Source organism: Amycolatopsis sp. NPDC051758, assembly GCF_044453095.1.
Taxonomy (GTDB): domain Bacteria; phylum Actinomycetota; class Actinomycetes; order Mycobacteriales; family Pseudonocardiaceae; genus Amycolatopsis.
This window is the reverse complement of the sequence record NZ_JBITCJ010000019.1, coordinates 53986-111656: the sequence shown is the minus strand read 5'-3', so window position 1 is coordinate 111656 and position 57671 is coordinate 53986. Positions and strand designations below refer to the sequence as shown.

The following is a 57671-nucleotide window of genomic DNA, read 5'->3' as shown; positions in this document are numbered from 1 at the left end:
GACAGCGGAACCGCCAGGGGTTATGTGCACCGGTGATCGACAACGCCTTCGACCGGGCCGTGCGGGCGACGGACGAGAGCACGATGGTCAAGGCCTACCAGGACGCGGACAAGGCGATCGCGGACGAGTACGCGACCTTGCCGCTGTTCCAGCCGCCGAGCATGTGGGCGTTCAAGGGCATCGACCGTGTGTACATGCAGTCGTACGACGGTGTCCTGTGGACTGCGGGGGAATGGTCGCGCACCGGGTGACGGCGGCCGGTGGTTCACACCCGGAGCGAAACGGTGTCGCAGCGGAAGCACCGGACTGCATCCGCCCCTCCGGAAACGAGGTGACTGCGAGCGAACCCGGCGTCGTGCATACCGTCGGGGTACAGCCGGATCGCTTGCTCCCAGTGGCGTTCTGCGGAAGCCCGTTCGCCTCGGCCGAGGGCCACGTGCGCGAGCCCTTCCAGGGCCCGAGCCTCGTATCTGCTCGACGCCAGCCGGACCGCCTGCTCCCGCGCGTGGTCGAACACCTGCTGCGCCTGATCCAGCTTGTTCAGCGCGAAGTTGGCTTCGCCGAGCACATTCAGCGCTTCGCACTCGACTTTCCAGAAGTCGAACTGCCGCGCCAGTGAGAGCGCCGCTCGCCCGAGCTCGATGGCTTCACCCAACGAGCCGAGGGTCCGCTGGACGCCGGCCAGCCCGGTCATCGCGGCTGCCCGGCCGTGGTCGAACTTCACCGCGGTGCTCGTGCGCAGCACCTGCGTGAACTCACTGATCGCCTGCTCGTGCCGGCCTTGGTAGTAGAAGACGGCCGCAACGGACCACGACGTCAGGACCCGGCGGCGGGGATGGTTGTCGTCCGCCACGATGGCGAGGGCCCGGTTCAGGTGCTGCAGCGCGAGGTCGAACTGGCCGAGGTCGCGGTAGATGACGCCGAGGTTGTTCGCCACGGAGGCGTGGATGAAGCTCGTGGGAACGCTCGTCAGCAGCTGGTCTGCCGCGACGAAGGCGTCACGGCTTTCTTTCAGGAGGTCGTCGTCGAGGCAGAGTCTGCCGAGCTCGACCAGCAGTGCCGCCTCGCCGCTGTGGTCGCCCAGCGAGCGGAACACCTTGAGCCCTTGTTCAACGTAGTCCCTCGCCTCGGCAACCGACTTGCGCTCCCGGCAAATCGTCGCGAGCCCGACGAGGCAGGCGGCTTCGGCGCGACCGTCTCTCAGGAGCCGGGCCGCCCGCAACCCCTCCCTGAACAGGGAAAGGGAAGCGCCGCCGTAGTTGTTGCGCAGCCGGAGCAGCGGCTGCAGTACGCACGGGAACTGCCAGGCGTGCTCGTGGAAGCCCTGCTCCGCAGCGATCTTCGCAACCGCGAGGATGTTGCTGTACTCGGTGTTGAGCGCGCCGACGGCTTGCTCGGCGGAGCCGACCGCTCTCTCGCTTTCCGGCGGGTGCTGGATCTGCGGCGTGACGTGGGCAGTGTCGTTGTCGAGTAATTCGCACCACTTCGCCGCGCAATGGAGGTAGTAGTCGAGCAGGCTTCCCCAGAAGATCCGCTGCTCCCGGGGGTCTTCGGACTCCCTGAACAACTGCCTGGCGCAGTCCCTGACGAGATCGTGGAAGTAGAAGCGGTCGCCGGTGCGCTGCTTGACAAGGTTGTCGTCGAACAACGACTCCAGGATGTCTTCGGCCCGGTCGGTTGAAAAGCCGGTCACCGCAGCCAGCAGGTACGCGTCGAAGTCGGTTCCCGGGTGAGCACCCAGTAGCCGGAAGGCCCGCTGCTGATCCGGCTGCAGGTAGCGGTAGGACACCCGGAGGACGGCCAGCACGCCACGGTCGTCGGTCTCGAGAAGCCGGGCACGCTGGCGCTGGTTCTGGAGCCGCCGGACCAGGTCGGCGACTTGCCACATCGGCCTGCTGCGCAGGCGCGCACCCGCGATGCGGATCGCCAGCGGCAGCCGGCCGCACAGTTCGACCACCGCGCCCACAGCCTCCAGGTCGTCGCCCGCGCTCCGGCCGGCGACCTGGGTGAACAGCGCGACGGCTTCAGCCTGGGTGAGGACGTCGAGCGACATCGGTACGGCGCCGTCGAGCGTCGTGAGCTTGCGCCTGCTCGTCACGAGCACCAGGACACCCGCGGCACCCGGCAGCAGGGCGCGCACATGTTCCCCGTCGATCGCGTTGTCGAGCACCAGCAGGGCCCGCTGACCCGCCAGGTGCGAGCGCCACAGGGCCCGGCGCCCGTCGAGGCCGGGTGGAACCAGTTCCGGGGGCACGCCGCTGTCCCGGAGCAGGGTGTCGAGCGCCTGCTCGGCCGGCATCGGATCCATTCCCGGGCTGTACCCGCGGAGGTCCACGAAGTACTGCCCGTCCGGGTAGTCGCCTGCGACGCGGTGCGCGAGGTGGACCGCCAGGGTCGTCTTTCCGATCCCGCCCATCCCGTCGATCGCGGAGATCACCAGGGCGGTGGGCACGGTGTCCTTTGCTGCGGAGAGCAGCCGGTTCAGCTCGGCCGCCCGACCGGAAAAGTCACTGATGTCGTGTGGGAGGAAGAACCGGCGCGCCGGCGCGCCGGCCGGCGGCCGCGCGGTGGAGGCCGGGACCGCGACGGGACCGGCGTCCGCCGGCGGGGCGATTTCGCCGGTGGGTTCGCCGCTCAAGATCGCCGCGTGCAGCCGCCGAAGCCGGGGACTCGGGTCCACCCCCAGCTCTTCGGCCAGGATCCGCCGCCCTTCCTCGTAGACGGCGAGAGCGTCCGCCTGGCGGGAAACGAGGTGGAGGACGTGCATGAGCCGTCCGCGAAGCGATTCCCGGAGAGGGTTCGCGCTGACCAGTTCGTACAGCTCGCCCACCACGGAGGCGGGCTCGCCCGCTCGGATGCGCGTCTCGATCAGCTCCTCGACCGCGGTCAGCCGCTGCTCGTCGAGGCTCGCCGCGACACTGGTGATCGTGGTCCCGTGCAGACCGGCCAGCGCGGCGCCCCGCCAGAGCCCGAGAGCGGTGCGGTAGCGGTCGGCGGCCTGGTGGAGATCACCGTTCGCGGCGGCGGCCCGGGCTTCCTCCGTGGTCTGGGAAAACCGGTACGAATCGACCGAATCGGGCGAGACTTTCATGCGATAGCCGACGTCGGTCCGGACGATCCCCGCCCCGGTTGCAGTTCCTGCCGCGGTGAGCTTCCGGCGGAGACTGCTGACGGCGTTGTGAATCTGCTGCCGCGCCGATTGTGGCGGGGTCTCCCACAGCTCGCTCATTACCCGTTCGTCCGAAATGACCTGGTTGGCGCTGAGTACGAGTAAGGCGAGCAGTTTCTGCTGGCGGATGCCCGGAATTTCGATCGTCCGATCGGACGATCGAATCTCCAACGGGCCCAAGATCCGGAACTCCACGGCTGCCTCCCTGAGCCGGCGGTCGCCGCGACGTCGTCGAGCGGTGTTCTCGCTGTCCGCCGTCGAGGCACTTCAAGATCTTCGCCCAGGGTAGCCTACAAGTAGCTCAGGGGTAGTCCGCGGTGTTACGCTCCCGGGCGCTCTGCTGGCACAGCAGGGTTTTGTGGCTGTATCGGAGGGGGAAAGATGATCAGGACTTTCATGATCGGAACTGCGTGCGCGGTTGCGGTACTCGTCGCCGTGGCCGTCACCGGAACGCCGGCCGGGGAAGCACCGCAGCAGAAGCAGGTTTCGCAGAACGACGTGGTCGGGGCCGGGCCGCAGGGCGGGGTCGACTGGAGCTAGGTCGTCCGGTGTGGCTGTCACGGCGCCGTTGCTCCAGTACCGCCGAAGACGAGGAAAGCGACCGCGGCTTTCGCGGATTCCTGCTCACTGCGATCGTCCTGGCCTTGAGTTTCGCCGTGTCCTGCTTCGTCCAGTTCGGCGGTGATTCCGTCTTCGGCGGTGTGCGCGCGCGACTCGGCGCTTACCAGGTGGTGTGGCCGCAGGAGTGGGTCTTCTTCACCGGGACCAAGGACACGGTCGTCGCTTACCAGGCCGGAGCGGACCGCCACTTGGGCCGCCGGTTCGAGCGACAGGTGTGGGACGGCCAACGCGGCGGTCTCGACCGCGGTCTCGACGTCGCTTCGAGCCAGGCGTGGGACATCGCCCGCCGGATACCGGACCGCTACTGGCAATCGTGCGGGAGCACCGTCGAAGCGCTGTGTGAGCAACTGCCGGATCCGACTCTGGTCTTCCGGCTGAACGCGCTTTCCCGGGAGCCGCGGCTCTGCGGACCGCTGGTGCTCGCGCTGGAGCACGTCACCCAGTCCGGATCCGGCCGGCTCCCGGACGGACCGTGGTTGCCGTACCGGGCAGCGGCCGTGAACGTGCGGTGCGGGGACCGGTGAGCGTGCGGAGCCGCTTGGGCTCGGCAATTGACCGTCACGAACCGCGAAGTGTGCTGTTCGCGGTGGGCCGCAGCGTGCTGGCCGGCGCTCAGCTCAGCGTTCTCCTGTTCAACTCGGACACAACACTGTTCGCCGATTCACCGGCGGTCCCGGGAGGAGTGCGATGTGGTGGCCTGCGGTCGGTCTCGTTGTGGTGCCTGCTGGGGGATCAGGGCGTCGGCCCGATGCTCGCCCGAGCCGTGGCCATCGCAACCCTCGTGGTGGTCCTGATCGGTGCTGTCCCGCGGTGGACGTGCATTCCGCACTGGTACGTCAACTTCAGTCTCGCGGCGGCCATGCCACTGTCCAACGGTGGCGACCGCGCCGCCGAAATCGCCGCGCTCCTGCTGATCCCGATTTGCCTCGGCGACGATCGCAAATGGCAGTGGAACGCAGTACGGGAGCCGCTACCTGCTTGGTTCCGCGGCAGTTCCCAGGCGGGGGCGCTGATGCTGCGAGTCCAGGTCGCGGTGATCTACCTGGTCGCGGCGACGGCCAAGCTGAGCGATCCGGCCTGGGTGCACGGCCGCGCGCTCGGGATCGTGGCGTCCGATCCCGAATTCGGCTTCCCGATGCCGGTTCGTGCGGCGCTCGAACCGCTGCTGGCGTCGGATGCGATCGTCGCGCCGGCGACGTGGACCGTGATCGCGGTCCAATACATGATCGTGGTCGCGATCATGGGCGGGCGAAGGTGGCGGGCGCTGGCCCTGGTCCTCGGTTCCGGTTTGCACCTGGCGATCGCGGTGCTGCTCGGCTTGCCCAGTTTCGGGCTGACCATGATCGCGCTCCTTTTGTGCGCCGCGAACCCGGCTGGGCCGGCGGGTGCGCGACGGCAGCGGTGGAGTCCGTGGTCACAACGGAAGGAGGAGGCACGTGCGCACTGACCTGGTGATCGAGCGGTTCGAGCCGAATCGGGCCACTCAAGCCGGCTTCGCCGCCTACCACGACGTGGTGACGGCCAGCCAAGCTGCGGACCGGCCCGGGGAACCCGCCCTCCCGCTGGAGGAACTGATCGGCCGCATGAAGAAACCCATGCCGGGCATGGGCCGCGCGGCGCACTGGGTGGGCTTGCGGGACCGCGATGTCGTCGCGGTCGCGGAAGTGTTGTTCCTCGACGAGGAAAACAGTGACATCGCGCTGGTCAACGTCAAGCTTCTTCCGAAGCACCGCCGCGCCGGGATCGGCTCCGCGCTGCTGCGCGCGATCCTGCCCGAGCTGAAGGCGCAGGAGCGCCGCGCGATCGAGAGCTGGGACGTGGTGGCGGGCACCGCCGGGCAGTGGTGGGCCGAAACCGTCGGCCTCCGGCAGGTCCGCCGGGTCGTCAGGCAGGCGCTGATCACGGCGACGGCCGACCGGACGCGATGGGACGTGCCGGTCCCGGCCGGGTATCGGCTGGAGTACTGGGAGGGAACCGCTCCCGAAAGCCTCGTCGCTTCTTACGCGCTCGCCCGGGGCGCGATACACGACGCCCCGCTGGGGGATTCGGACTACCGCTGGCCGGAATACACGGTGGAGCGGGTGCGTGCCGCCGAGGCGGAACTGCGGTCGCAGGGCATCCTCCAGCGTCTGGTGGTCGCCGTGCACGAAGCCACAGGTGCTGTCTCCGCGCTCACCGAACTCTGCGTGCACCCACGCAGACCGGACTGGGGTTATCAGCGCGACACCGCGGTCGTGGCCGAACATCGGGGGAGCGGTCTGGGGCGGTGCGTGAAGGCGCACATGCTCTGCCGGCTGGTGGTCGACGCACCGGAGGTCCGATGGATCAGCACGACGACCGGTGCCGAGAACACGCACATGATCCGGGTCAACGACGAAGTCGGATACACGACACTGCCCGCCTTGATCGCCGTGCAAGGCGAGGTCGCCGCCGTGGAAGCGCGGCTGGCAGCTGTCCGGTAGGTCGTTGGAGCAGCGCGGGGGTCGATCGCGGCGAGGACCTTCGTGCGTGACGCCGGTGCGTTACGCCTTCACCGCTCACAATCGAGATCTTCGAGTCACGGTTGACGTCCGGTCGCCGCTCGACCACGCCGCGCCACCGCTCACCTCAGCCCCGCCACCTTGCCCGATTGCAATGCTGATCTTCACCGGGCCGGAACATCAAGCTGCTTCGGTCTCGCGCGAGTAGCCGACGAGTCCCGCACGAGTAGCGAGGCGTGGCACTGTCCTCCCAGCCGGCCGGAGCGGCCTTTCCTGCGTGCGGAATCCGGCTCCCGGCCGGTCCGGATGATCGTCACGTACGGGGAGGTGATCGAACTTTGTCCGGCAGGCCTGTGGCGGTGTTCGACCGAAGCTGGGGGCCCGGGTTCCGCGTGGTGGCGTGCTTGCCCATGTCGGCCGCCGGGATCCGTTCTGTCGAGCGACATCGTCGAGTCGTGAGCGGATGATCGGAGCGCGGGGCGTGTGTGGCTTGCGATCTGCGCTTTCCTGTGCCGATGGCACCATTGAGTGAACGGGACCGAATGCGTCAACCTGTGTTGAAGTCGATCAACTCGTGCTCGCTGTCGAGTGACCGTGCCGTTTGCCTGGGTGTCAATGCCGACGCAGTCGACGCGGCCTTGCGGCGGGCACAACGTCGCCGGGGCCACTGTCGCCGACGCTGTCGTCATGGTCGATCTCACGCTCATGAACTCCGTCGACATCGGTCCCTTCGTAATGTCTGCGGTGGCCGGGGCGACGCCTTGCTCCGTTCCGCGCCTCAGGTCATCGTCGCTGACGGCGCGGTGAAGACCGCTGGTAACCACGATCGGATCACGGAACGAATGCGCGACACGCCGACTGTCTTCCTCATCGCCGGCCGTTGCCGAGCATCGATTTCGAGCTCCTGCGCGGAGCAATCGCGGACGTCCCCGGTGCCGAAACGGCGTTCCCCGACCGGGACGCGCCTTACGTTGTCACGGCGTCGGCGCGGTGGACGGATCTTGGAGAGGGCAAGGCACACGCACTGTGGGCACAGAGAGGGGGCGTAGTGGCGGACCTGCGTGCTGAACGAATCATGTTGTCCGCGGTACCGGAGAGGGTGTCGATCGTCCGGCTGGTGATCGTTGATTCCCCGCGCGTCCACGGCGAGCAGGTCGAACACACCAAGTTGCTCGCCGCGATAGAGACTCCGCTGCCGCCGGTTGTCGTCCACCGGCCGACCATGAAGGTCATCGACGGGGTGCACCGCGTGCGCGCGGCGGTGTTGCGGGGCGACGAAGCCATCGACGTGCTGTTCTTCACCGGCGACGACACGGATGCCTTCGTTCTCTCCGTGGAGCTCAACCACGCGCACGGGCTGCCGCTGTCGACTGCCGACCGCAAGATCGCGGCAGCTCGCATCGTCGATTCCCACCCGATGTGGTCGGACCGGCGAATTTCGGAGGTCACCGGCCTGGCTGCCGGCACCATCGGGACGATCCGGGCGCGTTCGACCGACCGGATCGAACAGTCGAACGTCCGGGTGGGCCGGGACGGCCGGATCAGGCCGGTGGACGGCAGTGAGGCGCGCCGGCGGGCCGCCGAGGTGATCACGGCCAATCCGAAGGCGTCGCTGCGCGAGATCGCGAAGGTGGCGCGCATCTCGCCGTCGACCGCGAAGGATGTGCGGGCCAGGCTCGCCCGGGGCGAGTCGCCCTTGCCGCCGCAGCAGCGGAGAAGGGACGCCGCGCAGGAGCCGGCGCCGGGCCCGGCGCCGGCCCCGGGAAACGCGCCCCGGTTCGCCGGACCGCGCCCTCAGGACGCCGAGCCCGGCCGGGAGCGCCCGCGCGACGCTTCGGCCGCCACATTCGTCGCGCTTCTCACCAGCGATCCTTCGCTGCGGTTCAGCGAGTCCGGGCGGTTGCTGCTCCGGCTGATCGGGTGCGCTTCGATCGACGACGGGCAATGGGCAGAAATGGTGCTCCGGGTCCCTGTTCACCAGCGGGAAAAGGTCATCCTGCTGGCGAATCAATGCGCGCTGGCGTGGCAGGATTTCGCGGAGAACCTCGAATGCAGGGACGACCGGAGTACCGAATCGGGCTGAATGGCGGTCGCGGTGTGTCGATTTCCCGGCGCCGCCGTGCGCACGTTGACACTCCCGGATCGGCATCACTACGGTGAGGAAACACGGCGGTCAGGGGAGCCCGCCGAGGTTCGCAAAATTCGGTGATCTCCCGGTGCTTCGCTGCCGAGGCGCAACGCCTGGGTTGCGGCCTTTGCAGCTGCAGCGACGCCAATTCGTGAATCTGGGTGCCACGCTCGAAAGAGCGAGGCCGGATTCTGTCATGCCACCGCCGTCCGGCGGTTGATTTCGCTTCTCGAGGAAAGGGGGTGTGCTGTGGAAAAGGTTCTGGAGATCAGCGAGCAGGAGCTCATGGAGAAGCTGAACGTGACCATCGTGGCCGAGTACGACACCAACTCGGACCCGGCGTGACCCGGGTGGGCTGACTGATCGCCGGGGAAGGGAGGCGCGCCTCCCTTCCCCGGCGCGACCGCCGACGGTTCACAGCAAGTGCTGTGGCGAGAAGAGCTTGAGCAGATGAGGATCCGATGAGTGATTCCGGTGGAAGTGTCGACGTGCTGGTGGTCGGCGGCGGGCCGGCGGGGAGTTGTGCCGCAGGTCTGCTTGCCCGGTCGGGAGTCTCGGTCGCCCTGGTGGAAGGCAAGAAGTTCCCCCGTGAGCACATCGGGGAATCGCTGCTCGCCATGTCGATGCCGTACCTGCGGGACTTGGGCGTGGCAGAAATCATCGAAGCAGGTGATTTCGTGCGGAAGCCGGGTGCGGTTTTCCGCTGGGGTGGGCGGAAAGAGGAGATGCGCCTCGGCATGCCGCGCCCGGGGTACGCCTTCCAGGTCTCCCGGGACAAGTTCGACGAACTGTTGCTGAACCAGGCGGAAAAGGCCGGCGTCCGCGTTCTGAGGGAAACCTGGGCGAAGCGGCTGCACTTCGACGCGGGCGGCCGGGTGGACGGCGTGGTCGTCCAGGAGGGCACGTCGGTCCGGCACCTCGCCGCGAGCTACGTCGTCGACGCCAGCGGGCTGTTCCAGTTCGTCCCCAAGGCACTCGGTCTCCCGGTTGCCGACGACGGCCACACGCGTGCTGCGGTCTGCGCGTACTTTTCGGGCGCGGACCGGGCGGGCGGCCCGAGCCGAGACGACATCATCACCGAGGCCGCCGAGAACAGCTGGCTCTGGTTCATTCCGTTGAGCGACGACCTGACCAGCGTCGGCATGGTGACCGACGCGGACTTGGTCGAGCACCGGAACCCCCAGGCGTCCCTCGACGCGGCCATCGGCGAGACCGAGCTGGTCCGGCGGTTGCTTTCGGACGCGGCGGTCGCCCGGCGTGGCCGGTTGCTGCGCTACACCAACCACGTCGTCGACGCCCCCCTGTGGGACCGGGGTTACGTGCTCGTCGGCGACAGCGCGATGTTCGTGGATCCCTTGTTCTCCACCGGTGTGCACGGAGCGCTGATGTCGGCCAGTCACGCGGCCGGCGCCCTCGTGGCCGTGCTGGCGGGCGAAATCGCGGACGACGTGGCCGCTCGGTGGTACGACGACGAAATGCGGCGGCACTACCACCGGGTGGACGAAACCGTGCAGGTGCTGTACGGCGTCCACCCCGGCCGGGGTGAATTCTGGCGGCGCCGCGACCTCTCCGCGGTGGATCGTGACGACGCGGCTGCGATCTGCCGGCACCTCGGCGCGGTGGGGGCCAAGTTCTTCCTCAAAGCTCAAGACAACGAAGAGCTGTGGCTACCGGAGGCCCTCGCGGACCAGATGACCGACTTCCGGGTCGACATCTCCGTGGCACAGACGCCGGATTCGGCGGTCCCGCGCCTGGCCGACGAGGTGACCCGGCGCGACAGCCTGGTGTTCCGGAAGGGGCTCGTGTCGCCCGGCCTGGTCCTGGAACATCAGCGCAACCGCACGGTGCGGCCGGCTTACGAGCACGGCAGCTTCATGGCGGAGCTGATCGGCGCCGTCGACGGGCGGGCGACGGTGGGTGAGATCGTCGAAAAGCTGGGCGCCGGTTCGTCGGAGCGCGCGCTCTGCGTCTCCGCGATCGGCACCTTGCACACCGCCGGTCTCTTGACGGTCGGATAGGAGCAACCCGCTCCGAAAACCCCGGTCCCGCCGGGCGACCGGAAGCATCCCAGGGGAATCTCATGGACTTCGTTTCGGATCTGCTGTTCGGCGTGGGTCACGTCGCAGCCGTGCTCGTGGTGATCGTGGTGATCATCGGGCTCGGGCGGTTCACGGCGGACCGGCTCGGTCAGCCCAAGGTCGTCGGCGAGATCACCGTGGGGCTGCTCGCCGGGCCGATCGCGCTCTGGCTGCTCGGCCCCCGCCGCTTCGCCGCGGTGCTGCCGGGCGAGTTGTTCGCCGGCCTCCAGTTCCTCACCCACGCCGCGCTCGCGTTGTTCCTCGTGGGGACGATCCACAAGCTCCGGCTTCACCCAGCCCGTGGCTCGGCGAGGGCGATCGGCTGGACCGTCGCAGGTTCGCTGGTACCCGCCGCGACCGGTGTTCTGCTGGCCGGCTACGTGTTGTTCGCCGGCACGCCGTCGGTGCGAGGTCCGGCGTCCGCCGCGTCGCTGATGGTGATGCTGGCGTTGTCCTTGTCCGTGACCGCGGTGCCCGTGCTGGCCCGGATCCTCGCCGACCGCCGGATGACGGAGACGCAGTCGGGCCGGGTGGCCTTCGGCGCGGCGGTCGTGATCGATTCGGCCTGCTGGCTGCTCCTTCCCGTCGCGGCGGGACTGGCCGGCGGTCAACTGGCGGAGTTCGTCCGCTCACTGGTGGTCTTGGCCGGCTCGGCGTTGACGGCGCTGGCGGTCCGGGGCCTCCTGCGGAGGCGGGTGGTCGACCGGTGGTGCGCCGGCCGGCCGGGCTGGACGCGTGCCCTGATCGGTGCGCTGGCCGTCGGCATGGCACTCGCGGTCGAAGAGCTCGGCCTCACCGTGATCTTCGGCGCGGTGCTCGCCGGAATGGCCGTTCCCGCCGGGGAGGGGGAGCATTGGAAGAACGCCGTCGAGAAGGTCAGCACGCTGGGCCGGGCGCTGGTGCCGATCTTCTTCGTGGTCACCGGAATCACCGTGTTCACCAAGGACTTCGGCGCCGTGCCCGTGCTGCTGATCGTCCTCGCCGTGGTGCTCGGCGCCGGCGGCAAGCTGGTCGGCAGCTACCTCGGTGCGCGGCTGGGCGGACAGACCAGGTGGGACAGCATGCGCATCGGTGCGATGCTGAACACCCGGGGCCTGACCGAGCTGATCGTGCTCCAGTTCGGTTACAGCACGGGAATTCTGACCGCCTCGGTGTTCCTGGCCTTGGTGGTGATGGCGTTGGTCACGACTGCGCTCACCGGGCCGTTGCTGGGCTTGATCGACCGGGCGGAGCTGCGCCGCCGGTCGAGAGTGGAAGTGGTGGACGGTGGCTACCGGCGCGTGAATTGACGTGGTGATCAGCTGTGTCGCCGGTCGCCGCCGGGCGAGTCCTGAGTCAGGTAGGAGAAGAATGTGATGGCAGAACAACAGCCGGGTTTCTCGTTGACCCCGGAGCAGGTGGAGCAGTTCCACCGGGATGGCTTCATCGGCCCGTTCGACCTCTACGAACCCGAGGAAATGGAGCAGAACCTCCGGGCCCTGCGGCCGAAGCTGCTCAACACCAAGCGGGCGGTCTACGGTCAGGGGAAGGGGATTTCCGGCGTCACCAACCTCGCCAACTATGACCGGCACCTCGACGTCGAGTTCCTGGCCCGGCACATCGCCCGGCCGGAGATCGTCGATCGGGTCGCTTCGATCCTCGGGCCGGACGTGCTGTGCTGGCGAAGCGAGTTCTTCCCCAAGTACCCCGGTGACGAGGGGACCGACTGGCACCAGGCGGACAACTTCGCCAATGTGGCGGGGTCGAAGCAGCCGCAGATCGAGTGGCCCAACGACGCCGAGTTCGGGGGGACGATCACGGTGTGGACGGCGTTCACGCCGGCACCGGTCGAAATGGGCTGCCTGCAGTTCATCCCGGGCACGCACGACGTGATGAACTACGACGAGTCCAAGACCATGGTCTACGACCAGTCGTCGATCAACGCCACGGAGAAGGCCGGCGTGCGTCGAGGCTTCTTCGGGTACGACTACCGGGCGCTCCAGAAGGACCCCGGCTGGGCGCCGGACGAGTCCGCGGCGGTCTCGCAGGTCATGCGGCAAGGGCAGTTCATCATCTTCTGGTCGACCCTCATGCACGCCTCGCACCCTCACAGCGGGCTGACGGACCAGATGCGGCTGGGCTACGCGGCGCGCTATCTGCCGACATCCGTCCGGGTCTACCCGTATTCGGACGAGCTGGAAGAGTTCGGTGGCAGCGCGAGCCTCGAGCAGTTCGGCAACGTCCTCGTGTCCGGCACCGACACCTTCGGCCACAACCGCTACACGGCGGAGACAGTGGACGGGTTCCGCTTCCCCGTCCCGGCGCCGGGGGGAGTTTCGTGACCGGCGCCGACGGAAATCCGTCCACAATGGAGCGGTGGGTCATCGACGCATGCGTCGCCCTGGGGCTGTCCGCGCAGAGCCCGTCGGACGACTTCTTCGCCCTCGGCGGTACCTCGTTGAGCGTGATCCGCCTCGTCGCGCGCGCGGAGGAGAAGTTCGGCGAGAGTTGTCTCCCGCCCGACGAACTGTACGAAGAAAGCACGGTCCGGGGCATCGCGGGCCTGATCACGCGCAACGCCGAGTCGACCGCGGAGAGCGCGGGCGGGCAAGCATCGCGGCGCGCCGAGGTGCGGTGAGTTCGTGCCCGACAACGACAAGTGGATCGTACGAGTGCGCGCGGCACCGGACTCTCCCCGGCTGACCCTGATCTGCTTCGCCTACGCCGGCGGGAGCCCGCACCTGTTCCGCTCCTGGGCGGGTGGGTTGCCGGCCGACGTGGACGTGCTCGCGCTTCGCCTGCCCGGGCACGACATCCGGCTCAGGGAGCAGCCGTACACCGAGTGGAAGGCGCTCGTCGACGACGTGTCCGTGATCCTGGCGCCCCACTTGTCGATGCCGCACGCGTTCTACGGGCACAGCTTCGGCGCGAGAGTGGCCTACGAACTGGCCCACCGGGCCGAGCCGGCCCGGGTCTTCGTCTCCGGATGCCGGAGTCCCGACTGGCCTCAAGCCCGGCCGTTTCTGCACGACCTGACCGACGCGCAGCTCCTCGGTGCGCTGAAGGCCATGGGCGGCACCGCCCCGGAGGTGCTCGGCAACGCGCCGGTGATGGACGTGGTGCTCCCGGTCGTTCGCGCGGAGATCCGCCTGGCCGAACTGTGGGGCGACGCACACGAGCGCGTCCTGTCCGCGCCGATCACGGCGATCTACGGACGAGACGACACGGAGGACACCCACGATGCGATGCGCGGCTGGACCTCGTTCGGTGGTGCGGGGACGGAAGTGGTCGAGGCACCCGGTGGCCACTTCTTCCCCGACACCCACCGCGCGGACCTGCTGACCATCATCGACGCCCGGATCGGGAGGGACCATGGACACGATTGACGTCAGTGCGAGCGCGGTGAGGGCGCACCAGGCGTTCAATTCGACCGATGTCCGCTACCCGGCCGGGGACAGCATCCCGGCCGTCTTCCGGCGTCGCGTAGCCGAACGGGCGGACGCGATCGCGGTCGTCTGCGGGACGCGGCGGCTGAGCTACCGGTCCCTGGACCACCTTTCCGACGTCTTCGCGGCCCGGCTCGCCGGCGCCGGGGTGCGATCAGGGGACGTCGTCGCGGTGTCCGTCCGGCGCAGCCCCGAGCTGATCGCGGCTCTGCTGGCCGTGCAGAAGTGCGGTGCGGCCTACCTGCCGTTCGACGAGTCCTGGCCCGGGGAGCGGGTGCGCGACCTGGCCGGGCAGACCGGCTGCACGGTCGTCCTGTCGGATCGTGCCGAGCACCTGGCCCGCCGGTTTCCCGCCCTGCGGGCGGTGCCGGTCGAGGCGGGGACGACCGAGCCGGTCGATCCCCGCCTGGCCGGCCCGAGCCGGATCCCGGCGGACGCGGTGGCCTACGTCAACTTCACCTCCGGCTCCCACGGCCGGCCCAAGGGCGTGCTTGTCCAGCACCGCGCCGTGCTCCGGCTGGTGTGCGGCTCCGTCTACACCGAACTGGACGCGACCACCCGCGTGCTGCACCTCGCGCCCGTCGCGTTCGACGCGGCGACGTTCGAGATCTGGGGTGCCCTGCTCAACGGCGGTACGTGCGTCCTCTACCCGCCGGAATTCCTGCGGCTGTCGGAACTCGCACGCATCCTCGCCGACGAAGCGGTCACCACCGTCTTCCTCACCACGGCTTTGTTCAATTCGATCATGGACGAGGCACCGGCCGTCCTCGACTCGGTGCGGTCGATCCTCACGGGCGGGGAGGACTGCTCCCCGAAGCACCTCGGCCACGCCGTGGCGCGCTACGGGCCCGGACGGATCGTCCACGTGTACGGGCCGACCGAGAGCACGACCTACGCCACTTACCACACGCTCCGTGCCCTGCCGTCCGACGGCCCGGTCCCGATCGGCGTACCGATCCAGAACACGCGGGTCTACGTGGTGGCGGGGAACCGGTTGTGCGCGACCGGCGAGATCGGTGAGCTCTTGATCGCCGGTCCCGGCTTGTCCCTCGGTTACGTCGGCATGCCGGAGGCAACGGCGGAGCGCTTCGCCGAGTACGACATCGGTGGACGGCGTGAGCGCCTCTACCGGACCGGCGACCTGGCCTATATCGATGTTCGCGGGAACCTGGTCTTCGCGGGCCGCCTCGACGACCAGGTCAAGATCAACGGCTTCCGGGTCGAGCCGGGAGAAGTGGCCCATCACCTCGATCGGCATCCGGACATCCGGCAGAACGTCGTCTGCGTGCACGAGGGGCCGCCGGGCCGGCGGATGCTGGTCGCGTTCGTGGTCCCGGCCGGCGCGCACTGCACCGCCGCGTCAGTGCACGACTACCTGGCCGCACGCCTGCCCGCATACCTGGTGCCGGCGGAGATCCACCTGTGTCCTGCGCTCCCGTTGTCCGCGACGGGCAAGGTGGACCGCCGCGCCCTGATCTCCGGGCGAACGGCCACCGGCGCGCCGGGCGAGCACGAGGTGCTGGAAGCCACATGAAGAACGACAGCCTGCCGGCGTTGCTGGCCGCCTCCCACCCGGTCCGGAGCTGGGTGCGCGCGGCACTCGAGCAGACCGTGCTGCCGCACGCGGACGAGTGGGAGCGTGCGCGCGGCATTCCGCCAGGGGGATGGCGGGAACTGGCCGCGGCTGGCCTGTTCGGCTTGCCTTCGGCCGGCGCGGGCTTCATGGAGAGCGCGATCCTCCTCGAGGAGCTGGGGCGCACCGGGTATGCGGGTGTCCGGGCCGCCGTCGCCGTGCACACGTACATGACCGCGTTCTACCTCGACCGGTTCGGTTCACCGCACCAGCAGGCGGCTTATCTGCCGGACGTCCGCGAGGGAAGGCGCGTCGCTGCCCTCGCGCTCAGCGAACCCGAGGCGGGCACCGATTTGAACGGGATCACCACCCGTGCCGAGCCCGACGGAGCGGGCGGGTATCGGGTGTCGGGCCGGAAGGCGCACGTCACCAACGGTTCACGAGCGGGCTTTTTCCTCTGCCTGGCCAGGGTCCGCACCGCCGGGTCCCGGCCGAGGTCGCTCGCCGGGTGCGGCCTGCTCCTCGTCGACGCCGATGCGCCCGGGGTGACCACCACCGCGGAGCCGATGGTGGGGTGGCGCGCCGCCGACGTCTGCGAGGTCACACTGGACAGCGTGCCCGTCCCGGCCGGGCGCTTGCTCGGCAAAGCCGGCCACACGTTGTCGTACCTGATGACGGCGCTGGACTTCGAGCGCCTCGTCGCGGGCCTGCTGGCGATCGGCGGCGCGTCGCGCAGCCTCGCGCTGACCGGCTCGTTCGCCCGCGGTCACCACGTCAACGGCGCGCCGCTGGCGGCGAACCAGGCGGTCCGGCACACCCTGGCGGACCTCGCCGCCGAGCTGGACCTGGTCCGTACCTACGGTTACTCCGCGGCGATGCGGCACGCCGAGGGTCGGTTGGACACCGGCACCGCGTCGACGCTCAAGCTCCGCGCCACCGAACTCGCCGTGTCGGCGGCCCGCGCGTGCACGCAGTACCACGGTGCCCGTGGCTACCGGGAAGATTCCGAGATTGCGCGGGTACACCGCGACGCGGCAGCCGGGACGATCACGGCCGGGGCGAGCGAACTCATGCGGGACCTCATCTTCGAGACGACGGAATTCACCTGAACACAGCGGCGTGCCGCCGGAGTTCCCACACCACACGAGAAAACCGAAAGGGACAAGCCAGTGCACATCGTCCTGCTGGGGGCGCGAGCCGAAGTCCTGGCCGAGCTGCTCGACCTCGGTCACACCCTGACTGTGCTCCACTCGAAGGGGGACCGCCGGACCGCCGAGAAGTACGCGAACCGCCTGGCGAACATCGGGTACGTACCCGACTTCGACATTCCCGAACTGGCCTGGTCGGTGCTGCTGCACCTCGGCGAGACCGGCAAGGTCGACCTCGTGCTCCCGTGCCACGAGCTCGCCGTGGTCACGGCGGGCTTCCTCAACAACCTGCTCGGGTGCACGGCCACGGCACGGATCGACCTGCCGACCGCGATGGCGGGCCGGGACAAGGCCCACCAGAAGTCCTTGTGGGTGAAGCACGGCGTGCCCACGGCTCGGTACGCGACGGTGACCAGCGCCCCTCGCTCGCCGGCTGAGCTGCACGAGGTCGTGGCGGGCCTGTCGGCCCCGTTCGTGGTGAAGCCCCCTTCACGGGGAGGCAGCCGGGACGTGCACGTCTGCCGGCACGTCGAAGAGCTGCACGAGGTGCTCACCAGCACTCCCGCGCTGCGCCACGCGGTGATCGAGGAGATGCAGGACGGTCGCGAGTGGCACTTGGACGGCGCCGTGGTCGACGGGCAGGTCACGCACCTCATGGTGTCCCGATATCTGGCGCCGCTTCGTGAGACCAAGAACGGATCACCGCTGCGGTCGGTCGCCTACCCCGTTGCCGCGCACCCCCTGCTCTACACCACAGCAACGGCGTTCGCCCAGCGCGCCGTGTCCGCTCTCGGCGGCCGCTGGGGCGTCTTCCACCTGGAAGTGTTCGGCGAGCCGGATGAGTTCGTCGCGGGTGAGCTGGCCTGGCGGCCGGCCGGCGTCTTCGCGCCGCAGACCGCCGAGCGGACCATCGGCATCAATCCCTGGACCGCGCACGCCCGGCTCCTCGCCGGCGAAGAGCCACCGAAGCCGGCCGCGGCCGGAGAGTCCGTCTACGGCTTCGTGTGCCTCCCCGTCAAGCCCGGCGCCGTGAACGGCGTGACGCGTGCGGACATCGAGGCCCTGCCCGGAGTCTGCGACGTCCAGATGACGGTCCAGGTCGGCCAGATGATGGGCGAGATGCTCTTCAGCACCTACTGCGTGGCGTTGGCGCTCATCGAAGCCGGCGACATCGCGAGCTGCGAGCGGCGCATCGACGAGGCCGTCCGGCTCACCCACGAGTTGCACGACCGGAAGAGCGCCTGACCGGAAGCTGTTTCACAAGAACGAAAGGGGGCGGTGGTGACACGCAGTGCGGCGCCCGAGACCGGGCTGGACCTCGACTACTGGACCGCCGTGATGGAGGGTGCCGACTCCCGGCCCCTCCCACCGCCGGCCGGCGCGGGCCGTGACGTCGACGCCGTACCGGATACCCGGGTCCCCGGCATCGAGTCGATCGGGCCGGCTATTTCCCTCCTCGCACAGGAGTGTGGGCTGCCGGTGCGGGCGTTCCTGGTGGCGGCGCACCTGCGGGTGCTGGGGTCGGTCACGTCGGCCGCAGAGGTGGTGACCGCCGTCGTCGGCTCCGGCGCACCCGGGCACCTGGTGCCGGTGCGGGTCGACCTCCGTGGCCGCACATGGTGCGACGTGGCCGGGGAGGTGGTCCGGCTGGAACGGTGGGCCGCCGCGCAGTCCGTCGGCTACCCGCGCCTCGCGGGCCGGGCACCGCAGTCGGTGATCGACAGCCGAGTGGACGTCGCGGAGCACCCGGTCCGGCAGGACAGTGCGGCCGGGCGCGATCTCACCGAGTTCCCGCTGGCCGTGCGGTTCACCGTCGGCGCCCGCGGGGAAGACATCGCACTGGACGTTCGGTGTGATTCGGCCCGGGTGCACGCCGGGATCGCCCGCCGCCTGCCGGGCTACTACCGGACCACGCTGGCTGCGATCGTGGCCGAGCCGCACGCGGTCGCCACCGCTCCTGACATCCGGGCCCCGGACGAACGCGAAGCGGTGCGGGGATGGGGGACCGGTCCGGCTGTCGAGGTGACCGGACCGGAACCGGTTCACGCCCAGGTCCGCCGTCAGGTCAGGCAGCGGCCGCACAGTGTCGCGGTGCTCGACGTCCGCGGCAGCCTGACCTACGCGGAGCTCGGCCGCCGGGTCGACGACCTGGTCCTCCGGCTCCGCGCGCACGGCGTGCTTCCGGGGCACCGCGTCGGGGTGTACGTCGACCGGAGTGCCGATCTCGTCGTCGGGTTGCTGGCCGTGCTGGCGGCGGGCGCGGCGTACGTGCCGTTGGATCCCGGATTCCCGTTGGCGCGGTTGAGGTTCATCGCCTCGGACGCCGAGGTCGCCTGCCTCGTCACCGGGCCGGACGCCGGTCCGCCGCCCATCGACGTTCCGCTCGTGCCCGTCGAGGATCGGGGAGCCGGGGGTGGCGCGCCACCGGACGCGGTGACCGGCACGGACACCGCGTACGTGATGTACACCTCCGGGTCGACCGGACGGCCCAAGGGCACGGTTCTCGAGCACCGGAACCTGGCCAACTTCTTCCTGGGCATGGACCACGCGATCGGCCTGTCCGAGGCCGACCGCGTACTGGCCCAGACCAGCGTCGCCTTTGACATCTCGGTCCTCGAGCTCCTGTGGCCCCTGACGCGCGGGGCGTCCACGGTGGTCTGCCCGGCACGCGTGGTGGAGCGGCTCGCGCGCGGCGAGGACTCCCTGCTGAGTCTCGTCCGCCGCTTTCGGCCCACGCTGGTCCAGGCCACCCCCTCGTTCTTCACGGCGGTGGTGTCCGAGCCGGACCTGCTGGCGGCGCTGGGCGGAGTGCGGGCCCTGCTGGTCGGCGGCGAACTCCTGCCGCGAGGACTCGCGCACGAGCTGGTCACTGCAGTGCCGGGAGCGCGCGTGGTCAACATGTACGGCCCGACCGAGACGACCGTCTGGTCGATGACCCACGACCTGCGGCCCGGCGACACCCGGGGGCAGTCCATCCCGGTCGGCCGTCCGATCAGCCGCACGACGACGAGGGTGGTCGACGGCTTGGGCAACGAAGCTTGCCTCGGCGTTCCCGGCGAGCTGTGGATCGGCGGCGCCGGTGTGGCGCGGGGCTACTTCCGGCGACCCGAACTGGATCGGGAACGATTCGTGCCGGGCGCGGGTGGCCCGGAGGACCGCTGCTACCGGACCGGCGACCACGTCCGGTGGCGTGAGGACGGCGTGCTCGAGTTCCTCGGGCGAACCGACCGGCAGGTGAAACTGCGCGGACACCGGGTGGAACTGGACGAGGTCGAAAACGTCCTGTCCGAGCACCCGCGGGTCGAGGCGGCTGCGGTGGTCGTCGCGAACCACGCCACCCGCGGGGACGAACTCGTGGCCTTCGTACGCTTCCGTCCGGAAAATGTCGAAGAACGGTTCGGCTCCGGCTGGCGCGACGTGTGGAACGCGAGGTATCGGACGGAACGCGAAGGAGCGTTCGCGGGCTGGACCGACAGCTACGCGCGTGCGCGCATCCCGGACGGCGAGATGCGCGATTGGCTCGGTTCCACCGTCGAGCGGATCCGGCGGCTGGCGCCCCGCCGCATCGTCGACGTCGGTGCGGGCAGCGGGCTGCTGCTGCGGGGGCTCGATCGCGGCTGGGAACACTACGTCGCGATCGACATCGCGAGCGAGGCGCTCGCGATGGCCGAAGCGGCCCTCGGCACGTCGACCGCCGGGCCGGGCGAAGTCGTCTTCCGCGAGGGGGACGCCCGCATGCTCGCGGAGCTGCCCGATGCATCGGCGGACCTCGTCGTGCTCAACTCGGTCATCCAGTACTTCCCCGGTCGCGACTACCTGGCGCGAGTCATCGCCGAGGCCGTCCGCGTGGCCGGACCCTCGGGCGCCGTGTTCGTCGGAGATGTGCGGGACGTACGCCTTCTCCGGCACTTCCACGCCGACGTCCAGGTGCGGCGGAGCCCCCGCCTCATGCCCGCGGCCGAACTCAGGACCCTCGTCGACCACCACGTGCGCGCCGAGGATGAACTGTGCGTGGCGCCCGGGTTCTTCCACGAGCTCCCGGCACACCAGGACGGCTTCGCCGCCCGGATCGAGTGCCGCGCCGACCGGGCCTGGACCGAGATGTCCCGGTTCCGCTGGGATGTGACGCTGTTCGGGCCCCGCCACCCGGCCTTCCCGGCGGCCGAGGCCGGCTTGCCGGTCGTCCAGTGGCCGCAACCGGACGAACCGGCCCTCGACGCTCTCGTGAGCGTTGCGGATCGAGCTCGGGACGGGGGCGGCCGCAAGGTGACCGGCGTGCCCAATGCGCGGCTGGTCCGGCCCCGGGCCGCGCTGCGGGCGCTCGACGACGCGGACCCGGCGGCCACGGCCTGGGAGGTCGCCCGGTCGGTGTGGATGGTGCCCACGGGGCACGCCGTCGACCCCGCGGACGTCCACCGCGTCGCCCGGGAACGGGACCTCGACGTTCACGTCCGGCCGGCCGCGTCCGGGGACCCCACCGAGCTGGACATCACCTTCCGATGACCGCCGGAGACAGGAACGACATGGACGAACCGGAGAGTGTCGCCAACGACCCGGGGCGGACGAGGCGGACGGCAGCACTGCGCGAGGACGTCCACCGGCACGCCCGGGAGCGGCTCGCGCCCGCCATGGTCCCCGCGCGCATCGTGGTGGTCGACGAACTGCCCGAACTCCCGAACGGAAAGGTCGACCGCGCGAAGCTGAGCGCGGTCGGCACCGAGGGAACGACGCCCGGAGCGCAGCCCGGGAAAACCGCCGCCACGCCCGCCGAGGCCGCGGGCTGTGCCTTGTGGGCCGATGTCCTGGGACTGGAGCACATCGACGTCGAGGCCGATTTTTTCCAGCTCGGGGGCACGTCGCTCACCGCGGTCCGGATGGCGGCCCGCTGGACCGCGGCCGGTGGGGCCCCGTTCGACATGGCGCGGTTCCTGGCCGAGCCGACTGTCAGGCAGCTGGTGCGGCTCGCCGGCCGGCGCCCCTGGCCCGCGGAACCTGGCGGCGCCCGGCCGGTCCGGGTGGAGGGGGAAGAGCTGGCCCGGCTTGCCGTGCTTCCCGCCGATGTCCGCCCGGCCGTCGACGTCCGCCCGGCCGGTCCGTCGCCCACCAGGGTGCTGGTCACGGGAATGTCGTCGTGCGTCGAACCCTTCGTCATCCGGAAGGTCCTGGATCGGCCCGGCACGACCGTGCACGTGGTCGTCCCGGCACCGGACGCCGAGAGCGCTTTCGAACTCCTCCAGGCTCGCCTGGCAGCACACGGGCTGTGGCGCGATGAGGACGCGGAGAGGCTGATCGCCGTCCTCGGCGACCTGACGCAGCCCTACTTGGGGATGCAGCCGGAAACGTACCGCCGGCTCGAGTGCGGGATCGACCAGGTCGTGCACGCGGGTGACTGCTTCGACCACCGGTCGTCATTGGAGCAGCTGACACCGGGCAACGTCCTCGGGACCCAGGAAGTGCTCCGGTTCGCTGCATCGGAGGTCGTCAAGGCCGTCCACTTCGTCTCGGTCCTCGGCGCCGACCGGCCGGACGCCACCGCGGGCGGGCTCAGGCAGAGCAAGTGGGTGGGCGAGCAGTTCATGCGTCAAGCCACCGCCCGCGGCATCCCGGCGTGCACGTACCGGCTCGGTCAGGTGGCGGCGGTCCGGAACGGCACGGTCGACCTCTGCGACGAATTCCTGGCGGCGATGGTGCGCACCTGCGTTTCCCTGCGCTCGGCCCCGGACCTGGACCTGGCGTTCCCGGTGGCCTCGGCGGAACACGTGGCGGACACCTTGGTGGCCGGTGCACTGGACGGATGCGGGCAGGGTTTTGCCGAACGCGTCGTCGCCGACCAAGCCGTGTCCTGGCGGGAGATCGTGTCCGGCATCCGGTCCATCGGCCGCGCCGTGCAAATCGTCGGGTACGAGCAATGGCGGCGAACGCTGCTGGCGTCGGTCGAAAGGTCGGAGATCCACGCGCTGACTCCGTTCTTGTCCCTCGTTCGCCCAGACGGGTTGTGTCCTTCGCTCGGTTATGCGGCCGGGGCGGACTACGTCGTCTCGGCGTCGGCCGGGCGCGCCTCGGATGTCGATGCCGCGGGCCGCGAGCTGCTACGCACGTATCCCGCGGGATTCGACCACCTCCGGACCGCCGGTTCGGCCCTCGTCGTGCGCGAACACCGGACGCGGGTTCCCCTTGACCACGCCGCGCCGGACGGTCCCACGATCGAGATCTACGCCCAAGAGGTCGTCGACGCCGAGCGTGAACACGATGATCTGCCGTGGTTGCTGTTCCTCCAGGGCGGTCCCGGCGCACCGTGCCCGGCGCCGGAGGCCGCGGGTGGCTGGCTGACCACCGCGCTCGAGGGCCACCGCGTCCTGCTGCTCGACCAACGCGGAGGTGGGCGCAGCTCGCCCGTCACGGCGCGGACCGCGGCGGCCCGCAGTCCCGCGGAGCTCGTCGCTTACCTGCGTCACTTCCGCGCGGACAGCATCGTCGCGGACGCGGAGGTCCTGCGTGGAAAGCTCGCCGGCGGCCGCCCGTGGTCGATCCTGGGGCAGAGCTACGGCGGCTTCATCGCACTGACGTACTTGTCGCTGGCTCCCGGGGGACTGAGCGCCGCGTTCGTTTCGGGAGGTGTTCCCGGCATCGAGGCGTCCGTCGACGAGGTGTACGACCACACCTACGCCGAGCTGGTGCGGAAGAACGCCGCGTACTACGCGGAATACCCCGAGGACGTCGGCGAAATCCGGCGCCTGGCCACCCATCTCGAAGAGAACGATGTCCGGCTGCCCGGTGGCGACCGGCTGACCAGCCGCCGGTTGCGCCTGCTGGGACGCAACCTCGGGATGAGCCACGGGTTCGAGCGCGTCCACAACATCGTCCGTCAGGCGTGGGACGGGGACGAGATCTCCGACTCCTTCCGCCGAGCTGTCGTGGCCGAAACCGGCTTCGTCGACATGCAGCTGTACGCCCTCCAGGAGTTCATCTACGCGGGTCCGGGTCGGCCCACGGACTGGGCCGCGCACCGCGCGCTCGCGAGGTTCCCGGAATTCGAGGCCGGCGCAGTCCCGTTGCTCCTGATCGGTGAGATGATCTACCCGTGGATGTTCGAGGAGTTCGGCGAACTCGTCCCCTTCGCGGAGGCAGCCGGCCTGCTGGCCGGAGCGGCGGATTTTCGCGCCCTCTACGACCTCGACCGGTTGACCGCCAACGAGGTGCCGCTGGTCGCGCTGGTGTACGACGGTGACCTCTACAGCCCGGTGGAATTGCAGTTGCGCTCGACGGAAAAGGTGGGGAACACGCAGGTGCTGGCAACTGACGAATTCCACCACAACGGTCTCATGAGAAACGCCACCCTGCTGGAGCGCTTGCTGGCGATGGTGAAAGACGGTGACCACGTCCGGCCGAAAGAGATCCCAGAGGCTTGAATGTCGAGCGACAGCCTCAGCGGTACGGTGAGACCACGTTTCCGGACGCCCGATGACCTGAATTCCGTGCCGGCCCCCGACATCGAACCGATCGAGGTGCTGACCATGCCGACGAAAGCGCGAGGCAAGTGACCGACGACGAGCCGAAGCGTTCGACGACACCCGGCCCCCTGCACAACACCGGATTCCGGTGGTTCTTCCTGGGGCGCGTCGTCTCGCTCGCGGGCAGTTCCATGGCGCCGGTGGCGCTCGCCTTCGCCGTGCTGGACGCGACGCACAGCGCGGGCGCGCTGGGCCTGATCCTGGCAGCGCGCAGCGTGCCGATGCTGCTGTTCCTGCTCGTCGGCGGCGTCGTCGCGGACCGTTTCTCCCGCAGAACGGTCTTGCTGGTGTCCAACTCCGGTGCGGCGTTGTCGCAGGGCCTCGCCGCCACCCTTTTCATCTCCGGGAACTTCCACCTCGGCGCGATCGTCGCCTTGGAGTTCGTGAACGGCACGCTGACGGCGTTCACCTCGCCCGCATTGCGGGGAATCGTCCCTCAGCTGGTCGACGCCGACCAGCGGCAGCGGGCCAATTCGCTGCTGGGATCGTCGAAGAACCTGGTTTCGATAGTCGGGCCGTCAGTGGCGGGCGGGGTCGTGGTCGCCTTCGGCGGGGGCTGGGCGATGGGCATCGACGCCGTCAGCTACCTGATCGCGGCGTTCTGCCTGGCCAAGGTGCGCATGCCGGAGCAGGTCACGAAGAGTTCGCAGGCGTTTTTCCGTGAACTGCGCGACGGCTGGACCGCATTCCGTTCGATGACGTGGGTTTGCGTGGTCGTGCTGGCCTTCGCGGCCACCAACTGCATTTACGTCGGTGTCTGGAGCGTGCTCGGACCGACGATAGCCAGTACGTCCGTCGGCGCAGTGTTCTGGGGAGTCGTGCTCAGCGCGCGAGCCGCGGGCATGCTGGTGGCGACTGCGGCGATGTACCGGGTCAAACGAGCGCGGTCCCTCTCTGCGGGCCTGCTGTGCTACGCCACGGGCGCGCTCCCCATGATCGTCCTCGGCCTGCACGGCAATGCGGCGTTGCTGACAGGTGTCGCGTTTGTCGCAGGCGTCGGCCTCGGCATCATGGCGATCACGTGGGAAACGTCGTTGCAGGATCACGTGCCGAACAAGATGCTTTCGAGAATCGCCGCGTACGACGACCTCGTCTCGTACGCCGCGATCCCCATCGGCCAGCTCAGTGTCGCCCCCCTCGCCGGCGCGTTCGGCGAAACTCAAGCCATGGTGGTGGGCGGCATGATGTTCGCCCTCATTGCCACAGTGCCGATCTTTTCCCGAGCGGTCCGGCACCCGCAGGGGCCGGTATCGACATCCGTGGAACTCCGCTGACACCGGACCGATTGCGGACGCCGCGACCCGGCCGGCCGACAGGGCGACAGAATCGAGGAGGTGGCCACAGCCGCAGCGGACGCGGAAGTCGTTCGGACGGCCAGGCCGCAGGTCGAGGCTGGTGTGGTTGCTGCGAGTGCCCCCGGTGAGATTCGAACTCACACTGGACGGGTTCTGAACGGATTCGCGCAGTTGCCTCTGGCCTGCGTCGATCATCGAACTGGGCGCAAGCGGGGCCAGTGGGGGGCGAACCTTGCGGTCGTGGAGGTGACGATGCTGTGGCTTCGGCCGGCACGTCGGCCGGGTATGGGACAGGGCACGGAAAGGGGCGCTTTCAGAGGACGAGTACGCCTCGCCGTTGGCGAAGCGGCCGTACGACCTCCGGCACGCCTGTGTGTCGACCTGGCTGGCCGCTGGGGTGCCGTCCACGCAGTGCGCGGAGTGGGCCGGCCATTCGGTCGCGGTGCTGCACCAGATCTACGCCAAGGTCATCGCCGGCCTGGAGTCGGCCGCTCACGACCGCAACGAGAAGGCGCTCGGCTGGGAGGGCTGAGGAACTGGGATGATCGGCGGACGCAGACATGACAGCATTCCCACCATGTCTCTGGTGACTTGGGAATTCGATGGCTGCTTGTACTGCACTTCAACCATCGAGACCGGCCAAGGCGAGGACCGGACCACCTATTTCGAGCTCAGTGAGGCGCGTACGGTTCCGGGCTCAGCTTCTATGCCTGCTTCGCCGGCTCCAGGGCCGACCGCCGCGACGGTGATTGTCTACGCGCCCGAAGAAGAGAAGTCGGCGGACGTCTTCTTCGACGGGGCGGAGACGCTGCCGTTCGTCGTCTTGCAGCACTTCGTTGAGATCGTGGCTTCACGAGTGGGCCGGCACGGGATCTTAGGCCTGCCGTCTTGACCGCATAGCGAGATCGCAGCCGCCCACGACCGCATCGAGAAGGGCCCTCGGCTCGGAGAGCTGACGGCCGCAAGCTGGGGGCGCATGGGGGTGGAGGGCCGTAGACGGCCGGACAGTCCCGGACACCGCCGGACCAGACAAGTGCGGCCCCTGTCCAGGGGCCGTTTTCTGCAGGTAGTCACAAGTGCCCCCGGTGAGATTCCGGCGGCAATCACACCAATCGTCCTGCCCGAAGGGCTGCTGATCCGGGTCGATGTGCGGTTGGTGATGGAGCGCCGGACGCGGGGGAGCGTGCGGTGAACGCGATGCGCAGGTTCGAGCCTTCGGCAGGATTGCCGAAGGATGGGAACGGGCCTGACCAGGGTCTTTACGTCGGCCGGTTGGTCATTGAGGCATGTTTCGAGCTTTCGGACCTCAGCGGACGCTCGTCGTGAGCGCCAACTCGCACGCAGCGGCTCGGTTTGTCACGATCACGATGGGCTTGGTCATCGGGCTGACCTTCCTGTTCGGGTTCGGGAACGTGCTGAACCTGGCTTTGAAGCTGCAGGTGCCGGTGTTCGTGGCGCCGCTGGTGGCGCCTGCTGTTGACCTGACTGTGCTGGGCCTGCTCGTCGGGACGCGGCACCTGGCTCTCTCCGGTGCACCTGATGAGGTCTTACGGTCGGCTCGCCGGCTGCTGATGGCGGCGAGCTCGGCGACGCTTTTACTGAACGTCGCAGACCCAGTTTGTGCAGGTCAGTGGGGTAAAGCTGGGTTCGATGCGGTCGGGCCGCTGCTGCTCATCGGCTGGGCTGAAGTCGGGCCCGCATTGCTTCGTACTTTGCAGACCGCCGAGAGCCCGGGGGAACGGCGCGCAGATCGCGGTAGCCCGGCGCTTGAATTTTCCGCGGAGCCGAACCGCCTGGCCATGGTTGACCAGGAGAGGTGGGTCGACAAGTTACCTGCAGTCGCCGACGCGAAGCTCGAACGAGCTAGGACTCTCAACCGCGAGCATTGGAATCTTTATCGGCGTCCGATCTCGGCGGAGACTCTCCGACGTGAGCTCGGTGTCGGCTCAGCGGCTTCGAGGAAGCTGTGTGCGACTGTGCGATCCGAGATGAAGGCGGCAATGGCCGGTGGTCATGCAGGCTGAGTCGACAAGTCGTGCTCAACCGAGTTCGAGGCCGTGGCCAGCGCGGAGACGCCGTCGGTGACCTCGGTGACGTGGTAGCCCTCGAGATCGAGGGCCCGCGCGAGCGATTCCCGGATGGCGCGGTCGTCGTCGGCGAGCAGGACACGGTGCGGCATGGCGCCATCATGCCTGCGCGCGGATCTCGCGGCCTGCCGGGTTTCCGGCTGGTGGGTGACGGGTTAGCGGAGGGCAACCGACCGGCACGCCGCCCCGCCGTACCCGGTCACTTCGGTGCGGCCGCACGCAGGGAATGACGAACCGCCTGCCGAGGAGCCGCTCTTTCTCGGCGCTCGACGAGACGTCGTGGACGGGCGCCCGGCTGAGGGCGATCCACCGCCGATCCCGACGAGTACCACGGCCGGTCCATGAAGGACGTCCACCGCAGCCGCGGCATCCTCCAGTACCACTTCGACCTCGTGGCGAAGTACTTCACGGACTCGCTGCTCGTCGCCGGCGTGCCCGAGGAGACAGCGGAGACGGTCATCGGCGCCATGGCGCCCTTGTCCGCGGACATCATTTCGCCCGCGTGAGGAACGGGTGTCGCCGGGCTGCACGACCGGCGGGCACCGGCGGCCGGCCGGCACCTGCTCCTCGGCGCACGTCCTCAACGGGATCTGGCTGCTCCAGAACGGGGAGAAACGGCGGCGCTGTTCTGCTGGGGGTTCCTGCTGGCCCTTGAGTCGTGTTCGGCTTCGGCTGCGTTGTGTGCACGCTCGCCCCGGCGCGGCGTGGATGTCAGGAACCTCGTCCGGGATGCTCAACGTGAAGGTAGCGCCGGCCCCCGGGAGAGCTGATAACGGACACATTCCGCAGCGGGCTTCGACAGCGGCACGGATGATCGCCAGCCCCGAGTCCTGTGCCGCCGCCGTCATCTCCGTGCCGGGATGACCACGATCGTTCTAAGATGTGCGTCAGGACTACCTGAAGAACCACCCGGTCCACTACGCCGGCCCGGCGAAGACGCCGGAGGGCTACGCGTGAGGCTCGTCCGGCCCGATCACTGCCGGGCGGATGGACTCCTCATGTCTGGCCTGCTTTTTCTCAATCCCGAGTCGTCAGCTGACGGAGCTTCCGGCGGATGCGACGCGGCCACGGGAGCTCCCGGGAACTTTTTCCCTCGCCCGAACGACCAATCGTGTGCCTCCGGGCTCTTTCCGGCTACCGGGATCGAGGAACCGCATGAAGATCGCACGGCTCTTGACCGCTTCAGTGCTCGCCTTGGCCGGCGTGCTGGCCTTCGCCGGTCCGGCGTCCGCCCACGCCGAGCTGACGTCGAGCTCGCCCGCGGAAGGCGCCAGCCTGGCCGCCGCGCCTAGCAAGGTGGAGCTCACCTTCGAAGAACCCGTCACCTTGCAGCCGGACCCGATTTCGGTGACCGGGCCCGACGGCGCCAAGTGGACCGTCGCCGCACCGACGGTCGTCGACGCGACGATCAGCGCCGCGGTGACTCCGTCAGGATCGGCGGGTGCCTACACCCTCACCTACAAGGTCGTTTCCGATGACGGCGACAAGGTGACCGCCGCCGTGCACTTCACGCTGACCGCTCCCGCGTCGCCGCCGACCACGTCCAGCGCCGCCGCGAACACGTCGTCGGCAGCCGTGCCGACCCCGGCGACGTCGGCCACGCCGAGCGCGGCCGCCTCGAGCGACAGTAGCGGTGGCGTTCCCGCGTGGGTGTGGATCCTGATCGCCGTGGTCGTGGTGGCCGCCGCGGTGGTCGTGGCGCTGCGGATGCGGCGGACCCGGCAGTAGACCAGTACGTCGGATTCGCGAGATTCGCCAGGAACTGAATCGGGTTCGCGTCCGACTACTCCTCCGTGAGCCGTCGCCGGAGCGGCCGAGGCACAGAGGAGTTCCCTGGTGAAGAGGCGGTTCGCGGCGGTCGCCGCAGCAGTCGTCGTGCTGGCCGGCTGCGGCGGGCCGAGTGGCACGAGCAGCTCGAACGCGGGCGCGGACACCGGCTACGGCACCCGCACGGTGACCGACTGCACCGGCACGAAGTCGACGTTCACCGCCGCGCCCACCCGCGTCGCGGCCGTGACGACCAGCGTCCTGGAGTTCCTGCTGCGGCTGGGCCTGAAGGACAAGATCGTGAGGAGCGCGGGCCGCAGCCCGACCCGGTCGAGCCACCGCCCGGCCGGCAGCAGCAGCGCGACCACCGGCAGCTGGTAGCCCCAGCGCGGTCCACTGCGCGGCACCCGGGAAATCCCGAAGGCACGGGCGATGTCGGCCAGGCCGACGTTGACGATGTTCATGTCGAGCATGGCGACGAACGACACAAGCCCGGCGGCCGCGACCAGCAGTCCTCGTCGGGCGGGCGAGAGTGTGACGACATGACGGAAGTCCTCCCAGAGCGGCCTGGAACAGCGGCTCGGAAGCAGAAGTCGGCCACTGCATCGAGTGAGTTCCGTTGCCCCTGCTGTGAAGTGACTCACCGAGCACTTTCGAAGACGCGCGGGAACTGAGTCACCCTTTCGTGCGACCACTGCTCTTGAACACGTCGATGACGCCGAGGGAGACACGGTGAGAGCACTGCGCTGGACGGCCGCAACGGTGACCGTCCTTTTCGGACTGACGGCCTGCGGCAGCGCCGACCCGACCACGCCCGCCGCGGCACCCTCGTCGGCGCCACCCAGCTCGATGTCGATGGGCGGGCACCCGCAGGCACCCGGTTGTCCCGAACCTCCGCAGTTGTCCGCGCCGCCGCAGCGGGTGGTCACGATGGACGGTGGTGCCGCCGCGATCCTCGAGCGCCTCGGCGTCGACGACAAGATCGTCGGCACGGCCGCGCCGGACTTCTTCAAGGCTTTCACCGGCGACGAAGCGGCGAAACTCGCCAAGATCAAGGTGATCGACCCCGGCCAGGGCAACGCCGAAGCCGTGATCGCGGCCAAGCCGGACCTCGTGGTCGGCATTTCCAGCTACAGCTTCGGCGGGTTCGACGGCACCCCCAGCGTCGATCAGCTCGCCAAGGCCGGCGCGAAGTCCCTGGTCGCGTGCGACACCGCGAAGGGCGCCGCGGTCAAGGACCTGGCCGCGACGACGACGTTCATCACGCAGGTGGCCAAGGTGTTCGGCGTCGAGCAGCGTGGCGCCGAAATGGTTTCGCAGCTCACGGCTTCGATCGACAAGGCCAAGAGCAGCTCGGGCAAGAGGGTCCTCGCACTGTCGACCCCGCCCGCGGCCGGGCAGCCGGTGATGGCCCAGGGCGGCACCGGGCTCGCCAACGGCGTCATCACCGTCGCGGGCGGCAAGAACATCGCCGAGGACGCGATGCAGGACTTCGCGAGCCTCAGTGCCGAGGAGGTCGTCAAACGCGACCCGCAGGCGATCGTCGTGATCTCCGGATTCGCCCCGGGCAGCGACGAGGACCTGTTGAACTCCATTCGCCGCAGCCCGGTGCTCGCCGGGACGACGGCGGTGAAGGAGAACCGCTTCGCCGTGGTGCCGCAGAGCATCCTGCTCTCACCGAGCGTGCTCAACGGCGACGCGGTCGCGAAGATCGCCGAGGCGCTGAACAAGTGACCGAACGCCGCGGGAGCGGCGTGCTCGGCGGGGTCCCGATCGCGGTGGTCCTGGTCGTGCTCGCCGCCGCGCTGGTGGTCTCGGCGCTGGTCGCCGTCGGCCTCGGGCCGGTGGCCATCTCGCCCGGTGAGGTGACGTCCGTCGTGGGCGCGCACCTCGCCGGGCGCGGGACACCCGGGCCGTTCGACTTCATCGTGTGGGACTTGCGCGTGCCGCGCGTCCTGCAGGGGGTGTTCGTCGGCGCGGGACTGGCCGTCGCCGGGCTCCTGACCCAGGCGATGGTCCGCAATCCCCTCGGTGAACCCTTCATCCTCGGGCTCACGTCGGGGGCGGGCGTCGGCGCCGTGCTCGTCTTGACGACGCTCGGCGCCGGCGTCGCCGGCCTGCTCACCCTGCCGCTGGCCGCGTTCGGCGGCGCGATCGTCACGGCGCTGGTGGTGTTCGGGTTTTCCCGTACCGCCGGGCGGATCCAGGCCGGGCGGATGGTGATGACCGGGATCGCGGTCGGGCAGCTGCTGGCCGGGGTGATCTCGTTCCTGCTGCTGCGTACGCACGACGTCGGTGCGCAGCAGCAGATCTTGTTCTGGATCCTCGGCAGCCTCGCCGGCGCGCAGTGGCCGCTCGCGCTGACCTGCTCGGGGGTCGTCCTGGTGCTGGTCGTGGTGTCGGCGTCGGGGGCGGGCCGGCTGAACCTGCTGGTGCTCGGCGACGACGGCGCCGCGTCGCTCGGCCTCGACGCGGCCCGCGCCCGGGCGGTGCTGCTGGTGATCGTCGCGTTGCTGACCGGGACCGTCGTGGCGGTGTCGGGCAGCATCGGGTTCATCGGGCTGATCGTGCCGAACCTGACCCGGTTGCTCGTCGGGGCCGATCACCGCCGCGCGCTGCCGGTCACGGCGTTGCTCGGCGCGCTGGTGATCGTCTGGGCCGATACCGCCGCCCGGCTGGTGCTGGCGCCGACCGAGCTGCCGATCGGCATCCTCACCGCGGCGATCGGCGTGCCGTTGTTCCTGGTGGTGCTGCGTCGCAGCGCGGCGGGAACGGTGGGCCTGTCGTGAAACTCGTCTTCGACGGTGTCACCGCCGGTTACACCGAGGTCCCGGCGGTCCGCGACGTGACGCTGACGATCGCGCCGGGTGAGTTCGTCGCGGTGGTCGGGCCGAACGGCAGCGGGAAGTCCACCTTGCTCAAGACTGTTTACCGCGCGTTGCGGCCACGTGCGGGTGTGGTGCGGCTCGGCGACGAGGACGTCTGGGCAGGCCGGCACCGCGAGGTGGCCCGGCGGGTCGGGGTGCTGGGCCAGGACCAGGCGGGCGGCTACGACTTCACGGCACGTGAGGCGGTCCGGCTGGGCCGGTACCCGCACCTCGGCGCGTTCGACCGGCTCAGCGCGTCCGATGAGGAGGTCGTGGCGGAAGCACTTGCGCGGACCGGTGCGCACGAGCTCGCCGATCGCCCACTGTCCACATTGTCCGGTGGGGAACGTCAGCGAGTGCTGCTGGCCCGGGCGCTCGCGCAGCAGCCGGCGGTGCTGGTGCTGGACGAGCCGACCAACCACCTCGACCCGGCGCACCAGATCTCCGCGCTGAACCTGGTCGCGTCGCTCGGGATCACGGTGGTCGCCGCGCTGCACACGCTCGATCTTGCGGCCCGCCACGCCACGACGATCGTGGCTCTCAAGGCGGGCACGATCGCCGCGGCCGGACCGCCCGCCGAAGTGCTCACCCCGGCCGTCTTCCGCGAGGTTTTCGAAGTGGACGGCAGTGTCGTGCCCGATCCGGTGGACGGGCGGCCTCGCGTGCTGCTGCGGGAGCTTCGCGGCTGACCTACCGCGCGAAGGGATCCCACGCCGGATCAGGGTGCACCTCGAGCTCGAGGAAGTCGCTGGCCTTCTTCGCGACCTCGGCGCCGTGGAGGTGCCGGATGAGCGCCGCGGTCATGTCGATGCCCGCGGCCACGCCGGAGGAGGTCCAGCGGTTGCGGTCCTCGACCCATCGGGCCTGCCGGATCCAGTCGACGCTTTTCCCGTGGGTGGTGACCCAGTCGAACGCGCGCTTGTTGGAGGTTGCGCGGTAGCCATCGAGCAGGCCCGCGGCCGCGAGCACCGCCGAGCCCGTGCACACGGAGGTGATGAGCGACGCCCGGCTCGCGTAGTCGGCCAGCCAGGCGAGAAACGGCTCGTCCTGCACCAGCGTCCGGGTACCGAGGCCACCGGGGACCAGGACGATGTCGGGATCCGGGGGTGCGTCGCGGCGGTCGGTCACCGAGACCGCGAACCCGGGTGAGCTGGCCACCGGAGCGTTCTCCGGTCCGAGGAACCGGATCTCGAACAGGTCCGGCAGGCAGCTCAGCAGGTCGACCGGGCCGAACACGTCCAGCAGCTGGAAACCGTCGAAGAGGATGACGCTGACGCGCTGTTTTCCCATGATCGGAGCCTATCCTCGTGAGCGCCCGAGGAGGTCAGTGTTGCGGGAGCGCCTCCCGGGCCGTGGTGCCGCGGAAGCGGGTCAACCGCAAGCTGTTGGACACGACCAGGCAGCTCGACAACGCCATCGCCGCGCCGGCGATCATCGGGTTCAGCAGGCCGGCGGCCGCGAGCGGCAGCGCGGCGACGTTGTAGGCCAGTGCCCAGAACAGGTTGGCCTTGATCGTGCCGAGAGTCCGGCGCGAGAGCCGGATCGCGTCGACGGCGGCCAGGAGGTCCCCGCGCACCAGGGTGAGGTCGGCGGCTTCGATGGCGGCGTCGGTGCCGGTGCCGATGGCCAGCCCGAGGTCGGCAGCGGCGAGTGCGGCGGCGTCGTTGACGCCGTCGCCGATCATCGCCACCACCCGGCCTTGGGCCTGGAGATCTTCGATCACCGCGACCTTTTCCTCGGGAGAGACCTCGGCGACCACGTCGGTGATGCCCGCCTCCTGGGCGATGGCCCGGGCCACGGCCTGGTTGTCACCGGTGAGCAGCACCGGGTTCAGGCCGAGGCGGCGCAGCTGGAACACCGCGGGCGCGGACGTCGGCTTGACGGTGTCGGCGACGACGAGCACGGCGCGGGCGAAGCCGTCCCACGCCAGCACGACCGCGGTGTTGCCGGCTAGCTCGGCCTTCTCCTTCGCCCGAGCCAACACACTGGGCACCCCGATCGAGAACCGTTGCAGCAGCTCCGGGCGGCCGACGACGACGCGGTGCTGACCGACCCGGCCGAGGACACCGAACCCGGCGATGGTCCGGAACTCGTGCACCTGCCCGATCCGGCCGAAGCGGCGGCGCGCGGCGTCGGTGACGGCGGCCGCGATCGGGTGTTCGGACGCGCTTTCCAGCGCGGCGGCCAGCTGCAAGGCGGCGTCGGCCGGAACGTCGTCCACGGTCCGGACGGCGGTGAGGGTCATCTTGCCGGTGGTGATGGTGCCGGTCTTGTCGAGCACGACGGTGTCGACGCGGCGGGTGGATTCCAGCATTTCCGGGCCCTTGACCAGGACGCCGAGCTGCGCACCGCGGCCGGTGCCGACGAGCAACGCGGTGGGCGTGGCGAGGCCGAGCGCGCACGGGCAGGCGATGATCAGGACCGCGACGGCGGCAGTGAACGCTTCGTCGGTGCCGGAACCGGTGACGAGCCAGCACCCGAGGGTGGCCAGGGAGAGCCCGATGACGATCGGCACGAACACCGCGGACACCCGGTCGGCGAGCCGCTGGACCTGGGCTTTGCCGTTCTGGGCGCGTTCGACCATCGCGGCGATGCGCGCGAGCCGGGTTTCCGGACCCACCCGGGTGGCGCGGACCAGCAGACGCCCGCTGAGGTTCACGGTCGCGCCGACGACCTCGGCGCCGGCGGCGACCTCGACCGGCACGGCCTCGCCGGTGACCAGGCTCAGGTCCACCGCGGACGCGCCGTCGACGACGATGCCGTCGGTCGCGACCTTCTCGCCGGGGCGGACGACGAACAGGTCCCCGGCCCGCAGCTGCTCGATCGGCACCCGCTCTTCGCGGCCGTCGCGCAGGACCGCGACGTCCTTGGCACCCAGGTCGAGCAACGCGCGCAAGGCGGCTCCGGCCCGGCGGCGTGACCGGGCCTCGAAGAACCGGCCGGCGAGGATGAACAGCGTCACGCCGGTGGCGACCTCGAGGTAGATGCCGTCGCCCTGGCCGGCCGAGAGCGTGAACTCGAACTCGTGGCGCATGCCGATCGCCCCGGCGCCGCCGAGCACCAGCGCGTAGAGCGACCACAAGTAGGCGGCCGTGACGCCGATCGACACGAGGGTGTCCATGGTCGCGGTGCGGTGCCGGAGGTTGGCCAGTGCCGCCCGGTGCAGCGGCCAGGCGCCCCAGGTGACCACCGGGGTGGCCAGGGCGAGGGAGAGCCACTGCCAGCCTGGCACCTGCAGCGGCGGCACCATCGCGAACAGGATGACCGGAACCGCGAGCACGGCGGAGATCCGCAGGCGCCGGCGCAGCGCGTCCGGTCCTTCCTCGACCGGCCGGTCTTCCGGGCGGGTGGCCGTGTAGCCGGCCGCCTGGACGGCCCGTACGACGTCGTCGACGGTCAGCGTGGGCGGCACGTGGACGAGGGCTTTGGTGGTCGCGTAGTTGACCCCGGCTCGGACGCCGTCGAGGCGGTTGAGCTTGCGTTCGATCCGCGCGGCGCACGATCCGCAGGTCATGCCGCCGATGAGCAGCTCGACCTCCCGGCCCGGGGCTCGGGTCGCGCGGTGGCTCGTGGTGGTCATCGGACGAGCTGGTAACCGGCGGTGCGGATCGCCTCGGCGACCTGCGCCGGGTCGAGCGCGGTGTCGCTGCCCACCTGGACGGCACCGGTCGGGACGTCGACGTCGATCTGCCGCACCCCGGGGAGTTCGCCGAGTTCTTCGCGGACCGAGCTGGCGCAGTGTCCGCAGGTCATGCCGGTGACCTGGTACTGGGTCTGGATCATCGCACGCCGCCTTTCGTGGCTTGTTCGTGACGAGGCAGTGCCCTCGCTGTGACAAGGTCGACGGTCGCGTGCGTTTGGTTCCCGCGACTTTTCCAAGATCGTTTTCAACCGGTCGTGCCCGGGATGCGTAGTACGGGGTGTGACCGCACAACGCGCGGAAGACCCCGAAGTGACCTGCTGGGCACTGCTCGCCGGGCGCGGCGACCGAGCCGCCCTGGACCGGTTCCTGCTCGCCACCCAGCCCCATGTCTGGCGTTTCGTCGCGGCTCTGGACAGCCCGCGGACGGCAGACGATCTGACCCAGGAGACCTTTCTGCGCGTGCTGGGGGCGCTTCCGGGGTTCAAGGGCGAATCGTCGGCCCGTACCTGGGTGCTGGCCATCGCCCGCCGGGTCGTCGCCGATCACATCCGCGCGGCGCAGACCCGGCCCCGCACGACGGGAGCCGACTGGCAGGCGGCCGCCGAGCACGTGGCCGGCCCGGAACGCCTGGACGAGCAGGTGGTGCTCGACGAGCTGGTCGCCGCGCTCGACGACGACCGGCGGTCGGCGTTCGTGCTCACCCAGACCCTCGGACTGTCCTATGCAGACGCCGCCGCCGTGTGCGACTGCCCGGTCGGCACGATCCGGTCTCGGGTCGCCCGGGCACGCGAGGACCTGCTCACCGCGTGGGCCGGACGCTCGGCGCGCTACCGGCTCGTGGTGTGACGCAGCGGTGCGTAGCGCCGCACGCTCGTCAAGAGACAGCAGCCGATCGTGACGAGCACCAGGACCGCGGCCGCGGTGAGCCGGGTCGTGGTGCTCATCGGGACCAGCACGAGCGTGCTGAGGAACTCCACGGCGATCAGCGCGAGCAGGATGCGGCGGATCGCCGTGCGGGTGAGCCGGGCGCAGATCACCGCCCCCACCGGAGCGCCGACGACCACGATCGGCGCGGCGGCCAGCCAGTAGTCCACGACCGGGCCGGTGAAGTCGCGGACCAGGAACACGTGCGAGGCGAACGCGGCCAGCGAGACGGCCGTCATCAGGATCACCGTGGTCGGGGTGGCGACCTTCTCCGACACGCGGAACAGCAGGACGAGCACGATGAACATCACGGTGTTCTCGCCGACCCCGACCAGCCCGCTCACGACTCCGCCGGCGAACCCGGCCGCGACGACAACACCCGACTCGAGCTTGCCGGCCACCGGGATGAACGCGTTGCGGGCGTGGCCGCCGCGGCGCTGCATCACCAGCAGCGCGAGCGCGAGACTGGTGAGCAGGACGGTGAAGTAGGTGCGGATCTGGGGCAGGGACAGCAGCGGCGCGAGCACCGTGGTCGCGAGGAGCGCCCCGGCGACGCCGGCCGGGATGCCCAGGCGCAGCACGCGGCGCTCGACGGGGACGCGCATCCAGAGGATCACCAGACTGGCCGCGGTCATCCCGACGCTCTGGATGGCGTAGGTGAAGATCCGCGCGTCGGTGGCGGGGACGTGCAGGATCTTCGTGAAGACCGGGAACGCGACCGCGCCGCCGCCTTCGCTCGTGCCGCCGCCGACCAGGGAACCGAAGACCATCGTCACCCCGATGGCCCACTGGCGGCGCAGCGCGTCGAAGGCTTGCGCGCCGCCGAGCAGGAGCCAGCCGGCCCAGACCGTCGCAGCCAGGGTGAGCTGGACCCGCACCACGGAGCGCGTCGACCGGAGCGGGGCGGTGGGCTCGTCGAGTTCGAGGAGCGTCATGTGCTCACCATCCCGGTGCGCCGTCAAGAAAATCAATCGCTTCCCCGGAAGAGCGCAGCGCGCGAGAAGGTGATCAGCCGGCGGTACCCTGCTCGTCCCGTGCGGAGAGCAGGTCTTCCCGGGCGCGGGCGACCCGGGACCGGACCGTCCCGATCGGACAGTCACAGATTTCGGCGGCCTCGGCGTAGGAGTAGCCGAGGATCTGAGTGAGGACGACAGCCTCGCGGCGGCGCGGATCGAGATCGTCGAGCAGCAGTCCGGCTTCGACGAGGTCTTCGAACCCGGACACGCCGCGGCGGGCGGACTTCGCTTCGGCGGCGGTTTCCCAGTCCTGGCCGGAGGTTCGGGGCCGGACCGAGCTCGCACGGAAGTGGTCGACGACGGTGTTGCGGGCGATGGCCAGCAACCAGGTGCGGGCCGACGAGCGGCCGGCGAAGCGGGGGAGCGCGGTGACCGCGCGGACGTAGGTTTCTTGGGTGAGGTCGTCGGCGGCCGTGGTGTCGGTGAGGTGCGCGACGAACCGCCAGACGTCGGCTTGGGTTTCGCAGACCCACGCTTCGAAGGCGCCTTGGTCGCCGTGGGCGGCATCGAGCGCGAGCGCGGTGAGGCGCTGGTCGTCGCGGTCGCGGCCGGTGGTCACGAACCGAACCGTAGCCGACACTCCGTGAGTGCGGGACCGCCTGCCGGGTGGCGGATCTCAGCTCTGGACGCGAGTTCCTGGAACCGGAGCACATTCGTGTCCGTTCCCGGGAACTGGGTGACCGTGCCGACCGACTACCTATGGGGCCTTGATTCAGGAATGGCGCGTGGTTTGCCAGGGAGCCGGGAACTTGCTCGCCGTCCCAGCCGACTCATCCGGTATGGACTGTCCGCGTTGCCGCGAGGCGCTTTCGGCCATGGCCGACGGGCAGGCCGTGCCCGCCGAGGAGGCCGCCGCCGCGCGGCACCTGGCGCGCTGCCCGGCCTGCCGGGCCGCGGCCGAGCGGATCACCGTGCTCACCCGGCTGCTGCGCGTGCGCCCCGCCTTGTCCTGCCCCGACTTCGTTCCGGACCTCATGGCCGTCTTCGACGCGCAGGTTTCCGCCCGGCCGGCGGTCGCTTCGAGCGCGGTCGTGCCGCCGGAACGGGACCACGAGTGCGGTCGGCGGCGGCCGTGTTGCGTGCCGGTGCACGCCATCGTCTGGAGCGTCGGCGCCGCCCGGTGCGGATGCGTCCCGGGGTGCGGGTGCGGCTGTCAGAGCGGCGCACCGTGCGAATGCCACGCTTCGGTGGCGTGAGAACGGGCACTGTGGATCCGGGAAAGCCGGTGCTACGCTCTCGCCGCCAAGCTACCGACGAGGAACCCGGTGTGATTCCGGGACAGTGAAGGCTGACCGACGCGGTCAGCCGATGGCGTCGCGGTGGTCGCGCGCGGCGAGGAGGTCCTCGCGGGCGCGGGCGACCCGGGACCGGACCGTCCCGAGGGGACAGTCGCAGATCTCGGCGGCCTCGGTGTAGGAATAGCCGAGGATCTGGGTGAGGGTGATGGCTTCGCGGCGCTCGGGATCGAGCTGATCGAGGAGCAGGCCGAGCTCGACGACGTCTTCGAACCCGGCCCCGGTGCGGCGAGGGGATTCGCTCTCGACGGCCGTTTCCCAGTCCTGTCCGGAGACCTGGGGGCGGGCGGCCCGGGCGCGGAAGTGGTCGACGACCACCCGGCGGGCGATGGACAGCAGCCAGGTCCGGGCCGAGGAGCGGCCCGCGAACCGCGCCAGTGCGGTCACCGCCCGGGCGTAGGTTTCCTGGGTGAGGTCGTCGGCCACCGCGGAGCCGGCCAGGTGGGCGGTGAAGCGCCAGACGTCGGCCTGGGTGTCGCGGACCCACACCTCGAAAGCGCGCTGGTCGCCGCGGGCGGCGTCGAACGCGAGCGTGGTGAGCCGCTGGTCGTCGCGGTCCCTGCCGGTGGTCACGATCCGACACGGTAGCCGACACCGGCGGGAACTCCGGCGGCCCCATGGCCGACCATTGGGGTGTGAACTGCTCTGACTTGCGCGAATCCCTGTCGGCCCGCGTCGACGGGGAGCAGCCGGAAGTGGCCGACGACGTGCTCGACCGGCACCTGGCCGGCTGCCCTGACTGCCGGGCCTGGCAGGAGCGGGCGACAGCCCTGCGCAGGCTGACCCTGGTCCGGGAAGCGCCCCGGGTGCCGGACCTCACCGCGCGGATCCTGGCCGAGGTGCCCGCCCCGCGCCCCCAGCAGTGGCGGCTGCGCGTGGCGCTCGGCCTGGTGGCGCTCGTGCAGAGCGGCCTCGGGCTGGCCGAGCTGCTGGGCGCCGACGTCGGCCACGCCGCACACGGGAGCCTGGCCGCCGCGGTGCACCTCGGCAACGAGAGCGCGGCGTGGAACGTCGCGGTCGGCATCGGACTGCTCTGGGCCGCGCTGCGCCCGGCCGCGGCGGCCGGACTGCTGCCCGCCCTCGGCGGGTTCGTTCTCGTGCTCGGCCTCGTTTCCGGGATCGACCTGTCCACCGGGCAGGTGGCGGTCGACCGGGTGGCCTCGCACGGCTTGGTCGTCGCCGGGGTGGCGTTGCTGTTCGCGGTCCGCCGGCAGCACGCGCGGCACCCTGCGCCGCCGTTGGCCGATCGGGTGCCCGCCGGGGACGAGACTGGCCTGGGAGCCGCGCCGTCCGACGCCGGGACGCCTTCGCCGGGACGTCCGCAGCGCCGTGGGTTCCCCCAGCGGCCCACCGGCCGCCGGGCGGCCTGAACCCGCGGGAACCGAACCACGCCGGCAGCCGACTACCGGAGGAGAGCAACGAGCGAGAAGGAGCTGGTGACCATGTCCGAACGTGATTCCGAGCTGCGGCACGTCGCGACGTTCTGCGGCCAGTGCAACTGCGGGTGCCCCGAGCTGTTCCTGGCCGACGGCGCCCCGGCCGAACGCGAAGTGGTGATCACCGACGACTTCGGGCAGCGGATCGAGATGAGCCGTGACCAGCTGGCGGTGCTCGTCGCCGACGTGAAGTCCGGCGTCCTCGACAAGGTGCTGGCCCCGGCGGGCTGAGTGGGCCGGCGGCGCCCGGGAGCCTCAGGAGTGAACAACCCCCAGCGGTGCCGCCGGCCCTGGTGCGGGCCCGGACACGGCCCCGGCCCCGCCCGGGTCGACCCCGCGTTCCAGTGGTCGGCTGCCCGCCGGGGAAAGTTCCCGGGAACCTTCCCGTCTGTCCTCAGTGGACGCAGTGAGCCGGGTCACCGCATTGCCGGGAACCAGAACCCGCGGCGGCCCGACTCCTGCAGAGGAGGGCGGACGAAGGGAGCCCGATGTCCATCGACCAGACCGAAGAGCCGGCGGCGGAGCGCGTCGCCGAGCCGGTCACCGAGCCCCGCCCCGGGTGGGCCGCGATCCGCCCGCTGCTGCTGCGCCTGCACTTCTACGCCGGTGTCTTCATCGGCCCGTTCCTGCTGGTGGCCGCGGTCACCGGGCTCGCCTACGTCTGGGCGCCGCAGGTCGAGCAATCCGTCTACGACCACGAACTGCACGTCCCGGCGGCGGCCGGGACCATCCCGCTGGACCAGCAGGCCGCCGCGGCGAAGGCGCTCGTACCGGACGGCACGCTGACCGGCGTGCGCCCCGGGCCGACGCCCACCGACAGCACGCAGGTGATCTTCAACCGGCCCGGCCTGGAACCCAGCTTCCACTGGACGGTGTTCGTCGACCCGCACACCGGCGGTGTCCTGGGTCAGCTGGAGACCTACGGCTCGGGCCAGGCGATGCCGCTGCGGGGCTGGATCGACGTCCTGCACCGCAGCCTGCACCTCGGCGACTTCGGCCGGTTGTACAGCGAGCTGGCGGCCAGCTGGCTGTGGGTCGTCGTGCTGGCCGGTCTCGCGCTGTGGTTCGGCCGTCACCGCCGCAAGCGCACCTCGGCAGCGAGCCCGCGTGCCAAGGTGCTGAGCTGGCACGGCCGCACCGGCCTGGTCCTCGCGATCGGGCTGCTTTTCCTGTCGGCCACCGGTCTGACGTGGTCGCAGTACGCCGGGAACAGCATCACCGAACTGCGCACGCAGCTGGACTGGACCACGCCCTCGGTGACGTCCACAGTGCCCGCGTCGACTGGGCCGGACATCGGTTTCGACGGCGCCCGCGAAGCGACGTTGGCAGCCGGACTGACCGGCCCGGTCGAGGTCCGGCCGCCGGCCGCGCCCGGCAAGGCCTACGTCGTGGCGCAGATGGGGCGCAGCTGGCCCGTGCAAGCCGATTCGATGGCGGTCGACCCCGCGACCGGGAAGATCACCGACACACTGCGATTCGCCGACTACAACCTCGCGGCCAAGCTGAGCACCTGGGGAATCGACGCCCACATGGGTTTCCTGTTCGGGATCTGGAACCAGATCGTGCTGACCCTGCTGGCGGTCGCGTTGATCGCGGTGATCGGCTGGGGCTACCGGATGTGGTGGCTGCGACGGCCTACCCGGGGCGAGGCCAGACTGGGCCGCCCGCCGCTGCGGGGCACCTGGCGGAAGATCCCGGGCCGGGTGCTGGCCCCAGTGCTGGTCGTGGTCGCCGTCGTCGGCTACTACCTGCCGCTGTTCGGGTTGTCCCTGCTGGGCTTCTTGATCGTGGACGGCCTGCTCGAGGCGCGGCGGCGGAAGGTGGCCGCATGATCACGGCCGACGGGCTGCGGTGGATCGTGACCGCGGTGTTCGTGCTGACCGGCGCGTTCTGCGCCTACCGCTGCCTGCGCCAGGGGACCGCCGCGGAGCGGACCGGCGATGTGCTGCACGTGGTGATGTGCGGGGCGATGGTGGCGATGGCCTGGCCGGCGACGATGAGCGTCGCGCGCTGGCCGCAGACGGTGTTCTTCGCCGTGGCCGCCGTCTGGTTCGTCGGTGTCGCGGTCACCGGCGCCTCCCACGCCGACCACGGCGGGCGCCGGGTGGCGGTCTACCACGTGGTGATGATGGCCGCGATGGCGTGGATGGTGTTCGTGATGCCGCGCGCCATGGGCGGCATGACCGGACCGGGCGCCACGATGGACATGCCGGGACACCCCGGGATGGCGATGCCGATGTCCGGCGCCGCCGGGAGCACACCCGCGGACGTCACGACGGTCGCACTGGTCCTCGTGGTCGTTTTCGTCGTGGCCGGACTGGTGTTCCTGGCCCGGGCGATCGACGAGGCCAGGGCATCCCGGCCGCCGTTGCGCAGCCTCGGCAGCGGCACGGACGGGGTGATGGCGCTGGGGATGGGCCTGATGCTGCTGACCATGGCCTGATACAACGGTCCTCAATGGACGTGTGGGCTGGCTCACTCCCGGGAACTCGGGCGGCCTCCGGTCCGACGGCTGGGGGGTGAAGACGTCCCGATTACGCCTCCTGGTCGTGACGGCGGTGGTGGCCGGGCTCGCGCTCATGCTGCTCGTCGTCGCGACCGCGGGCGACGTGTACGCACCCTTGGGCAACGCCGATCCGGGGCCGTGGACGACCTACGGGTTCGCGGTCGTCCGGTTCGTGGCGGACGCGGCGGCCGCCGGGTGCTTCGGCGGCCTGGTGTTCGCCGCGTTCGTCGCCCCCGGCAAGCGGGACGGCGCCCTCTCGGCCGACGCGTTCGCGGCGAGCCGGTTCGCCGCCGGCTGCGCGGCGTGCTGGCTGGCCACCGCGGTCGTGGCGGTGCCGTTTTCGGCGGCGGTCGCGTCGGGCCTGCCGGTCGCGCGCGTGCTGCGGCCCGAGGTGTTCCTGCCGACCCTGAGCGCGACCGAGGAACCCAAGGCCTGGCTGTGCGTCGCGGTCGCGGCGGGGGTGGCGACGGCGTTCGCGTGGCCCGCGATGGCGTGGCGCACGGTCGTCGCGGCGGCGGCCGCCGCGGGAGTCGGGCTGCTGCCCCTGGTGTCGGTCGGGCACGTCTCGGTCGGTGCCGGGCACGACCTGGCGACCAACGCGATGTTCTGGCACGTCCCGGCGGCGAGCGCGTGGCTGGGTGCGCTGGTGGCGTTGCTCGCCCGCCTGCGGCGCGGGGCCGACGCGCTGGTCTTGCGCCGTTACCACCGGCTCTCGCTGACGTGCTTCGTGGTGACGGCGCTGTCGGGCGCCGTGGCGGGGTTCGTGCTCGCCCGGCCGGACGGCCTGCTCAGCCGCTACGGGCTCGTGCTCGGGATCGAGACCGCGGTGCTGCTGCTCACCGGGCTCGGGATCGCCGCGTGGCGCCGGCGGCAGTCCGGCGTGCGGTTCGCCGTGGCGGAACTGGTGCTGCTCGCGCTGGGCACCGGCGGGTCGGCAGCGCTGACCTTCCTGGTCCCGCCGTCCTTCGTCCACCACCCGGCTACCGTGCAGGAGACCGTGCTCGGGTACGGCCTGGACGCGCCGCAAACGATTGCCCGGCTGGTCGGGGACTGGCGGCCGGACCTGCTGTTCGCCCCGATCGCGCTCCTCGCCGTGACGGCCTACCTGCTCGGGGTCCGCCGGCTTCGGCGTCGCGGCGATCATTGGCCGCCCGGCCGGACGGTGGCCTGGCTGGCGGGCTGGGCGATCGTCCTGGTCGTCACCTCATCCGGGCTCGGGGTGTATTCGCCGGGGACGTTCAGCCTGCACATGGTCACGCACATGGCGTTGAACATGTTCGCGCCGGTCCTGCTGGTGCTCGGCGGCCCGGTCACCCTCGCCCTGCGTGCGCTGCCCGCTCGCGGCGACGTTCCCGGGGCCCGCGAATGGGTCGCGTCCCTGCTGCACGCGCCTGTGACGCGGTTCTTCGCCCACCCCGCGACGGCGGCGATCCTGTTCGCCGGATCGTTCTACGCGCTGTACTTCTCGGACCTGTTCGGCCAGGCGATGCTCTACCACTGGGCGCACCAGCTGATGAAGGTGCACTTCCTGGTGACGGGCTACCTGTTCGCCTGGGTTCTCGTCGGCGCGGACCGGACACCGCGGCAGCTCCCGCACCTGGCGCGGCTGGGGATGTTGTTCGCGGTGATGCCGTTCCACGCGTTCTTCGGCGTGATCCTGATGAGCAAGCAGACCGTGATCGCCTACACCTACTACCACTACCTCGCCCTGCCGTGGGCCGGTGACCTGCTGGCCGACCAGCGGCTCGGCGGCGGCATCGCCTGGGCCAGCGGGGAAATCCCGATGGTGGTCCTGGTCGTGGCGCTGCTGGTGCAGTGGGCGCGCGACGACGAACGCCGCGCCAAGCGAGCCGACCGCAGCGGGGACGCCGACCTCGACGCCTACAACGCCATGCTCGCCGAACTCGCGGCACGACGGGGCTGACTGGCTTGCGAACTCCCTTCTCCGGTGCTTTCCGGTCCATCACCAGTCCAGTAGTCGGCCCGACTGCGGGCGAAGTTCCCGGACGTCGTAACCTCGTGATCGCGACTCCGGTGGCCGCCCGGCCCATCACCAGCCCAGGCACCAGGCCCACCCACGGAGAACTCGCATGACAACCGCAGCCCCGGTCACCGGGGACGTCCGCACGGTCGACCTGGCCGTGACCGGAATGACCTGCGCCGCCTGCTCGGCGCGGGTCGAACGCACGCTCAACAAGCTCGACGGCGTCCGCGCGTCGGTCAACTACGCCACCGAGCGCGCGACCGTCCAGGTTCCCGCCGACCTCGGCGACGAGGTCCTCCTCGGGCGCATCCGCAAGGCCGGGTACGGCGCTCACGTCCGTGGTGAGGACGACGAAGACCTGACGGAGAAGCGGGTGCGCGACCTGCGCCGTCGGCTGATCGTCGCCGCCGTGCTGGCCGTGCCGCTGTGCGACCTGTCGATCACCCTCGCCCTGGTGCCGTCGCTGCGGTTCCCCGGCTGGCAGTGGCTCTGTCTCGCGCTGGCCGTGCCGGTCGTGTTCTGGGCTGCTCTGCCGTTCCACCGGGCCACGCTGCGCAACCTGCGGCACCGATCGTCCAGTATGGACACCCTGGTGTCGCTCGGGGTACTGGCGTCGTTCGCGTGGTCGGCCTGGGCGACGCTCTTCGGCGGCCACGAGCCGGGCTACTGGGTCGGGTTCGGGCCGACCGCGGCCGGCGCGGACGCGATCTACCTGGACGTCGCCGCCGGGGTGACCACGTTCCTGCTGGCCGGGCGTTACTTCGAGAGCCGGTCCCGGCGCAACGCCGCCGGGCTGCTGGCGGCACTCGACGCGCTCGCCGTCAAAGACGTGCGCGTCCTGCGCGGCGGCGTCGAGTCGATGGTGCCAGTGGGGGAGCTGCGGGTCGGAGATCTCTTCGTCGTCAAGCCTGGCGAAGCGTTCGCCGCCGACGGCACCGTCGATAATGGACGGTCTACTGTGGATGTCAGCGCGGTCACCGGCGAGCCGGTACCCGCCGAGGTCACCGCGGGCGACCGGGTGATCGGCGCCTCGGTCAACCGCGAAGGACGCCTGGTTGTCCGGGCCACCGCGGTCGGCACGCACACCCAGCTCGCTCAGATGACCGCACTCGCCGAGCAGGCGCAGGCCCGCAAGGCGTCGGTGCAGCGGCTGGTCGACCGGATCTGCGCGGTGTTTGTCCCGGTCGTGCTGGTACTGGCGTTGCTCACCCTTGGCGGCTGGCTGCTCACCGGCAACCCGGTCCGGGACGCTTTCACCGCCGCGGTGTCGGTGCTGATCATCGCCTGCCCGTGCGCTCTGGGCCTGGCCACGCCGACCGCGCTGATGGCAGGCGTCGGCCGGGGCGCCCAGCTGGGCATCCTCATCAAAGGGCCGGACGCGTTGGAAGCCAGCCGGAAGGTCGACACCGTCGTGCTGGACAAGACCGGCACCGTGACCACCGGCCGGATGACCGTCACCGCCTGCCACCCGGCCCCCGGCCGCACCCGGGGCGACCTGCTCTGGTTCGCCGGAGCCGTCGAATCGGGTTCCGAGCACTCGATCGCCGCCGCCGTCGTGACCGCCGCGCGCGCGGAACTGCCCGAGCTGCCCGCGATCGACGCGTTCACCGCGTTGCCCGGCCTGGGTGCCGAAGCCACTGTGGACGGTCATTCGGTTCTCGTCGGGAGCCCCCGGTTGTTCTCCGAACGGGGCATCACCCCGGCGTTCGACGTTCCCGTCGGCGTGGCCGTGCCGGTCCTCGTCGCCGTCGACGGCGAACCCATCGGACTGATCGAGGTCAGTGACGTCGTCAAACCCTCCGCCACGGCCGCGGTCGCCGCGTTGCGTGCTCAAGGGCTGCGAACCGTCCTGCTCACCGGGGACCACGAGGTCGCGGCGAACGCGGTCGCCGCCGAGATCGGCGTCGACGAGGTGCGGGCCGGGGTGCTGCCCGCGGACAAGGCCCGCGCGATCGAAGAGCTGCGCGCGACCGGCTCCCGGGTGGCGATGGTGGGGGACGGGATCAACGACGGCCCGGCGCTGGCCACCGCCGACCTCGGGATGGCGATGGCGCACGGCAGCGACATCGCGCTGCGCTCGGCGGACGTCGTGCTGGTGCGCGAGGACCTGCGGGTGGTGCCGGACGCGATCCGGCTCGCCGACCGGACGCTGCGGATCATCCGCGGCAACCTCGCATGGGCGTTCGGGTACAACGTGGCCGCCCTGCCGCTCGCGGCGCTCGGGCTGCTCAATCCCCTCATCGCGGGGGCGGCGATGTCGCTGTCCTCGGTGCTGGTGGTGTCCAACAGCCTGCGGCTGCGGTCGTTCGACGGTTCCGGAGACAAGGAGAGGCACGACTGATGGCGAAGAAGAAGTCCAACGTGGTCACCGCGAAGAAGGGACTGTCGGCCAACGCCTGGACGACGATCGCTGTCCTCGCCCTCGCGGTGGTCGTGATCGGCGGTGTGCTGGTGTTCAACCGCAGCGACTCTTCGGCGCCGCAAGGCGCGATTGCCGCGGACGTGCTGCGCCACCCGGACAGCAACACACTGACGACGTCGTCGTCCACCGCCGTGACGGTGGTCGAGTTCCTGGACTACCAGTGCCCGGTCTGTGAGGCGTACTACCAGAACGTGACCCACACCCTGGAAAAGGACTACGCGGGCAAGATCACCTTCGTCACCCGCAACTTCCCGCTCCCGATGCACCCGCTGGCGGTCCCGGCGGCGAAGGCCGCCGAGGCGGCGTCGCTGCAGGGCAAGTACCAGCCGATGTTCGACAAGCTCTACGGCGACTACCCGGCCTGGGCGCTGGCGGCCGATGGCCAGAACGTCAGCGACGACACCGCCCGCGCCCAGGCGAAGTTCGAGAGCTACGCGACCGAAATCGGGCTCGACCTGGCGAAGTTCCGCGCCGACCTTGCGTCGCCGGCCGTGCAGCAGCGGATCGACCAGGGCAAGGCCGACGGGGAGAAGGCCGGTGTCTCGGGTACCCCGACGATCTTCGTCAACGGTAATCAGTTCAAGCCGACCGGCCAGACCTACCCGGACATCGCCCAGCAGTTGCGGGGCGAGATCGACAAGGCGCTGAAGGCGTGAACCGGGCCCTGGGGTGGCTCTACACCGTCGGCGGTGCGCTCGGCCTGATCGCTGCCGTGACGTTGACGTTGGAGAAGATCGAGCGGCTGAAGGACCCGTCCTACGTCCCGAGTTGTTCGATCAACCCGGTCCTGTCGTGCGGGTCGGTGATGGACAGCCCGCAGGCAGCGGCTTTCGGGTTCCCCAATCCGATCATCGGGGTGGCGGCGTTCGCGGTCGTGGTCACCTTCGGCGTGGTGCTGCTGACCGGGTACGAGCCGCCGCGCTGGATCTGGTTCGGCATGCAGCTGGGGGCGACGTTCGGGATCGTGTTCGTGCACTGGCTGATCTTCGCCAGCTTGTACCGGATCCACGCGCTGTGCCCGTACTGCATGGTCGTGTGGGTCGTCACGATCGCGATCTTCTGGTACACCACGCTGCACAACCTCCGGACCTCCCGGATCGGTGTCGCGCTCCGGAGGTTCCACAGTGGAATCCTGGCACTCTGGTACGTCGTGATCGTGGCGCTGATCCTGCAGCAGTTCTGGAGCTACTGGCGCACGCTGGTCTGAACGCCGCAGGCGAGCGCGGTGGCCAGGTCGGTCTGCTTGGACGGCCACCTCGTGCCGTTCGGCTTCGCGGCGCAGCATGAAGGTTGAGGGGTCGGGAGACCCGGCATCAGATCCGGCTGGTCCCTCCAGCCACCAGGGGATAGCGCAGTAGTGGCCGCGTCCAGATGAGATGACTGACGCCTGCGCGCAACTACGTTCGGAGTGAATACACGAACGCATCATGTGGGTGGCGCCTGCCGATCGGTCAGTTCACCGTATCTCCGGTCACGTTGACGCTGTTCTCGTCGGTCACGGCGACGATTGGATCGGCGAGAAGGTCGTGATGAGGCGAGCGACGGTGTACAAGCCGTGTGGTCGTAAGGCGCGGGGAGTCGGCGGCGAGCCAGATTCCCGGTGTCCCCGGTTGGTGGAGCGGGGGCATTGGCGTGGTATTTCTCGCTGGAGCTGCCGTGTGGCCGGGATGGCCGGCGGCGTCGGGTGCGTCGTGGCGGATTCCGACCTCGTGCGGCTGCGGAGCAGGCGCGGGCTTATCTGTTCAGGGCTGTTGTGCTCCCCGGGCGGAGCGCGGTGACCGTGGGGTGGTGGTTGGACATCTGGCTGGAAATGCGCCAGACCGTCGCCGGTGGCCGTGGATGGCCCGGCAGACGGCCGAGTTCCTCGAGCATGCGCGCGGCCACCCGATGTGTGCGGTATCCGGCGGTCGCGTTGCTCGGCTTGCGGCGCGGAGAGGCGGCCGGGCTTCGCTGGTGCGATCTCGACCTCGATGCCGGGGTCGTGCAGCTGTTGCACCATTGCCGGACCGAGGCGGCCGCACTGTTGTGTGCCCGCCGAAGACCGAGACGAGCGCCCGCGCGTTTACGCTGGATCAGGCCCTGGTGACGGGGTGGGGTCGACCCGGGAACCGGCTTCGGTGAAGGCGTCAAGGACAACTTGCGGCTGCTGCGTGCCTTGCCGGAGCTGTGTGCCCTGGGCGTGCGGGTTCTGCTCTGGGCGGCCGCAAAGCGTTCTTTGGCGCGGTCACCGGCCGCGCCGTCGAGTTGCGCTGGCCGTGTCACTGGCCACGGTCGGCTGGCGTCGACATCACGCGGGTGCACGACGTCCCGCAGACGCGCGACGCGATCGCGATGCTGGAGGCCGTCCGGCGCGGCGACTGACCACACCCGGACGCCACCCCTTGGTACCGACGGTTGGCGCGCCCTGGGGCGCCCTGACGTGAGCAGCCTCGGTGGGTGTCCGGGCGGAAATCTCCGTTGCGCACCGTGACCGCGTTACGCGTCGGACCTTGCGTGCGACCTCCCTTTCGAGCACTATCCTGTGACGTTCTGCACGTGCAGCCGCACGGGCGAGGAGGTGTGGTGACCGAATTGGCGCCGGTAGTGGTCGGCATGACGGACGTCGCGAGCGACGCCGCTTTGATCGCGGCGGATCGGGCGGAGCGGGAGGATCTGATCGCGGAGGGGTTCACCCGCGTGTTGCGGATTCTGCGTTCCGGTGCGGGGCCGGACGGGGATTTCCGGCCGTATCTGCTGACGACGATCCGGAACACGATGATCAGCCGGCGTCGGCGTGATTCGGCGGTGTCGGTGGTGGCCGAGGCGCCGGGTGCGGGGAGCGACGAGCCGGTCGGCGATCGGATGCTTGCCAACGTCGCGGCGGAGGCGTTCGCGAGCCTGCCCGAGCGGTGGCGGTCGGTGCTGTGGCGGACCGAGATCGTCGGACAGTCGCCCGCGAAGATCGCGGAGGATCTCGGGATGACGCCGAACGCAGTGGCGGCGCTGGCCTGCCGTGCCCGGGAGGGCTTGCGCCAGGCCTATCTTGACCAGCACGTTCCCGAGGCGCGGCGGCGCGGCTGCAAGAACATCTCCGGTCAGCTGGCGCGCTGGGTGCGTGACGACATCTCCGACCTCAAAGCGCATCGGATCGCCGGCCACCTCGATCGCTGCGCGCGGTGCCGCAAGCTGGCTGCCGGCCTGCGGGAGCTCAACGAGGAACTGTCCGGCTCGGTGGCCCCGCTCATCCTGGGCGTCCCGGTCGTCACGCACTGGCTGACCACGACGGGGTCTTTCGCCTCCTCTGGTGCGGGCACGGGTGCGTCCGTCCTGTCCTGGGCGACCGCCGCGAAGGTGGCCGCCGCGGGGGCGGCGCTGGTCACGACGGTGACGATCGGCGCGAGCACGTCCGGGGAAGCTCCGTCGCCGCTGTCCGGCGGCGGGGGCACGATGACCCGCCCTGTGCAGACCGGCCCCGCCGAGCCGGGCACGGGGGCACAGGCAGCGCCGGCCGGTACGGCCGAGGTCACGCCGGGCCCACCGGACCCGCAGCTCATGTCGGTGCCGGGCGTCCCGGCCGGTGAGCCGGCTGCGGAAGGGGCGTCCGGAGCCGCACCGGACACCGGGACGCCCCCGGAAGACAAGCAAGCGGCGAAGGAGTCCAAGCAGGCCGCGAAAGAGTCGAGGCAGGCGGCCAAGGAGTCGAAGCAAGCGGCCAAGGAGTCGAAGAAGGCGGACAAGGCCTCGGGGACCAAGGACCCCACGGGGTGATCTTGGCCCTCGGCGTGAGCCGCTGTGAAAGCCGGCAGTCACGGCCCGCGGCGCAGTCGAAGTCCGAACCCGCCCCGGTCACGCCATGATCAGCGGGGCGCTGGTTCGTTTGTCGTCTGTGACCTCGGCACGCTGTTTCGAGACCTACGGAGGGCAAAGGCTGGAAACGAAGAGGTCACGGCGTTGCTACCTCAAGCATGCTTCCACGCCTCCGGTTGCGCTCTGTGGTGACGGTTGTCACACCACAGTGTTGATCTTCGGTGTGGAAGGTAACTCAATTGGCCGAAATCTCGACCTGATCGGATAGTGCGTGACGACAGTTGGTCATGCCTGGTCGGCTACCCAACGGGTGGCCGGTGTGTCGCTTGCGTAGGCAGGAGGACTGTCGGGATGAACGCACACCACCCGTTGCTCGGGGCGCTGACGTACCGAGGTCGGCACGCTCGCAGGTGGCCGCGTTGGCGGCTGATGTCGGGTCTGCTGCTGGCGGTGGCTGTCCTCGCGATGGCAGGCGGCTCGGGTGTGCTTGTCGGGGTCAGCGTGGCAGCCGCCGCCGCGGTCGAAGTGTTCGGCGGGCTTTGGCGGCGATGTTCTCGCGCTGCTGCTCAGGTCGAGGAAATACTGTTCACCGAGCTGGCCGCTGGTGAGGATTCGCCGGGGGATAAGTCCTCGGAATGGTGCGCCGACTCTGATCAGTGACCGCCGCTGTCGCAAGAGTCCTCGACGTGGCGGCAGTCAGCGGAGGGGCTTGCTGTAAGACGTGTGTCTATTTGCTTGGCCATGGGAATGACGTCGCCGACGCAAAATCGATCGCCAGGTCTGCCGGTCTTCTGCGACAAATAGTTTGTAACGGAACAATAACGGACCGGTTCGTGATTTGCTCTGGTGCACTACGCGTGGGTCGAGACCGTCCGGCAGATCCACGCGGCAAGCCGACTGGACTTCGGCGGCCGAGCCGGTTCAGGTTTCCACGCTGATGACGAAACCAGCCGAAGGCAGCTCGACCGCGCTGTCCTGGCCAGGTTGGACGCTCAGGTGTTCACCTTCAGCCAGTCGGTGACTCGAGAAGGTGATGGATATGCCGTCGATCAGCCAGCCTTGCGCCGCTGCTTGGCAGGTGCGTGCGCAGATCAGGTGTGCTTCGAGGTGCGCCCTTGACTGCGACGGCGGGGTTGCGGGCGGCGGGTTGTGGGCCATGGCGTGTCATACCTGTTTCGTGGTCACGGTCTTCGCTGATGCACGACGTGTCACGAGATCGTGCAGGAACGCCGCGGCCAGGCCACCCACGAGGGGTGCGACGAGGTATGCGGCCAGTTGGGACCAGGGCACGTTCCGGCCGGCCAGGGACAGCACGACGTCTGGGCCGAGGGTGCGGGCCAGATTGACTGATGCGCCGGTGAGCGGTCCGAACACCATGATCTGGGTCGCCAACGCCAAGCCGATGCCGAACCCGTGCACGCCTCGTGGTGCGTCCGGCGAGACGGCCAGCGCGAACACGGCGATGACGAGGATGAAGGCACCTACGGCTTCGGCGAGCATGGCCTGTGCAAAGGAAACGCTCGGCCCGAAGGACGTCGCGCCGAGGCCGGCGTCGAGCGCGGTGCTCGTGTACGCCGCGTAGACCAGTACCGCGGCGAGGAATCCGCCAAGAAGCTGAGCCACCAGGTAACCAGGAACCTCGCGCCAGGCGAACTTGCCGCGCGCGGCCAGGGCGAGGGTGACCGTGGGATTGAAATGGCCGCCGGATGTCGCGCCGAAGGCGTAGATGGCCACGGCGAGCGCGAGACCGTGCGCCAGCGCGACGATCAGCAACCCTCCGCCGCCGGCCGAGGCGGCAGTGACCGCCACGGCTGCGCCGATACCGAATGTGCACAAGATTGCGGTGCCGGCCAGCTCCGCGAACAGACGGCGAACCAGTGCGACGTGCACAGTGAGGAGTCCTCCCTTGCCGGGGCCGCAACGTGGCCCGATGACGTGCTTGTGTCTCCAACCTGCCGCGGGCCGATATCGCGGCATACCGCCGAACCTCGTGAAAAGCCTTACGGATCCCTTACACGGCAACGCTGCTCGCTGGCCGGGAACCGTCCGCAAGCTGCGTCGACAGTCGGTAGTGACGACGCGGACTCGTTCGGTCCGGTCCGTCACAACTCCGTAATGTGCCGGGCGGCCCTTCGACGCGGCCGGTGCGCAAGGATCGACGCCCACAGCCCAAGGAGGTCGCCGATGTTCCGCCGTCGAACCGCACGAGCTCTGCTGGCCGTGGTTCTCACAATCCCGCTCGCCGCGTGCGGCGCGCCCACGAGCTCGACCGCACCCGGGACGACGACCAGCGCGCCGAGGGCCACATCCACGAGCGCGTCCGTGCCGGTGTCCGACCGTTTGAAGTTCACTGCGCAGACCGTGGACGGGCAGAGCTTCTCGGGCGAGAGCCTGGCCGGGAAGAAGGTCGTGCTGTGGTTCTGGGCTCCGTGGTGCCCGAAGTGCCGTGCGGAGGCACCGAGGGTGGCGGCTGCGGCGCGGGCGGCCACCGGCAAGGTCACCTTTGTCGGGGTCGCTGCCCAGGACGCGCTGCCCGCGATGCAGAAGTTCATCACCGACTACAAGGTCAGTGGCTTCACCCATCTGGCCGATCTGGATGCAGCGATCTGGACCCGGTTCGGGGTTACCCAACAGCCCGCGTACGCGTTCATCAGCCCGGATGGAAAGGTCGACGTGGTCAAGCAGCAACTGTCCGAATCCGCGCTGACCGACCGGGTCACCGCGCTGACCGCCGCCTGAGATGAACCTCGACATCTTTGGTTTCGCGCTGGCAGCGGGCATGGTCGCTGCGGTCAATCCGTGCGGATTCGCGATGCTGCCCGCCTATTTGACGCTGGCAGTCGCGGGGGAGTCGCGTGCCACGATGGCCGCGGTGTGGCGGGCGCTGGCCGTTACCGGCCTGATGGCACTGGGTTTCCTGACCGTGTTCGGCGCGTTCGGCCTGGTCGTGGCGCCACTGGGCACCTCGGTGCAGGAATACCTGCCGGCGGTGACCGTAGTGGTCGGTGTCGTCATGGTGGGGCTCGGCGTGTGGATGCTGGCGGGTAAACAGATCACACTGCTCGTCCCGAAACCTCGCAAGGGCGCGCCGACCGCCGGGCTGAAGTCGATGTTCGGCTACGGTCTTGCCTATGCTGTGGTGTCGCTGTCCTGCACGATCGGGCCGTTCCTGGCTGTGACCAGTCAGACGTTCCGCAGTGGTTCGGTGGTCGCCGGTATTGCGGCGTATCTGGTGTACGGGCTGGGGATGGCTCTTGTGGTCGGTGTTCTGGCGGTGTCGGTCGCCCTGGCAAGCACCGCGGTCACCACGTGGGTGCGGCGCGTTCTGCCGCATGTCAACCGCATCGGCGGCGCGATCCTGGTACTGGCCGGCCTCTACATCGGCTACTACGGGGTGTATGAACTGCGTCTGTTCCACGCTGATAGCTCGGCGGAGGACCCGATCGTGGATGGCGCCGGAAAGGCGCAGGCAGTGCTCGCGGAGTGGGTGGAGCAAGCCGGGCCGGTGCCGTTGGTGATGGGTCTCGTGGTACTTGTGGGCGTCGGTGTTCTGCTTGCCCGCCTGCGTATTCGCCGACGTTCGCGAGTGTCCTCGGACGACATATCGGCGTAGGCCCACCGCAATTGCCTTGCCACGTCGTTGACAACCACGTCGGCGCCCACGATTTCGTGGACCGGCCCGGCTTACCACGGATCCACCCCGGCACCATCTCCGCGCAAAGGTGCCTCCAGCCACAGGACTGACGTCGTGGTCGGTCATGTCGGGTGGAACGGCGCGTTGACCAGCCGGTCGTATGCGGGACCAGCGGCCGAAGGCTGGCTGGCCGTGGTTGAGCGGGCAGGCACGGCTGCCCGACGACCGGCAGTCGAGGACGTAGGCGCCGCCGAGATGCTCGTGGGTCTCGAGGAACTGGCGGTCGGTGATCAGCGTCTTGCCCTCGCGGACGGCGACCGTGGTCGTGGTGTGCTTGCCCTGCAGGGGATACGCGGCGACGACGGCATTGCGCCGACGGCACTCGTCGGAGAGAGCGTTCACCCTGGCCGGCGCCTCAGAAAGCGGGACTTCTGCGGTGTCCGATGAGGAGCCTTGCGCACCGTCAGGTCCTTCCGGTTGGCCCGGCGCATCGATCATCAGAGGTGCGCTGACAGCTGAGAAGCCGGAGTGGCGGGCGTCATGCAGGGCCGAGGGCCACGGCGAGCAGGGCTACGACGGGATACGAGCCGGTTGACCACCGAGCTGCGCGATTCGGCCTTCTGCGAGTGCCCAGTCGCTCTTGCGGGTCTACTTCGCGGGACGGGGTGCAACGGCTGCGCCGACTTCGTCGAGGGTCTGCTGCGTGACCAGGCCGGTGTCTTCGAGGACTTCCATGTGGTCCATGACGGTCAGGCTGGCCTGGCGGGCCAGGCGCCGGACGAGGTCGTTCTGGGTACTCGCGCGCACTTCGGCGATGGTGGCGAAGATCTTGCCGTGGGATGACCGGAGCAGGCTGACGAAGAGCTGGTCGAACTGCAACCCCTGCGCCTCCGTCAGCTGGCGGTCCCAGCCTTGCTGCTCGGGGGTGGCCTGGTCGGGGAGCTGCACGCCGGTGATGGCCGCGTCTTCGCGGACGAGCTGGTCCAGGAGCGAGTGACCGTCGAGCAGGTGCATGCCCGCCCGCTTGACAGCCTCGCTGCTGGCGTGGGTCTGCGCGAGCCGGCCGGCGGGGATCTCCCACAGCCCGGCTTGCCGGACCTTCACCAGGAAAGTCTTGTCCACGTCCGTGAGCGGTCCGCTGTTCCCACTGGGCGGCGCTGCTTCCGGGGCGGCGCCGGCGTGCGCTCCGGACGGAGCCTGGCTCGCCTGGTCGGTACCGCTGGTCGCGATCGCCACGGAGCCCACGCCGAGTGCGGTGGCGGCGACCACACCGGCGATGATCGCGCGGGCCTTCGTGCTGCTTTTCATGCCACGGTGACTCGACATGATTCCCTTTCGGACGGTCGTTCGGGGAGGGCGCCCGCCGTGGGGACGGGAGTGACGGCGGGCGCCCGGTCCGGCGTGCGGGTCAGGCGGTGCAGGTCTTGTTGCGGTTGATGCAGTTGACGACCTGGTTCATGAGGCGTTGGGACATGACGTTGGCGAAGTCGTCGTGGTCGGACAGCGGGTTGTGGTTCTCGTCGGGGAAGGAGTCCACTTTGTACTGCTTCTTGACCTGGATGTCGTGCGGGATGTCGTAGACGAGGGTGATCCGCAGCTGCGGCACCGCCGTGAAGCCCGGCGCGCACCGGCCGGCCTTGTCCGGGAAGACGATGTGCGTGCGGTGGTTGGCGCTGTCGGTGTTCTTGCCGTCCCAGCAGCTGGGGAAGGTGTGGATCCGTTCGACCTTGCTGCCGTCGGGGCAGATCGGGTACTTGTCGGTCAGCCGGTTCTCGAAGCCGGTGCAGGTCCACGCCGCCCGGGTGTTCTTCGTGCCGTTGATGGACGGCTTGGCGTCGCCGGTCAGGGCGCGCAGGAACTTCGGCATCGCGACGACCTGGCCGGCCGGGTTGCCGCGGAAGGTGATGCCGGCCTTCGCCGGGCGCTGGATCGCACCGTCGTTGTCGGGCAGCTCGTTGTTGGCGTCCGCGCCGGGCAGCGGCTGGGCGGCCCCGCCGTTGTCCTGCCCGGTCCCGCCATTTCCGGCCTGGGCGCCGAGCGTGCAAGGGGCGAGTGCGTCGAGGCCCTGGGGTTTGGTGGCCGTGCGGCCGATGGCGATGGCCATGCGGTCGATGGTGGCGACGCGTTTGTCCTTGAGCGGGCCGAGGATGGCGTTCTGGACGAAGTTGGGACCGCCTTGGCCCCGGGTGCTGACGAGCCGCTGGTTCGCCTCCTGGAGCTGCGTGTTCAGTAGCTGCAGGTTCCGGTCCACTTCGGCCTTGGCCGAGGCCGGGACGGCGGGCAGTTTGCTCGCGACGTCCGGGCAAGTGATGTTCTGCTGGGCCGCGCCGGCGGGAGCGCCGCCGCCGTTGCTCACCCCGCTGCCGCCACTGCCGGCCTGCTCACGCAGCTTGCAGCCCGCCAGGGCGTCGAGGCCTTGGGGCTTGGCGGCGGTGCGGCCGATGGCGATGGCCATGCGGTCGATGGTGGCGACGCGTTTGTCCTTGAGCGGGCCGAGGATGGCGTTCTGGACGAAGTTCGGGCCGCCCTGGCCCTGGGTGCTGACCAGCCGTTTGTTGGCTTCGTCGATCTGGGTGTCGAGCAGGTCGAGGTTGCGGTTGACCTCGGCCATCGCCGAGTCGGGGACGTCGGGCAGCTTGCTGGCCACGTCCGGGCAGGTGATCACCGGGGTACCGGCGGCCTGGGCCGCCTGGTTGCGGTCGCCGTCGGGGGACTTCGCCGGCGGGTTCTTCTCCTTGTCGCCGGTGTCGATGCGGACCACCGGCCAGAAGTAGGCGGACTTGTCCCCGTTCTTGCAGGTAGTCCCGGCGGCTTCGAGGCTCTTGTTGTTCGAGTCCGCGTTGGAGGAGAGGTTGCCGACGTAGTCGTGCAGGTGC

At 69.9% G+C, this 57671-nt stretch carries 50 protein-coding genes and 3 pseudogenes (2 of these 53 only partly in view); 41 read left to right on the top strand and 12 right to left on the bottom strand.

The window, feature by feature from the left end; genetic code table 11:
• Nucleotides 1-251 (top strand): annotated as a pseudogene (locus ACIA5G_RS49980) (ABC transporter family substrate-binding protein); its annotated part reaches 168 nt to the left of the window's first position; the annotation flags it as partial.
• Nucleotides 252-265: 14 nt separating this feature from the next.
• Here ACIA5G_RS49980 and ACIA5G_RS49975 read toward each other — a convergent pair.
• Nucleotides 266-3364 (bottom strand): BTAD domain-containing putative transcriptional regulator, encoded by a 3099-nt coding sequence (locus ACIA5G_RS49975; RefSeq protein ID WP_395936928.1) that lies wholly within the window; start codon nucleotides 3362-3364, stop codon nucleotides 266-268.
• Between the two features lie 201 nt (nucleotides 3365-3565).
• On the opposite strand from ACIA5G_RS49975, the gene ACIA5G_RS49970 reads away from it, so the two are divergent.
• The 19 genes and pseudogenes from ACIA5G_RS49970 (at nucleotide 3566) to ACIA5G_RS49880 (ending at nucleotide 27452) form a co-directional block, all read left to right on the top strand.
• Nucleotides 3566-3709, top strand: coding sequence for a hypothetical protein (locus ACIA5G_RS49970; RefSeq protein WP_395936926.1), 144 nt, complete (start codon nucleotides 3566-3568; stop codon nucleotides 3707-3709).
• A 104-nt stretch (nucleotides 3710-3813) separates the two neighbouring features.
• Nucleotides 3814-4314: a hypothetical protein gene (locus ACIA5G_RS49965; protein ID WP_395936924.1), complete on the top strand. Its 501-nt coding sequence runs from the start codon at nucleotides 3814-3816 to the stop codon at nucleotides 4312-4314.
• Nucleotides 4263-5237 carry a sporulation-delaying protein SdpB family protein gene (locus ACIA5G_RS49960; RefSeq protein ID WP_395936922.1) on the top strand — a complete coding sequence of 325 codons (975 nt, stop codon included), beginning with the start codon at nucleotides 4263-4265 and terminating at the stop codon, nucleotides 5235-5237. The genes ACIA5G_RS49965 and ACIA5G_RS49960 overlap by 52 nt, the downstream gene beginning before the upstream one ends.
• Nucleotides 5238-5241: 4 nt before the next feature.
• Entirely contained in the window at nucleotides 5242-6252 is a 1011-nt protein-coding gene (locus tag ACIA5G_RS49955) for a GNAT family N-acetyltransferase (protein WP_395936920.1), read from the top strand.
• 1066 nt (nucleotides 6253-7318) lie between these two features.
• Nucleotides 7319-8353: a ParB N-terminal domain-containing protein gene (locus tag ACIA5G_RS49950; RefSeq protein ID WP_395936918.1), complete on the top strand. Its 1035-nt coding sequence runs from the start codon at nucleotides 7319-7321 to the stop codon at nucleotides 8351-8353.
• 506 nt (nucleotides 8354-8859) lie between these two features.
• Nucleotides 8860-10416: an NAD(P)/FAD-dependent oxidoreductase gene (locus tag ACIA5G_RS49945; protein ID WP_395936916.1), complete on the top strand. Its 1557-nt coding sequence runs from the start codon at nucleotides 8860-8862 to the stop codon at nucleotides 10414-10416.
• A 62-nt stretch (nucleotides 10417-10478) separates the two neighbouring features.
• The gene (locus tag ACIA5G_RS49940) at nucleotides 10479-11765 is read left to right on the top strand and encodes a cation:proton antiporter (protein ID WP_395936914.1); all 1287 of its coding nucleotides are present in this window, start codon (nucleotides 10479-10481) and stop codon (nucleotides 11763-11765) included.
• Between the two features lie 66 nt (nucleotides 11766-11831).
• Complete coding sequence (locus ACIA5G_RS49935; RefSeq protein ID WP_395936912.1) at nucleotides 11832-12797, top strand: chlorinating enzyme; 966 nt, start codon at nucleotides 11832-11834, stop codon at nucleotides 12795-12797.
• On the top strand, nucleotides 12794-13093 hold the full coding sequence (locus ACIA5G_RS49930) for an acyl carrier protein (protein WP_395936910.1): 300 nt from the start codon (nucleotides 12794-12796) through the stop codon (nucleotides 13091-13093). The genes ACIA5G_RS49935 and ACIA5G_RS49930 overlap by 4 nt, the downstream gene beginning before the upstream one ends.
• A gap of 4 nt (nucleotides 13094-13097) precedes the next feature.
• Nucleotides 13098-13841, top strand: coding sequence for a thioesterase II family protein (locus ACIA5G_RS49925; protein ID WP_395936908.1), 744 nt, complete (start codon nucleotides 13098-13100; stop codon nucleotides 13839-13841).
• Nucleotides 13828-15435 (top strand): amino acid adenylation domain-containing protein, encoded by a 1608-nt coding sequence (locus ACIA5G_RS49920; protein WP_395936906.1) that lies wholly within the window; start codon nucleotides 13828-13830, stop codon nucleotides 15433-15435. The genes ACIA5G_RS49925 and ACIA5G_RS49920 overlap by 14 nt, the downstream gene beginning before the upstream one ends.
• Nucleotides 15432-16583, top strand: coding sequence for an acyl-CoA dehydrogenase family protein (locus tag ACIA5G_RS49915; RefSeq protein ID WP_395936904.1), 1152 nt, complete (start codon nucleotides 15432-15434; stop codon nucleotides 16581-16583). The genes ACIA5G_RS49920 and ACIA5G_RS49915 overlap by 4 nt, the downstream gene beginning before the upstream one ends.
• A gap of 60 nt (nucleotides 16584-16643) precedes the next feature.
• Nucleotides 16644-17867, top strand: coding sequence for an acetyl-CoA carboxylase biotin carboxylase subunit family protein (locus tag ACIA5G_RS49910; protein ID WP_395936902.1), 1224 nt, complete (start codon nucleotides 16644-16646; stop codon nucleotides 17865-17867).
• 36 nt (nucleotides 17868-17903) lie between these two features.
• Entirely contained in the window at nucleotides 17904-21125 is a 3222-nt protein-coding gene (locus ACIA5G_RS49905; RefSeq protein WP_395936900.1) for an amino acid adenylation domain-containing protein, read from the top strand.
• A gap of 20 nt (nucleotides 21126-21145) precedes the next feature.
• A complete protein-coding gene (locus tag ACIA5G_RS49900; protein ID WP_395936898.1) occupies nucleotides 21146-24031 on the top strand; it encodes an alpha/beta fold hydrolase in 2886 nt (961 codons plus the stop codon).
• Nucleotides 24032-24159: 128 nt separating this feature from the next.
• A complete protein-coding gene (locus ACIA5G_RS49895; protein WP_395936896.1) occupies nucleotides 24160-25407 on the top strand; it encodes an MFS transporter in 1248 nt (415 codons plus the stop codon).
• A 295-nt stretch (nucleotides 25408-25702) separates the two neighbouring features.
• A pseudogene (locus ACIA5G_RS49890) lies at nucleotides 25703-25960 on the top strand (integrase); the annotation flags it as partial.
• 9 nt (nucleotides 25961-25969) lie between these two features.
• The gene (locus ACIA5G_RS49885; protein WP_395936894.1) at nucleotides 25970-26320 is read left to right on the top strand and encodes a hypothetical protein; all 351 of its coding nucleotides are present in this window, start codon (nucleotides 25970-25972) and stop codon (nucleotides 26318-26320) included.
• A 430-nt stretch (nucleotides 26321-26750) separates the two neighbouring features.
• Nucleotides 26751-27452: a hypothetical protein gene (locus tag ACIA5G_RS49880; RefSeq protein WP_395936892.1), complete on the top strand. Its 702-nt coding sequence runs from the start codon at nucleotides 26751-26753 to the stop codon at nucleotides 27450-27452.
• Here ACIA5G_RS49880 and ACIA5G_RS49875 read toward each other — a convergent pair.
• Nucleotides 27440-27607: a hypothetical protein gene (locus ACIA5G_RS49875; protein ID WP_395936890.1), complete on the bottom strand. Its 168-nt coding sequence runs from the start codon at nucleotides 27605-27607 to the stop codon at nucleotides 27440-27442. The genes ACIA5G_RS49880 and ACIA5G_RS49875 overlap by 13 nt on opposite strands.
• Nucleotides 27608-27844: 237 nt before the next feature.
• Here ACIA5G_RS49875 and ACIA5G_RS49870 point away from each other — a divergent pair.
• From ACIA5G_RS49870 to ACIA5G_RS49845, 6 genes and pseudogenes are all read left to right on the top strand, one after another.
• A pseudogene (locus tag ACIA5G_RS49870) lies at nucleotides 27845-28021 on the top strand (group 1 truncated hemoglobin); the annotation flags it as partial.
• Between the two features lie 649 nt (nucleotides 28022-28670).
• The gene (locus ACIA5G_RS49865; RefSeq protein ID WP_395936888.1) at nucleotides 28671-29243 is read left to right on the top strand and encodes a copper resistance protein CopC; all 573 of its coding nucleotides are present in this window, start codon (nucleotides 28671-28673) and stop codon (nucleotides 29241-29243) included.
• 108 nt (nucleotides 29244-29351) lie between these two features.
• Nucleotides 29352-29663 carry a hypothetical protein gene (locus tag ACIA5G_RS49860; protein ID WP_395936886.1) on the top strand — a complete coding sequence of 104 codons (312 nt, stop codon included), beginning with the start codon at nucleotides 29352-29354 and terminating at the stop codon, nucleotides 29661-29663.
• A 351-nt stretch (nucleotides 29664-30014) separates the two neighbouring features.
• Complete coding sequence (locus tag ACIA5G_RS49855; RefSeq protein ID WP_395936884.1) at nucleotides 30015-31016, top strand: ABC transporter substrate-binding protein; 1002 nt, start codon at nucleotides 30015-30017, stop codon at nucleotides 31014-31016.
• Nucleotides 31013-32071 (top strand): FecCD family ABC transporter permease, encoded by a 1059-nt coding sequence (locus tag ACIA5G_RS49850; RefSeq protein ID WP_395936882.1) that lies wholly within the window; start codon nucleotides 31013-31015, stop codon nucleotides 32069-32071. Before ACIA5G_RS49855 ends, ACIA5G_RS49850 begins: the two co-directional genes overlap by 4 nt.
• Nucleotides 32068-32838 (top strand): ABC transporter ATP-binding protein, encoded by a 771-nt coding sequence (locus ACIA5G_RS49845; protein ID WP_395936880.1) that lies wholly within the window; start codon nucleotides 32068-32070, stop codon nucleotides 32836-32838. The genes ACIA5G_RS49850 and ACIA5G_RS49845 overlap by 4 nt, the downstream gene beginning before the upstream one ends.
• Before the next feature lies 1 nt (nucleotide 32839).
• Here the strand turns inward: ACIA5G_RS49845 and ACIA5G_RS49840 are convergent, their stop codons facing one another.
• From ACIA5G_RS49840 to ACIA5G_RS49830, 3 genes are read right to left on the bottom strand one after another with little or no spacing between them, the layout of a single operon-like run.
• Nucleotides 32840-33439 (bottom strand): DJ-1/PfpI family protein, encoded by a 600-nt coding sequence (locus tag ACIA5G_RS49840; protein WP_395936878.1) that lies wholly within the window; start codon nucleotides 33437-33439, stop codon nucleotides 32840-32842.
• A 34-nt stretch (nucleotides 33440-33473) separates the two neighbouring features.
• A complete protein-coding gene (locus ACIA5G_RS49835) occupies nucleotides 33474-35729 on the bottom strand; it encodes a heavy metal translocating P-type ATPase (RefSeq protein ID WP_395936876.1) in 2256 nt (751 codons plus the stop codon).
• Complete coding sequence (locus ACIA5G_RS49830) at nucleotides 35726-35932, bottom strand: heavy-metal-associated domain-containing protein (RefSeq protein ID WP_395936874.1); 207 nt, start codon at nucleotides 35930-35932, stop codon at nucleotides 35726-35728. Before ACIA5G_RS49830 ends, ACIA5G_RS49835 begins: the two co-directional genes overlap by 4 nt.
• A 139-nt stretch (nucleotides 35933-36071) precedes the next feature.
• Here ACIA5G_RS49830 and ACIA5G_RS49825 point away from each other — a divergent pair, with 139 nt between their 5' ends.
• On the top strand, nucleotides 36072-36638 hold the full coding sequence (locus ACIA5G_RS49825) for a sigma-70 family RNA polymerase sigma factor (RefSeq protein ID WP_395936872.1): 567 nt from the start codon (nucleotides 36072-36074) through the stop codon (nucleotides 36636-36638).
• Here ACIA5G_RS49825 and ACIA5G_RS49820 read toward each other — a convergent pair.
• Together ACIA5G_RS49820 and ACIA5G_RS49815 are read right to left on the bottom strand one after the other, a co-directional pair.
• Nucleotides 36620-37651 (bottom strand): TSUP family transporter, encoded by a 1032-nt coding sequence (locus ACIA5G_RS49820; protein ID WP_395936870.1) that lies wholly within the window; start codon nucleotides 37649-37651, stop codon nucleotides 36620-36622. The genes ACIA5G_RS49825 and ACIA5G_RS49820 overlap by 19 nt on opposite strands.
• Before the next feature lie 73 nt (nucleotides 37652-37724).
• Nucleotides 37725-38291, bottom strand: coding sequence for a sigma-70 family RNA polymerase sigma factor (locus ACIA5G_RS49815; RefSeq protein ID WP_395936868.1), 567 nt, complete (start codon nucleotides 38289-38291; stop codon nucleotides 37725-37727).
• A gap of 220 nt (nucleotides 38292-38511) precedes the next feature.
• Between ACIA5G_RS49815 and ACIA5G_RS49810 the strand changes: the two genes are divergently transcribed.
• Nucleotides 38512-38928 (top strand): zf-HC2 domain-containing protein, encoded by a 417-nt coding sequence (locus ACIA5G_RS49810; protein WP_395936866.1) that lies wholly within the window; start codon nucleotides 38512-38514, stop codon nucleotides 38926-38928.
• A gap of 105 nt (nucleotides 38929-39033) precedes the next feature.
• Here the strand turns inward: ACIA5G_RS49810 and ACIA5G_RS49805 are convergent, their stop codons facing one another.
• Entirely contained in the window at nucleotides 39034-39600 is a 567-nt protein-coding gene (locus tag ACIA5G_RS49805) for a sigma-70 family RNA polymerase sigma factor (RefSeq protein WP_395936864.1), read from the bottom strand.
• A gap of 62 nt (nucleotides 39601-39662) precedes the next feature.
• On the opposite strand from ACIA5G_RS49805, the gene ACIA5G_RS49800 reads away from it, so the two are divergent.
• From ACIA5G_RS49800 to ACIA5G_RS49755, 10 genes are all read left to right on the top strand, one after another.
• A complete protein-coding gene (locus tag ACIA5G_RS49800; RefSeq protein ID WP_395936862.1) occupies nucleotides 39663-40397 on the top strand; it encodes a zf-HC2 domain-containing protein in 735 nt (244 codons plus the stop codon).
• Nucleotides 40398-40469: 72 nt separating this feature from the next.
• A complete protein-coding gene (locus ACIA5G_RS49795) occupies nucleotides 40470-40694 on the top strand; it encodes a hypothetical protein (RefSeq protein ID WP_395936860.1) in 225 nt (74 codons plus the stop codon).
• Between the two features lie 257 nt (nucleotides 40695-40951).
• Nucleotides 40952-42295: a PepSY-associated TM helix domain-containing protein gene (locus ACIA5G_RS49790; protein ID WP_395936858.1), complete on the top strand. Its 1344-nt coding sequence runs from the start codon at nucleotides 40952-40954 to the stop codon at nucleotides 42293-42295.
• The gene (locus ACIA5G_RS49785) at nucleotides 42292-42906 is read left to right on the top strand and encodes a DUF5134 domain-containing protein (RefSeq protein WP_395936856.1); all 615 of its coding nucleotides are present in this window, start codon (nucleotides 42292-42294) and stop codon (nucleotides 42904-42906) included. Before ACIA5G_RS49790 ends, ACIA5G_RS49785 begins: the two co-directional genes overlap by 4 nt.
• Before the next feature lie 76 nt (nucleotides 42907-42982).
• Entirely contained in the window at nucleotides 42983-44893 is a 1911-nt protein-coding gene (locus ACIA5G_RS49780; RefSeq protein WP_395936854.1) for a cytochrome c oxidase assembly protein, read from the top strand.
• A 166-nt stretch (nucleotides 44894-45059) separates the two neighbouring features.
• Nucleotides 45060-47294, top strand: coding sequence for a heavy metal translocating P-type ATPase (locus ACIA5G_RS49775; RefSeq protein ID WP_395936852.1), 2235 nt, complete (start codon nucleotides 45060-45062; stop codon nucleotides 47292-47294).
• Nucleotides 47294-48031 (top strand): DsbA family protein, encoded by a 738-nt coding sequence (locus tag ACIA5G_RS49770; RefSeq protein ID WP_395936850.1) that lies wholly within the window; start codon nucleotides 47294-47296, stop codon nucleotides 48029-48031. The genes ACIA5G_RS49775 and ACIA5G_RS49770 overlap by 1 nt, the downstream gene beginning before the upstream one ends.
• Nucleotides 48028-48582 carry a vitamin K epoxide reductase family protein gene (locus tag ACIA5G_RS49765; protein WP_395936848.1) on the top strand — a complete coding sequence of 185 codons (555 nt, stop codon included), beginning with the start codon at nucleotides 48028-48030 and terminating at the stop codon, nucleotides 48580-48582. The genes ACIA5G_RS49770 and ACIA5G_RS49765 overlap by 4 nt, the downstream gene beginning before the upstream one ends.
• Before the next feature lie 1259 nt (nucleotides 48583-49841).
• Nucleotides 49842-51122 (top strand): sigma-70 family RNA polymerase sigma factor, encoded by a 1281-nt coding sequence (locus tag ACIA5G_RS49760; RefSeq protein ID WP_395936934.1) that lies wholly within the window; start codon nucleotides 49842-49844, stop codon nucleotides 51120-51122.
• Nucleotides 51123-51590: 468 nt separating this feature from the next.
• Nucleotides 51591-51821 carry a hypothetical protein gene (locus ACIA5G_RS49755; protein WP_395936846.1) on the top strand — a complete coding sequence of 77 codons (231 nt, stop codon included), beginning with the start codon at nucleotides 51591-51593 and terminating at the stop codon, nucleotides 51819-51821.
• 261 nt (nucleotides 51822-52082) lie between these two features.
• Here the strand turns inward: ACIA5G_RS49755 and ACIA5G_RS49750 are convergent, their stop codons facing one another.
• Nucleotides 52083-52319: a hypothetical protein gene (locus tag ACIA5G_RS49750; RefSeq protein WP_395936844.1), complete on the bottom strand. Its 237-nt coding sequence runs from the start codon at nucleotides 52317-52319 to the stop codon at nucleotides 52083-52085.
• Between the two features lie 6 nt (nucleotides 52320-52325).
• Entirely contained in the window at nucleotides 52326-53051 is a 726-nt protein-coding gene (locus ACIA5G_RS49745; protein WP_395936842.1) for an MIP/aquaporin family protein, read from the bottom strand.
• 432 nt (nucleotides 53052-53483) lie between these two features.
• Between ACIA5G_RS49745 and ACIA5G_RS49740 the strand changes: the two genes are divergently transcribed.
• From ACIA5G_RS49740 to ACIA5G_RS49730, 3 genes are all read left to right on the top strand, one after another.
• Complete coding sequence (locus tag ACIA5G_RS49740; protein WP_395936840.1) at nucleotides 53484-53900, top strand: redoxin family protein; 417 nt, start codon at nucleotides 53484-53486, stop codon at nucleotides 53898-53900.
• A gap of 1 nt (nucleotide 53901) precedes the next feature.
• Nucleotides 53902-54774 carry a cytochrome c biogenesis CcdA family protein gene (locus tag ACIA5G_RS49735; protein WP_395936838.1) on the top strand — a complete coding sequence of 291 codons (873 nt, stop codon included), beginning with the start codon at nucleotides 53902-53904 and terminating at the stop codon, nucleotides 54772-54774.
• Between the two features lie 135 nt (nucleotides 54775-54909).
• The gene (locus ACIA5G_RS49730) at nucleotides 54910-55242 is read left to right on the top strand and encodes a hypothetical protein (RefSeq protein ID WP_395936836.1); all 333 of its coding nucleotides are present in this window, start codon (nucleotides 54910-54912) and stop codon (nucleotides 55240-55242) included.
• A gap of 201 nt (nucleotides 55243-55443) precedes the next feature.
• On the opposite strand, the gene ACIA5G_RS49725 is transcribed toward ACIA5G_RS49730, so the two are convergent.
• The gene (locus tag ACIA5G_RS49725) at nucleotides 55444-56103 is read right to left on the bottom strand and encodes a DUF4142 domain-containing protein (RefSeq protein ID WP_395936834.1); all 660 of its coding nucleotides are present in this window, start codon (nucleotides 56101-56103) and stop codon (nucleotides 55444-55446) included.
• A 100-nt stretch (nucleotides 56104-56203) separates the two neighbouring features.
• Nucleotides 56204-57671: the 3' portion of a DUF1996 domain-containing protein gene (locus ACIA5G_RS49720; RefSeq protein WP_395936832.1), read on the bottom strand. 311 nt of this gene lie beyond the right edge of the window; the window shows 1468 of its 1779 coding nt (coding positions 312-1779); its start codon lies beyond the right edge, outside the window — the gene reads right to left on this strand; the stop codon is at nucleotides 56204-56206.

What these genes read in the sequence shown, in the direction of transcription:
- ACIA5G_RS49945 (WP_395936916.1), top strand. Translation starts at nt 8,860, where the DNA reads ATGAGTGATTCCGGTGGAAGTGTCGACGTGCTGGTGGTCGGCGGCGGG.
- ACIA5G_RS49875 (WP_395936890.1), bottom strand. Translation starts at nt 27,607, where the DNA reads ATGCCGCACCGTGTCCTGCTCGCCGACGACGACCGCGCCATCCGGGAA.
- ACIA5G_RS49790 (WP_395936858.1), top strand. Translation starts at nt 40,952, where the DNA reads ATGTCCATCGACCAGACCGAAGAGCCGGCGGCGGAGCGCGTCGCCGAG.
- ACIA5G_RS49755 (WP_395936846.1), top strand. Translation starts at nt 51,591, where the DNA reads ATGTCGGGTCTGCTGCTGGCGGTGGCTGTCCTCGCGATGGCAGGCGGC.
- ACIA5G_RS49830 (WP_395936874.1), bottom strand. Translation starts at nt 35,932, where the DNA reads ATGATCCAGACCCAGTACCAGGTCACCGGCATGACCTGCGGACACTGC.
- ACIA5G_RS49820 (WP_395936870.1), bottom strand. Translation starts at nt 37,651, where the DNA reads ATGACGCTCCTCGAACTCGACGAGCCCACCGCCCCGCTCCGGTCGACG.
- ACIA5G_RS49970 (WP_395936926.1), top strand. Translation starts at nt 3,566, where the DNA reads ATGATCGGAACTGCGTGCGCGGTTGCGGTACTCGTCGCCGTGGCCGTC.
- ACIA5G_RS49835 (WP_395936876.1), bottom strand. Translation starts at nt 35,729, where the DNA reads ATGACCACCACGAGCCACCGCGCGACCCGAGCCCCGGGCCGGGAGGTC.
- ACIA5G_RS49770 (WP_395936850.1), top strand. Translation starts at nt 47,294, where the DNA reads ATGGCGAAGAAGAAGTCCAACGTGGTCACCGCGAAGAAGGGACTGTCG.
- ACIA5G_RS49810 (WP_395936866.1), top strand. Translation starts at nt 38,512, where the DNA reads ATGGACTGTCCGCGTTGCCGCGAGGCGCTTTCGGCCATGGCCGACGGG.
- ACIA5G_RS49940 (WP_395936914.1), top strand. Translation starts at nt 10,479, where the DNA reads ATGGACTTCGTTTCGGATCTGCTGTTCGGCGTGGGTCACGTCGCAGCC.
- ACIA5G_RS49840 (WP_395936878.1), bottom strand. Translation starts at nt 33,439, where the DNA reads ATGGGAAAACAGCGCGTCAGCGTCATCCTCTTCGACGGTTTCCAGCTG.
- ACIA5G_RS49725 (WP_395936834.1), bottom strand. Translation starts at nt 56,103, where the DNA reads ATGAAAAGCAGCACGAAGGCCCGCGCGATCATCGCCGGTGTGGTCGCC.
- ACIA5G_RS49900 (WP_395936898.1), top strand. Translation starts at nt 21,146, where the DNA reads ATGGACGAACCGGAGAGTGTCGCCAACGACCCGGGGCGGACGAGGCGG.
- ACIA5G_RS49885 (WP_395936894.1), top strand. Translation starts at nt 25,970, where the DNA reads ATGATCGGCGGACGCAGACATGACAGCATTCCCACCATGTCTCTGGTG.
- ACIA5G_RS49775 (WP_395936852.1), top strand. Translation starts at nt 45,060, where the DNA reads ATGACAACCGCAGCCCCGGTCACCGGGGACGTCCGCACGGTCGACCTG.
- ACIA5G_RS49935 (WP_395936912.1), top strand. Translation starts at nt 11,832, where the DNA reads ATGGCAGAACAACAGCCGGGTTTCTCGTTGACCCCGGAGCAGGTGGAG.
- ACIA5G_RS49795 (WP_395936860.1), top strand. Translation starts at nt 40,470, where the DNA reads ATGTCCGAACGTGATTCCGAGCTGCGGCACGTCGCGACGTTCTGCGGC.
- ACIA5G_RS49785 (WP_395936856.1), top strand. Translation starts at nt 42,292, where the DNA reads ATGATCACGGCCGACGGGCTGCGGTGGATCGTGACCGCGGTGTTCGTG.
- ACIA5G_RS49750 (WP_395936844.1), bottom strand. Translation starts at nt 52,319, where the DNA reads ATGGCCCACAACCCGCCGCCCGCAACCCCGCCGTCGCAGTCAAGGGCG.
- ACIA5G_RS49915 (WP_395936904.1), top strand. Translation starts at nt 15,432, where the DNA reads ATGAAGAACGACAGCCTGCCGGCGTTGCTGGCCGCCTCCCACCCGGTC.
- ACIA5G_RS49920 (WP_395936906.1), top strand. Translation starts at nt 13,828, where the DNA reads ATGGACACGATTGACGTCAGTGCGAGCGCGGTGAGGGCGCACCAGGCG.
- ACIA5G_RS49865 (WP_395936888.1), top strand. Translation starts at nt 28,671, where the DNA reads ATGAAGATCGCACGGCTCTTGACCGCTTCAGTGCTCGCCTTGGCCGGC.
- ACIA5G_RS49735 (WP_395936838.1), top strand. Translation starts at nt 53,902, where the DNA reads ATGAACCTCGACATCTTTGGTTTCGCGCTGGCAGCGGGCATGGTCGCT.